Below are 55,150 nucleotides of genomic sequence, written 5' to 3'. Positions count from 1 at the left end.
CACCAGATACGCGAAATACTCAGCAAAGCAGCAGCACAAAGCGACGGCGGAAATCTCGGCTATGCAATGACTGATGCTGTGAAGGTGATTGATGGGGCGATAGCTGCGTTTGGTGCTGAGCCAGCTCCGCTTCAGCTTCCAGTACAGCACTGGGAGGAATTGTGTCGTCAGAATCCCGACATGAGCATTGGTGATGCCATCATTAGAGCTGCTTGGTGGAACCACTGCGTCGCCATGCTTCAGGCTGGCAACTCTCCGGTAACTCCGGATGGTTGGGTGCTGCTCCCGAAGAAACTAACCGCACCGCCAGCAACAGTAGTGCAGCCAGTCATGTTTATTGATGGCGATATTTCTGCATCTGACGCTGAGAAACTTGCGGCAGTTATTAGGGAATGGGACGACGCACCAGCGCCGGAACGCGACCAAGTACGCCGTGAACATGCAGCATGGTCAGATGAAACATTCGGTGATGTCGGTCCCGTTGGTCCGCTAAAGCACCTTTCCAAAGAAGCGATCGAGGCTGCTGCGGAACCAGGCGACCTGAGCGAATGGGCTGACATGCAATTCCTGTTATGGGATGCGCAACGCCGTGCCGGTATCAGTGATGATCAGATTACCCAGGCGATGTTAGAAAAGCTGGCGGTTAACAAACAGCGCGAATGGCCGGAGCCGAAAGACGGTGAGCCATGTTTACACATCAAAGAGAAATCAGAACTGATGCTTCCGGAAATTGAATGCGATATCTGCGGGCATTTATCTACTGACCCAGAGGGTTGGCACTACTGCTGCGAGGATAATAGTAATGATTGATAAATACCGTTTGGAGGATATGCGGCGCGAAAGCGGTGAAAAGGGAGAGCTTGCCCGGTGGGTTATTCAACTCCAAGCTGACCTTGATAGAGAAATAAGAAAGAGCGCTAGCGAAAGGGCTATGCTATCGCGCCTAGCAGTGATAATGCACGGCTCTGAAACAGATTTAAACCTTCTAACGGTAACGGCTCAATCGCTGATGGATCGTTGCAAGGCTGGCAGCGCTTCAGTAACTACAGAATGAAGTAACCGGGTGCAGCCGGTTTAAGTGGAGAACTATGTATGAGCGGACAAATCCAACGTTTTCTTACTCCAGATGACCTCTATCAATTAACTGGTTATCGTCGCCCTTCCCTACAGTGTAAAGCTCTGAGGGATAGTGGAGTATTTTTTATCCCACGTAAGGACGGCAGACCAGGAACAACATGGGATCATGTATCAAACCCGGTTGGCCTTAAGTTGATAGTGAGCAATCCAGAGGAAGAAGAACCAAACTTTAAGGATATGTAATGTCTAGAGCTCGCAAAAACCCCGATGATAACTGGATGCCTCCCCGCGTTCGTCGGGGAAAATCTGCTTATGAGTTTCGCACAACAGATGGTCGTACCGTCAGGTTGTGCAATCCTGACCTAACAAAATCGCAGGTATGGGCAGCTTACGAAAACTTCATAAACGATTTAAAGGTTGGTACGAACTTCAATGCTCTTTGCGAAGAGTTCTTTAATTCCGGTGATTTCCACGAGTTAGCAACTGAAACACGTAAAGACTACAGAAAATACAGTTCAAAGGTGAATGTTGTTTTCGGAAAAATGAAGCCGGATAACATCAAGCCAGAGCACATCAGAAAATATATGGATAAACGAGGTGTTAAGAGCAGAGTTCAGGCAAACCGCGAGAAAGCATTTATGTCCAGGGTTTTCCGGTGGGCATACGAGCGAGGAAAGGTGAAGATGAATCCTTGTCAGGGCGTTAAGCAATTTAAAGAACAGGCGCGAACCCGTTATATTAGCGATAGGGAATATGATGCACTTTATAGTGTTGCTTCTGTTCCCGTAAAAGTTGCAATGGAGTTGGCATATCTATGTTGCGCCCGCCAGGGAGATATTCTTGACCTCAAAAAGAGTCAAATATTGAGCGAAGGAATTTTAATTCAGCAGAGTAAAACCGCAGTTAGCCAGATCAAGGCTTGGACAAAACGTCTGGAGGATGCCGTTAATCTTGCTGACAGCATTCCTCTCAACAGCGGGATGGTAAGTATTTTTGTCATCCACCAGCCATCAGGTCTTCGATACACCCGCGATGCTTTTAATGCGCAATGGATGAAGACTAAAAAACTTGCTGCAGAAAAATATCCAGACCTCGATTTCCAGTTCACTTTCCATGATCTAAAAGCCAAAGGAATTTCGGATCTTGAAGGTACGCTGAGTGAGAAACAAGAAATTTCAGGTCATAAAAACGCCTCACAAACAGCGAGATATAATCGAAGAATTTCAGTTGTTCCGGTCGTTGGGGGGCAGTAATGCCCTCTTTTTATGGCGAACCTGAATGGCGAAACAATGGTGAACATAGAGCACAAAAACAAAAAAACCACCCGTAGGTGGTTTCACGACACTGCTTATTGCTTTGATTATTCTATTCTTTCCCATGGTACCCGGAGTGGGACTTGAACCCACACAGCGCGAACGCCGAGGGATTTTAAATCCCTTGTGTCTACCGATTCCACCATCCGGGCTCGGGAAGAAATTGGAGGCGCGTTCCGGAGTCGAACCGGACTAGACGGATTTGCAATCCGCTACATAACCGCTTTGCTAACGCGCCGAAATCTTCTGGCTTTTCAGCCGACATCCGCTATTGCCGATGCCTCTAATTTGGAGCGGGAAACGAGACTCGAACTCGCGACCCCGACCTTGGCAAGGTCGTGCTCTACCAACTGAGCTATTCCCGCATCACCAAGTAACTTTGTTAATCACTTGATTTTGTTATCGTCTGGCAATCAGTGCTGCCGTTCGATGCGTTGCATTCTACTTACCTGACGCAATGAGTCAACGATATTTTTCACCACTAACGATCGTTTGCTGAAATTTGCGTCGAAACGATCACTGATCAAGCAAATCTCCACGTGCAGCGCTCAAATACTGGAACATTGACCACAAAGTCAGTATCGCGGCGACGAAGAAAAGTGCGATCCCAGCATACTCAACCCAGATATTTGGACGCCACAGCAGCCAGGCCAGTGCAGCCATTTGTGAAGTGGTTTTCACTTTACCAATCCAGGATACGGCTACGCTGCTGCGTTTACCCAGTTCGGCCATCCATTCACGTAGTGCAGAGATGATGATTTCACGCGCAATCATTGTTGCGGCAGGGAGCGTCACCCACCAGCTGTGGTAATGCTCTGTCACCAGTACCATCGCAATAGCTACCAGCACTTTATCAGCGACCGGATCGAGGAAGGCGCCAAAACGCGTGCTTTGGTTCCAGCGGCGAGCCAGAAAACCGTCAAACCAGTCTGTGACCGCCGCGATACAGAAGATCAGCGCACAAACAAAGGGAGCCCAGGTGAATGGCAGGTAAAAAGCCAATACAAAGAATGGGATCAGGATGACGCGAAACAGCGTGAGCAACGTAGGGATATTAAATTGCATATGACGGATAACTATCTGTTGTCAGTGAAATTACCCCTATGTTGCTACAGAGGGCCTAATGTTTCAACGAGTAGAAGATCTTTTCTGCCAGAGCTTGCGAAATACCCGGCACTTTTGCAATTTCTTCGATACTTGCATTACGAAGACCTTGCAAACCTCCCATATATTTCAACAACATCTGGCGACGCTTTGGTCCGACACCTTCGATGGTCTCAAGCGTGCTGGTGCTTTTCACTTTCGCCCGCTTTTTACGATGCCCGCTAATCGCATGATCGTGAGATTCATCGCGGATATGCTGGATAACGTGCAATGCAGGCGAATCCGGCGGCAGACTAAAGCCCTCACCTTCCGGCTCAAAGAACAGTGTTTCCAGACCTGCTTTACGATCGACCCCTTTTGCCACCCCCAGCAAGAGTGGGTGCTGTTTGTCCCAGGGAACGTCCAGTTCAGCAAAAACGGCTTTCGCCTGCCCTAACTGACCTTTACCGCCGTCGATCAATATGACGTCCGGAATCTTACTTTCTTCAATCGCCTTACCATAACGCCGACGTAAGACCTGATTCATCGCCGCATAATCATCACCCGGCGTAATGCCGGTAATATTGTAACGCCGATATTCTGCACGCAGCGGGCCATTGGCATCAAAAACCACGCAGGAGGCTACCGTCTGCTCCCCCATCGTATGGCTAATGTCGAAGCACTCCATACGCTTCACCGCAGGTAACTTCAATACGGAGGCCAGCGCCGTTAGACGTTGCGTAATCGTCGACTGCTGAGAAAGTTTCGTGGTGAGCGCCACTGCCGCGTTGGTCCGCGCCAGCTTCAGATAACGCGCGCGATCCCCTCGCGGTTTCGTCTGCACGTTAATCTTCCGTCCGGCCAGTTCAGACAGAGAGTCTGCCAGCAGGGTTTTATCGCTAAGATTGAAATCGAGCAGGATCTCCCCGGGTAAGGTACGCATCTGGCTCCCCTGCAGATAAAACTGCCCGACAAAGGTTTCGACGACCTCGCCGAGTTCCGTACCACCGGGTACTTTAGGGAAATAGCTGCGGCTGCCCAGCACTTTACCCTGGCGAATAAACAGAACGTGCACACAGGCCATGCCAGCGTCAAACGCCACGCCAATGACGTCCAGATCGTCTCCAGTATTAGAGACAAACTGTTTTTCGGTCACGCGGCGTACGGCCTGGATTTGGTCACGAATTCGCGCAGCCTCTTCAAATTCGAGATTTTGGCTGGCCTTTTCCATGCGGGTAATCAGCTGTGTTAACACCTGATCGTCTTTTCCGGACAGGAACAGACGAACATACTCGACCTGCTGAGCATACTCTTCCTCGCTCACCAGACCCGCGACACACGGGCCGAGACAGCGGCCAATCTGATATTGCAGACAAGGTCGAGAACGGTTGCGATAAACGCTGTTTTCGCACTGGCGGATAGGGAATATTTTCTGCAACAGCGCCAGCGTTTCACGCACCGCATAACCGTTAGGGAACGGTCCAAAGTACTCGCCTTTGGCATGCTTTGCCCCACGATGCATCGCCAGACGCGGGTGGGTATCGCCGCTAAGGAATATAAAGGGGTAGGATTTATCATCACGCAGCAATACGTTATAACGCGGCTGATATAGCTTGATGTAGTTGTGCTCAAGCAATAACGCTTCGGTTTCAGTATGCGTTACCGTGACATCAATCTGCTGGATTTGCGCGACCAGCGCTTCGGTCTTGCGTGACGCAAGATTACTACGGAAGTAGCTGGAAAGCCTTTTTTTCAGGTCTTTCGCTTTCCCGACATAGATAACCGTTCCGGCGGTATCATACATACGATAGACGCCGGGCTGGCTGGTCACGGTTTTCAGGAACGCTTTGGCATCAAACTGATCTGTCACTGGCTTGCTAATGTCTCCGCATTACACAGGCCATGGCGAATTGCCAGGTGAGTCAGCTCTACATCGCCATGAATGTTTAATTTACTGAACATTCGATAGCGATAGCTGTTCACCGTTTTAGGACTAAGATTCAGTTGCTCTGAGATCTCATTAACCTTCTGACCTTTGGTGATCATCAGCATAATCTGCAACTCGCGTTCAGACAAACTGGCAAACGGGGTTTCCGTTTTCTCAGGCTCAATCTGGCTGAGCGCCATTTGCTGAGCGATATCGGAGGCAATGTACCGTTGCCCGGAAAAAACCGAACGAATCGCACTCACTACTTCCTGGGGGGCGGCGCCTTTGCTGAGATACCCTGCGGCCCCTGCCTGCATAACTTTTGCAGGTAATGGGTTTTCGGTGTGTACCGTCAGCATGATCACTTTAATGTCTGCCGTGGAACGCGCAATTTTGCGGGTTGCTTCCAGACCGCCAATACCGGGCATATTCATATCCATCAGCACAACGTCAACGGAATTTGAGCGGCACCATTTTACCGCATCTTCACCGCAGCACGCTTCGCCGACAACTTTTATGCCTTTTATATCTTCCAGAATGCGTCGTATCCCTGCGCGCACCAGTTCGTGGTCATCAACAAGAAAAACGTTGATCAAAGGAATATCTCCAGAATAGGGATAACGCTACCGATAGTTAATCGGTCCTATGTTAACGGGTTTTATCTCAACTTTGAAATGTAAAAAACGCCCGACTTTCGATTTTGCTCTCGTTTTTGGAAATTAGATTGTACGACGAGTGGAAACTTTCAGTACTGGTAACCTTTTGCCACGGTTATATCTGTGTAGCTGTTTCATAATGGTGACAAAAAGATCATATTCCTTCGCTGAATGCAAACCAGGCAGTCAAAGTTGTAACAATAATTAACGAGGAAAATACTCGAAATAAACAACATGTGGAGAAAATATATGCACTGCAACATGTTGTTTATTTTAATGTCCACAACATTGGTCCGCGCAAAAAACAACCACAGATATTTTTAGCCTCGCTTATGGTATACTCCGCCGCCTTAAGATTTGACATCGCACTTTTTCATTGAAACATAACGAGGAAAATAAATGAGTACGCCTGACTTTTCCACTGCTGAGAATAACCAGGAACTGGCCAATGAAGTCACCTGCCTGAAAGCCATGTTAACGCTGATGCTGCAGGCAATGGGTCAAGCCGATGCAGGCCGCGTGATTCTTAAAATGGAAAAACAGCTCGCGCTGATTGAAGATCAATCACAGGCTGCGGTATTTTCCAACACGGTTAAGCAAATTAAACAAGCTTACCGCCAGTAATAAGAAACCGGCTGATAGCAATGCTCTCAGCCGGTTTTGCGTCTGACACTCAGAACGATAATTTACTCAGATAAGCCCGGTTGCCGCGGCATAACAGGCTATCTGCGTTTTGTTTGGCGCATTGAATTTCTTTTGCATATTCTTCTGGTGGAAGTTCACGGTATTTTCAGAAATCGACAGAATGATGGCTATCTCTGAAGAGGTCTTCCCTTCTGCCGTCCATTTCAATATTTCCTTTTCCCGCTTGCTAAAACGCATCTCTGGCGCCATAACCATGTCATCTTCCAGCCGCGTCAGTACAGACAGACTTTCCCGTACCAGAAGCTGCATCCTGAGCTCCACTTCATCGCTCGCAAGGCGACTGTTACGGATACTTGCACGCGATACAGATAAAAAACCCAACGCCCGGTTAGGCAACATTAAGCATTGCGTCATCCCTTTGCGTAAACCGTGATTGCGCGCGGCGTCCCACAAAGGTTGCGCATCGCGAAAAAGAGTATCGTTCCAGGGTAAATGCCCCTGGCTGAAGTTTTCAGGTTTCAGCACCGGATCAATAGCAAAATAATTTTCGGACTGATAATGCGCCACCCATGCTTTGGGATAGGTCGTATGAAGTGACGTTTTAGGTCGGGTAAAAGGTACCGGATGACGAACACAGAGCGCGTAGAAATCAAACTCTAAGTGCTGCGTCTGTTGTTGTAATTCCGTATAGACATCCTCTGCCGTCGCCATTTCCTGAAAGCGTAACAGCATGCTCCGTCGCCAGGTGAAGAAATCAAGATCCTGCATACTAAGTGGTAATGCCCCTGAGATTGATAATCATCCAAACATATGAAACAAGCTAACACATAAATGTATTTTATATATGCAAATTATCGGACAAATGAACAATTACTTGAGTATTACTCAACAGCGGAAGTAAGTAACAGAATCAAATGTTAATAATAAAGCAATAATTATAAATAGTTATGCGAAGAGCACTCGCCAGAAACAATCCCGGCGAGTGCCATATACACTATTTATTGCATCAAAAACTTTTCAAGAAACTGACGGGTACGTGGCTGCTGCGGGTGCGTGAATAAGGACTTTGCTGGTCCCTGCTCGACTATCCGTCCTTGATCCATAAATATCGCTCTATCGGCGACATCGCGAGCAAAGCTCATTTCATGCGTCACAATTACCATGGTGCGTTTTTCCTGCGCCAGTTGGCGGATGGTATTAAGTACCTCGCCAACCAGTTCAGGATCAAGCGCGGAGGTCGGTTCATCAAAAAGAATAACCTCAGGTCGCATCGCCAGCGCCCGGGCAATCGCTACGCGCTGCTGCTGTCCACCCGATAAACGCCGCGGATAGCTGGTTTCTTTGCCCGCCAGTCCGACTTTCGCCAGCAGTTCACGCGCACGAGCTGTCGCTTCAGCTTTTGGCTCACCTTTGACTATCACCGGCCCTTCAATAATGTTTTCCAGCACTGTCCGATGGGGAAACAAATTAAAGTTCTGGAACACAAAACCGACGTGTTGGCGTAACTGACGAATCAGCCCTTTCTGCTGGGTCAACGAACGCGCGGTATCAATGGTAATCTCACCCACTTTAATGGTGCCCGCCTCCGGTTGCTCCAGCAAATTAATGCTACGCAGCAGCGTGGTTTTGCCCGATCCGCTCGGCCCGATAATCGCCACCACTTCACCAGGTTTGACGTCAAGATCGATCCCATGCAGCACCGTTTGCCCATGAAATTTTTTGACCAGGTTTCTGACTTCGATAGCACTCATTTCGGCTCTCTCTCCTGGCGGTTCAGTTGTTCTTCAAAATAGTTTTGCAGCGCAGAAAGCACCGTCGCCATCACCCAGTAAATCAACGAGGCCGCCAGATACATCGTAAAGACTTCCAACGTACGCGAGGTAATCAGCTGCGCCTGACGGAACAGTTCCGGTACCTGAATAGTGGCGGCCAAAGAGGTATCTTTCACCAGACTGATAAAGCTGTTGCTCAGCGGCGGCAACGCAACGCGCGCAGCCTGCGGCAGGATTGCCCGGCGCATGGTCTGCCAGCGCGTCATACCAATACTGGCACCCGCCTCCCACTGTCCTTTGTCGATGGAAGAGATTGCCGCACGCAGGGTTTCCGCAGCGTAGGCGGCTGTATTAAGCGACAAGCCAATCATCGCCGCCGGGATGGGATCAAGCTCAATTCCAAACTGCGGCAGACCGTAATAAATCATAAACAGCTGGGCAATCAGCGGCGTTCCGCGAAAGATAGAGATATAAAAACGCGCCAGCCAGCGCACAGGCAACAGCGGCGACAGACGCATCAACGCCAGGATAAACCCCAGCACGAGGCCAAAAAACATCCCGCCGATACTCAGTTGCAGCGTAAAAACCGCGCCTTTGAGCAGATACGGCAGGGAATCAATTACCAGTTGGATACTTTCATGCATTAGCGTTTTTCGACCTGGTTGTTACACGTGAGGATGGTAGGCAAACAGTGCAGGCGCCCCACCGGTATGAATAAAGAGGATTGGCCCTTCATCTTTGAAGCGCTTCTGGCTGATGCCGTCAATCAAACCCGCCATCGCCTTACCGGTATACACCGGATCCAACAAAATGCCTTCGAGGCGCGCCAGCAGTTTTACCGCCTCCATGCCCTCTTCGTTTGGCGTACCGTAGCCCGGCGCATAATAATCATCCCATAACAGGATATCCGCTGAGGCCGTCAGTTCCAGTTCACGGGCAATATCCTGCTGCAACGTGACAACTTTGGTTTTTTGATCGGCGACGCTGCGCGAAACGGTCACGCCGATAAGCTCGACGTCTGGCATCAGTTGTTCCAGGCCCACGGCCAGTCCGGCATGCGTTCCCGCACTGCCCGATGCGACCACCACGGAAGAGAGCGAAACGGCCCCTTCACACTGCTGGGTAATTTCCAGCGCGCTTTCCACATAACCCATCGCCCCCAGAGCATTAGAGCCCCCAACCGGGATCACATACGGGCGGAACCCTTGCGCTTCAATGCGCGTCGCCAGCTCCTGCAACTGCGCATTCGGATCGGTCAGCGCATCGCACATTTCGATCTGCGTATTAAACAGATCCAACAGCAGACGGTTGCCATTGGTGAGATAGTTTTCCGCCGTGGTGCCAATCGGATTTTCCAACAGCGCCACGCAGTGCAGTCCAAGCTTAGCCGCTACCGCCGCAGTCTGGCGAACGTGGTTAGACTGAATCGCGCCTGCAGTTATCAGCGTATCAGCGCCTTCACGCAGTGCGTCTGCGGCCAGGAATTCCAGCTTACGCAGCTTATTGCCGCCCATGGCCATCGGCGTGACGTCATCGCGTTTGATGAAAATATCGCGCCCGAGGTAGTCGGAGAAACGTGGAAGATATTCGAGCGGCGTTGGCGCGCCAATAAATTCCAGACGTGGAAAGCGCGTTAAGTTATGCAGCGGCATACAGCCTCCGGTATTCGTTGTTGTGATGTTCTTTTTATTATGCACGTTCAGGCGCAATCAAATAAAAAAAGGCGCTGTTAAAGGCGCCTTTTTTTCAGCGGATGACGATTATTTCGTCACATCCGCTCCAAACCATTTTTCAGACAGGGCTTTCAGCGTACCGTCTTTCTGCATTTCAGCAATGGCCGCATCAACCGCTTTCAGCAGATCTTCATTGCCTTTGCGCAGCGCCACGCCGGACTCCTGACGGGAGAACGCTTCACCGGTCACAGCCAGCGTATCCTTGGTTTTCTTGACCAGATCCAGCGCCGCCAGACGGTCAACCAGAATGGCGTCGATACGGCCTACACGCAGATCCTGGTATTTAGTCGGGTCGTCATCATAGGTACGAATATCCACGCCCTGCACGTTCTGGCGCAGCCACTCTTCATAGTTGGTGCCCAGACCCACGCCGACTTTTTTACCTTTCAGATCGGCAGCGGTCTTAATAACGCCTTCATTGCCTTTTTTCACCAGCGCCTGAATACCAGAAACCGTATACGGGGTAGAGAAATCGTATTTTTTCTTACGTTCGTCAGAGATGGTCACCTGGTTGATGACCACATCAATGCGCTTGGAATCAAGAGAGGCCAGCATACCATCCCACTTGGTCGGCTTCAGGTTAGCTTTCACCCCAAGGTGCTTGGCCAGTTCCTCAGCGAATTCCACTTCGAAACCGGTGAGCTTGCCATCATCACCCTGAAAACTAAACGGGGGATAGGTCCCTTCCAGGCCCACCAGCAGCGTGCCGCGCTCTTTAACTTTATTTAACAGACCTTCATCTGCATAAGTCTTTACGCTCATTCCGGCGACAAGTGCAACAGCCATTACACCCATCAGAGCCTGACGTCCCAGAAGTGCTAATTTCATAGTTACCCCGAATATTGTCATTAGTGACTATCATTTATGACTACAGTGTAAAACGTTTGCTGTGATCCACAAACACGACTCTGTTACACCTTATTCGTTTTTAATATATATCAGAACTGGCTGTCCAGGAGGATTTCTGCATATGTCCCATGTGGGTATGGGCTTTAAACTGCTCATACTTACGCAAGGCGATGCGGTAATTGTTGGTGCTGGTTTCCGGCAGCCACGGGGCAAGGTTTTCGTCGAGGAACCCTTCCTGCAGCAGATCGTGAGAGATATTTTGTTCGGTCAGGTGATTCCCGAGGCGACGCAGACGGACAACGTATTCACGTACCGTGCCGTGACTCATTTCGGTCTGCTCAAATAAAAACTGTTTAAAACCGATAATATCGAAAAAGTCGCTCTGCTCTTTGCAATGCAAATCACCGCAAAAACGGCACAGTGCCACCCACTCTTTTTTCTCCTGCTCCCACTCGGCTTCATCCAACAAAGTGTCCAGGCGGGCGATGGCGATTTTATTCACAATTTGCCCGCGACGAACCAGCGTGATCCTGTCGAGCAACTTAAAGCAATGGGCGCAATGCGTCTGGCTGTGTTTGAAATCTTTGAGGTAGCGGCTTAGAGGCCGTCTTTTTGATTGCTGCACCGTCATGAGAACTCCTGGTAGTCAATTCGTAATGCGGCATTGTTCAGGGGTAATGATGTACCCCTATAGCTTACCCAGCTTGGTGCGTAGACGTTTGATGGCCTGACTGTGCAACTGGCTGACCCGTGATTCCCCGACTTCCAGTACCGCGCCGATCTCTTTCAGATTCAGCTCTTCCTGGTAGTACAGCGTTAACACCAGCTTTTCGCGCTCAGGCAACGCCTCGATCGCGTCCATCACGCGCTGGCGGAGGTTACCCTCAAGAAGCTGTTGTAACGGGTTTTCCTGCTGATGTTCTTCCGTCACCAGCTCAATACTATCGCCATGCTCTTCCCGCCACTCGTCGTAGGAGAAGAGTTGGCTGTTATTGGTATCGAGCAACATCTGACGATACTCTTGCACAGGAATAGCCAGACGCGCCGCCACTTCGGTTTCCGTCGCGTTGCGCCCTAATTCCTGCTCCAGTTGTCCCATCGCCTGTGCCACTTCGCGAGCATTGCGCCGAACGCTACGCGGCACCCAATCCCGGCTACGTAGTTCGTCCAGCATTGCTCCACGAATACGCTGCACTGCGTAAGTGGTAAATGCCGTTCCTTGCAAAGCGTCATATCGGTCAACGGCATTCAATAACCCGATGCCGCCCGCTTGTAGCAGGTCATCCAGTTCTACGCTCGCCGGCAAACGCACCTGAAGGCGCAATGCTTCGTGACGCACCAACGGTACATAACGCTGCCACAGCGAGTGTTTATCCATTACACCTTCAGCGGTATACAGTGAATTCACGATAAACAGCCCTGCGTTAAATGAGTTATCGGCATGATTATCCGTTTCTGCAGGGGTTTTAATCGGGTGAATAGTGGGTGAAATGGGGGGTTATTTAGGGGTTACGGGTAAAGCTAAATGTAAAAAACCCCGCCGGAGCGGGGTTTGCGCAGTAAGCGTAAATTAACGCAGCAGAGACAGAACGTTCTGCGTGGTCTGGTTAGCCTGTGCCAGTACAGAAGTACCTGCCTGTTGCAGAATGTTTGCACGAGACATGTTGGACACTTCGGTCGCGTAGTCAGCATCTTCGATACGGCTACGGGCTTCAGACAGGTTGTTTACGGTGTTACCCAGGTTGGTGATGGTAGAGTTGAAACGGTTCTGTACCGCACCCAGGTCGGAACGCAGGTCAGCAACTTTCGCCAGTGCCGCGTCGATTTTAGCCAGCGGGCTATCGGTTTTGGTGGTAGCCACTTCGTTCAGAGCTGCACCTGATTTGAAGTCGTGACCTTTAACGCTGGAGGCCAGGTACTGTTTACCAGCAACAGTTGCCACTTCAGTTTTGCCGTTCACACCACCAAACTGCACCGCTGCCTTCTGAGAAACACCAGCAGCATCCGTATAATCAACTGTTTTAGCGGTGATAGTACCGGTTTTAGCATCGTAATCAGCAGCGTAGTATTTGCCGTTGTTTTCCAGTGCATAACCGCCATCAATTGCTTTGCCGTTTTTGTCTTCAAAAGACATTTTAACCAGCGTGGTGTTACCCGCGGTAGCACCTGCAACGCCAGCACCAACTAAAGCTGTTGCTGCTGCAGTAGTGTCTGGTTTAGTGGCAGCGACGTCCACAACCTGGTTCTTAGTCACTGTTTTAGTATCAGCCAGGGTTACTGTATTTTCTTTAGCGCCAATAGTAACGGCAGTACCAGCAACAGTAGCTTTATACATCCCGTTACCAGCAGATGAACCGGTTACGTTAACGTAATAACTGCCATCTTTTTCATTAAACTGGACAGTTGCTGTACCCGTTGCACCGGTACCACCAGTAGCCGTGTCAATATCGGCACCAGTAATCGCAGCAAAGGTATCTGTACCATCTTTATAGGTTGCAGCAGTACCAACAGCAGTTGCTTTAGTGGTGTAAGCATCCTGCACGCTCAGGCTATCCAGACCCAGCGTTTTGGAGTTGATTTCTTTCAGGTTGATATCGATGGTTTCGCCATCGTTGGCACCGACCTGGATGGTCAGGGTGTTGTCTTTCGCCAGCACTTTCACGCCGTTGAACTGGGTCTGACCGGATACGCGGTCGATTTCGTTCAGACGCTGAGTGATTTCAGCCTGGATGGAGTCGAGGTCAGACTGGGAGTTAGTACCAGTAGAAGACTGAACCGCCAGCTCACGAACACGCTGCAGGTTATTGTTGATTTCAGACAGAGAACCTTCAGTGGTCTGCGCGATGGAGATACCATCGTTGGCGTTACGGGACGCCTGAGTCAGACCTTTGATGTTAGAGGTGAAGCGGTTAGCAATCGCCTGACCAGCAGCATCATCTTTCGCGCTGTTGATACGCAGACCAGAGGACAGACGCTCGATAGCGGAGCTCAGAGAAGACTGAGATTTGTTCAGGTTATTCTGGGTCAACAGCGACAGGCTGTTTGTATTGATGACTTGTGCCATGATCTTTTCCTTATCAATTACAACTTGATGTTATTGGGCTGTTGCCCACGGTTTCTCACCGTAACCCTTGTATCGGCACCTTAATTTCGAACTTTAGAAAATTTTTACTTTCCGTCGTTTTTTTTCTTAGCCGCTGAAATACCCTCTATATGCACCACTATTCCGCGCATTATTTTTGCAAAACTATTATTAAACTTTGCGCGCAGATTGCCGATAAAGCGGTTAACTACTGTTTGCAATCACAAGGAATTAGGCATGCCTTCATTTACATCACTGGGCGTTGGTTCGAACTTACCGCTGGATACATTGCTGACAAACTTAACCACTGCTGAGAAAAAGCGTTTAACGCCGATTACCCAGCAGCAGAGCGCTAACACCTCGCGTCTGACCGCGTATGGCACGCTGAAAAGTGCATTAGAAAAATTTCAGACGGCGAACACCGCACTAAACAGTGCCGATCTGTTTAAAAGCACCACAGCCACCAGCAGCACAGAAGATTTAAAAGTCAGTACCACCGCAGGCGCTGCTCCAGGGAAATACACCGTCAGCGTCACTCAACTGGCGCAAGCACAGTCATTATCGACTACGGCAAAAATTACCTCGACTAAAGAACAGTTAGGCGATACCAGCGTCGATGAACGTACGATTACGATTTCGCAGCCAGGCCGTAAAGAACCACTGGAAATCAAATTAGGCAAAGGTGAAACCTCTCTGGAGGATATTCGTGATGCCATTAACGACGCGGACAGCGGTATTTCCGCCAGCCTGGTGAAGGTTAAAGAAGGCGACTACCAATTGGTGTTAACCGCAGAAAGCGGCACTGAAAGCGAAATGACCATCTCAGTATCAAATGATTCGAAACTGAGCGATTTACTGTCCTATGACAGCAAAGCGGGCAGTGGGAAAATGAAGCAACTGGTCGGGGCGCAAAATGCGCAATTGACCGTCAACGGCATTGATATTGAACGTCAAAGCAATACCGTAACTGACGCACCGCAGGGCATCACGCTCCAACTAACCAAAGAAGTAAAAGATGCGTCGATCACTGTAACAAAAAGTGATGAAAAGGCCACAACGGCAATTAAGGCCTGGGTAGAAGCCTATAACTCGCTGGTGGATACCTTTGGCACGCTGACTAAATATAAAGAAGTAGAACCGGGTGAAGCGGCCAGCGCAGACAACGGCGCGTTACTGGGTGATAGCGTTCTCCGTACCATTCAAAACGGCATTCGCGCGCCATTTGCTAACAGCGGCAGCGAATCCCCGTTTAAAACCATGTCTGAGATCGGCATTACGCAGGACGGTGGTACCGGCAAGCTAAAAATCGATGAAGAAAAGCTGGCTAAAGCTCTGAAAGATAATACCGCTGCCACTCGCGAACTGTTGGTTGGCGACGGCAAAGAGACCGGTATTACCACTAAGATTGCCACCGAAGTAAAAAGCTATCTGGCCGATGACGGCATTATCGATAATGCGCAAGACAATATTAACGCCAACCTGAAACTGCTGACTAAGCAGTATCTGACCGTAAGCAACAGTATTGATGAAGTCGTGGCACGTTATAAAGCCCAGTTTACCCAACTGGATTCCATGATGAGTAAGCTGAACAGCACCAGTACGTATTTGGGTCAACAATTTGCTGCGATGAGTAATTCCTGATAACACGAGGTAAGCATGTACACCGCGAGCGGTACCAAAGCCTATGCACAGATCAGTGTGGAAAGCGCCGTAATGAGCGCCAACCCACATCAGTTGATCGAAATGTTGTTTGATGGCGCGAACAGCGCCCTGGTGCGCGCTCGCCTGTTTATGCAGCAGGGTGATATCGTCGCCAAAGGTGAAGCGTTAAGTAAAGCCATCAATATTATTGATAATGGCCTGAAAGCCGGCCTGGACCACGAAAAAGGGGGAGAACTCGCCACCAATCTCTCTTCATTGTATGACTATATGGTTCGCCGTTTACTGCACGCTAATCTGAATAATGATTGTCAAGCCATTGAAGAAGTCGAAGGGTTACTCGGCAACATTGCGGATGCCTGGAAACAGATCTCACCGAACGCGTCGTCCCAGGAGTCTCGTTAATGACCTCAGCCGTGGAGTTTATCAACCGTTGGCAGCGCATCGCGCTACTCAGTCACTCGTTGCTGGAACTGGCGCAGCGCGGTGAATGGGACCTTTTACTGGAACAGGAAGTTACCTATCTGCAAAGTATTGAAGTGGTCATGGAAGAGCAAACTCCACCGGGCATTACGCGAAGTATTCAGGACTTAGTCGCCGGGTACATTAAACAGACGCTGGATAACGAGCAACTGCTCAAAACATTATTGCAGCAACGCCTCGATGAACTCAGCAATCTTATCGGTCAGTCGACGCGCCAAAAGACGTTGAATAACGCCTATGGCCGTCTTTCCGGCATGCTGTTAGTCCCCGACGCCCCCACTGCCCCACAATAATTTCCCGTCTCGTCTGAATTATCTTCCATACTCCAGAGGTCGGCCAAACGACTTCTGGAGCACGGAAGATGAAAAATCCCACGTTATTGCAGTACTTCCACTGGTATTACCCTGATGGCGGTCAACTCTGGCCCGAACTTGCCGAACGCGCAGGCGGACTCAATGATATCGGCATCAATATGGTATGGCTGCCTCCCGCCTATAAAGGCGCGTCCGGCGGCTATTCCGTTGGCTACGACTCCTACGATCTGTTTGATCTGGGCGAATTCGACCAAAAGGGAACCGTCGCCACCAAATACGGCGATAAAAACCAGCTGCTGGCGGCGATTGACGCGCTGAAACACAATGATATTGCCGTACTGCTGGACGTGGTGGTTAACCACAAAATGGGCGCGGATGAGAAAGAAAAGATCCGCGTCCAACGGGTTAACGCCGAGGATCGCACGCAAATAGACGATGAGATTATCGAATGCGAAGGCTGGACGCGCTACACCTTCCCTGCCCGCGCAGGCCAGTACTCGCAATTCATTTGGGATTTCAAATGCTTCAGCGGCATTGACCATATAGAGAATCCCACCGAAGACGGCATTTTCAAAATCGTTAACGATTACACCGGCGAAGGCTGGAACGATCAGGTTGATGATGAGTTGGGTAATTTTGATTATCTGATGGGAGAAAATATCGATTTTCGTAATCACGCCGTCACCGAGGAAATCAAATACTGGGCGCGCTGGGTGATGGATCAAACCCATTGCGACGGCTTTCGCCTGGATGCCGTCAAGCACATTCCGGCCTGGTTTTATAAAGAGTGGATTGAGCACGTGCAGGAAGTCGCGCCAAAACCGCTGTTTATCGTCGCGGAATACTGGTCCCACGAAGTCGATAAGCTACAAACCTACATCAACCAGGTAGAGGGGAAAACCATGCTGTTCGACGCCCCCCTACAGATGAAGTTTCACGAAGCGTCCCGTCAGGGCCGCGATTATGACATGAGCCAGATTTTCACCGATACCCTGGTAGAAGCAGATCCGTTTCATGCCGTCACGCTGGTGGCCAATCACGACACCCAACCTTTACAGGCACTCGAAGCCCCCGTCGAGCCGTGGTTTAAGCCGCTGGCCTATGCGCTGATCTTGCTGCGTGAAAATGGCGTACCGTCGGTGTTTTACCCTGACCTCTACGGAGCGCATTACGAAGACACCGGCGGCGATGGCGAAACCTATCCTATCGACATGCCGATCATTGAACAGCTTGATGAACTGATCCTCGCGCGCCAGCGCTTCGCACACGGGGTACAGACACTCTTTTTCGATCATCCTAACTGTATCGCTTTTAGCCGCAGCGGAACGGACGACGATCCCGGCTGTGTGGTTGTTCTGTCTAACGGCGATGACGGGGAAAAGACCATCAATCTCGGCGCGAATTACGGCAATAAAACCTGGCGTGACTATCTGGGAAATCGCGAGGAAAGCGTGGTCACCGATGAAAACGGCGAAGCAACGTTTTATTGTAACGGCGGGAGCGTCAGCGTGTGGGTCATTGAAGAAGTGATATAAAATTCAACCCCGGTGGCCATGGGCTACCGGGGCGTACGGTTTATGGCAGCGGTGTGGCCAGCGGCGTTTTCTTTAACGCGTCAGCGCACTCCTGCGTTGGGCGATCGACCCGTTGCAGCGTCATACCGTCATATTCCAGCGTATTGCCTTCGCGTTCGATCTCATACAGCTCGCGTTTCACCGTCACGTTGGTGAGATCGCCAGAGAGCATCGTCAGTTTCCCCGGCAGCGCGATCACCCGCTGCCACTGGCGACAATCCAGCGTATCGCCCTCTTTCGTTATCACCAGGCTGGCAATCGCTTCCGGGCTTACCAGACTGCGTTGCGGACCTTTTGACTGCCAGTATCCTTCCAGACCGGCTGGCGCTGGCGTTTTCACCACGTCGTTATAATTTTCTACTTCGGCGCATCCGGTAAGCGCCAGAAATACACCAACGATTGCTAATTTTTTCATCATTCATCCTGCATGCGAAGAAAATGGGATTGTGGCATTAAAGGCCTGATGTCGCCAGCCTTTCGGCAGCGTTGAGAAAGATTGATCCAGACGGTATTACCTCTTATTACTCATAGTCAAAAATTATGAACGGTGTAGTATCCACACTTCTTGTTACATACCTTCTGAGTTCAGAGGCGCAACGCATGTCATGGCAACACTTCAAACAGGCCTGGTTAATTAAATTTTGGGCCCCCGCCCCTGCGGTCATCGCAGCGGGTATTCTCTCCACTTATTATTTCGGCATTACGGGAACCTTCTGGGCCGTTACCGGTGAATTCACCCGTTGGGGTGGGCAAATCCTGCAATTATTTGGCGTTCACGCCGAAGAGTGGGGTTACTACAAGCTGATCCAGCTCGAAGGCTCGCCCCTGACCCGCATTGACGGCATGATGATCCTCGGTATGTTCGGCGGCTGTTTTGCTGCCGCACTGTGGGCTAACAACGTCAAGTTACGCATGCCGCGCAGTCGGGTGCGCATTATGCAGGCGATAGTCGGCGGGATGATCGCCGGATTCGGCGCCCGGCTCGCGATGGGCTGCAACCTGGCCGCATTCTTCACCGGCATTCCACAGTTCTCGCTACATGCCTGGTTTTTCGCGCTGGCAACGGCAATCGGCTCATGGTTTGGCGCACGCTTTACCCTGCTACCGATGTTTCGTATTCCGGTCAAAATGCAGAAAGTCTCCGCCGCTTCGCCGTTGACGCAAAAGCCGGATCAGGCCCGTCGCCGTTTCCGCCTTGGCATGCTGGTGTTTATCGGCATGATCGGCTGGGCGCTGCTCACCGCGATGGATAAACCCAAGCTCGGTCTGGCGATGCTGTTTGGCGTTGGGTTCGGTCTGCTGATTGAACGGGCGCAAATCTGCTTCACCTCCGCCTTCCGCGACCTGTGGATTTCCGGTCGCACCCATATGGCAAAAGCGATCATCTTCGGGATGGCGGTCAGCGCCATCGGTATCTTTAGCTACGTGCAACTGGGCGTCGAGCCTAAAATCATGTGGGCGGGTCCAAATGCGGTGATCGGCGGCTTGCTGTTCGGCTTTGGCATCGTTTTAGCGGGCGGATGTGAAACCGGCTGGATGTACCGCGCCGTTGAAGGCCAGGTGCATTACTGGTGGGTTGGTCTGGGCAACGTTATTGGCTCGACCATTCTGGCCTACTACTGGGATGATTTTGCTCCCGCGCTTGCCACCAACTGGGACAAAGTGAATCTGCTCAACACCTTCGGTCCGCTCGGCGGTCTGCTGGTGACCTATCTGCTGTTGTTTGCCGCGCTGATGCTCATTATCGGCTGGGAAAAACGCTTCTTCCGTCGCGCAGGACTGACGCCTGCCAAGGAGTCTGTATGAAAAATATCGTGCCTGATTATCGCCTCGATATGGTCGGCGAACCGTGTCCATACCCGGCTGTCGCCACGCTGGAAGCGATGCCGCAATTGAAGAAAGGTGAAATTCTGGAAGTGGTGAGCGATTGCCCGCAGTCAATCAACAATATTCCACTGGATGCGCGTAATCACGGCTATACGGTGCTGGATATTCAGCAGGATGGCCCAACGATCCGCTATTTGATTCAGAAGTAATGCGATTCTCCCGTTGCCTGGCGCGGCGGGAGAATGTTCAGTGACTAAACATGCCTCGACATCAGGTGCATGACTTTGCGCTCCCGCCTTTGTTTCCTCTACTTAACATCACAGGTCGATCGTTCCATTCTCAGATGGTAAACTGTCGGACTCTAAGAATTCGCTGATTTTTATAATGTTTAAACTATTCGCAAAGTACACATCAATAGGGGTCATCAACACGATGATTCACTGGTTTGTCTTTGCTATATGCATATACGGGCTGCACACCGGACAAGCTCTCGGTAATTTTTCTGGTTTCCTCGTGGCGGTATCGTTCAGCTTCTTTGCAAACGCAAGATTCACTTTCAAGTCATCGACTACAACCATGCGCTACATGCTCTATGTTGGCTTCATGGGCACACTCAGCGCTGCTGTAGGATTGTGTGCTGATAAGTCAGGTATGGCACCTATCATCACTTTAATCTTATTCTCAGCCATCAGTTTGGTATGCGGTTTCATTTATTCTAAGTTCATTGTCTTTAGGGATGCGAAATGAAAATATCTTTGGTCGTTCCGGTCTTTAACGAAGAGGACGCGATACCAATTTTCTATAAAAATGTTCGCGAATTTGAAGAACTCAAAAAGCATGATGTAGAAATCGTATTCATCAATGACGGAAGCAAAGACGCAACAGAATCAATGATCAACGCGCTTGCGATATCTGATAAGCTCGTGGTTCCTGTTTCATTTACCCGTAATTTTGGAAAAGAGCCAGCCATATGCGCGGGGCTTGACTATGCCACTGGTGAAGCCGTCATTCCGATTGATGTTGACCTACAAGATCCCATTGACGTTATTCCGGCCATGATAGAGAAATGGCAGTCAGGTGCAGATATTGTACTGGCAAAGCGTTCTGACCGCTCTACAGATGGGAAACTAAAGCGTAAAACCGCTGAATGGTTTTATAAATTACACAATAAAATCAGTGACCCCAAAATAGAAGAGAACGTTGGCGACTTTAGACTCCTGTCCCGCCATGTAGTAGAGAACATAAAACTCATGCCAGAACGTAACCTATTTATGAAAGGCATTCTGAGCTGGGTTGGTGGTCGTACTGATGTCGTCGAATACACACGAGCCGGGCGTATTGCGGGCAACTCAAAATTTAACGGTTGGAAATTGTGGAATCTCGCACTAGAGGGCATTACCAGTTTTTCGACGTTTCCACTCCGGATTTGGACTTACATTGGTTTTTTTGTCGCTGCTTTATCCTTCTTGTACGGAGCGTGGATGATTGCCGATAAAATATTTTGGGGAAACCCGGTGGCGGGATATCCATCTATTATTGTTTCTATTCTCTTCCTTGGTGGTGTTCAGCTAATTGGAATAGGTGTGTTAGGGGAGTACATAGGCAGAATATACATCGAAAGCAAGCAACGTCCACGCTATATAGTTAAAAAACAAGATGGAAATAAAAATGTTCTCTAAACTCGACAAGAAATTACTCTTAATTTACTCAGGACTGGCTCTATTATTCATCTATCCTTTAATACAAGCTGGAATATACTATAGGGACGACTTAGATAGATCCATAAGTGGGTATTATGGTTGGCGTGGCTTAGGCCGGCCTTTTGCAGATATTTTAGCAAGATTTTTTTCTGCAAGTGGTCATTACAATCTTGACTTATTTCCGTACACGATGCTCGCGTCCTGTGTATTTTTAGGTGCATCTTCACTTGCGCTCAGTAAACATTTGATCAGAAAAGATGTTGCAAATGCAAAAATGGTTGCCGCACTTTTAATATTCAATCCATTCATTCTGCAAAATATCTCTTATCGATACGATAGTCTGGGAATGTCTATCGCTTTTTTCCTTGCAGTAATTGCGTATACATATTCAAATAAAAATTTGGCACTAGAGATTGCGACAAAACTAATATCAGGAATATTAGCTTTAACATTGTATCAGCCATGTGCAAACATTTTTATTGGTTTACTTGCTATTGACGTAATAATTATAGCGTTAAAACAACACGTAAAAGTCAAAGAATTCGTAATCTTTTTATTCAAAAAAACAATTCTATTTTTATCATTTTACATTATCTATATGCTTTTCTTTTCTCCAAAAAACAACTCTCGCGCAGAGCTAATACCTTTGGATAAAGGAGGATTGGATTACCTCATAGGAACATTAGCTTCTTTAAAAGCGTTAGTCCTTTCTTATCTTTATCATCCGGTTTACATCTATTTCGCAATCCCGATATTAATAGGCTGTGTTTTTATGTTCATTTCCTATCGCGCACGCATAGGAAATATCGTGTATTTTATTCTATATGGGGCCATTTCCTTTTTAATATTTATTGTGTCTCTTATGGGGCCAACCATATTGCTTCAGGATGCACCTGTACTTCCACGTACTTTAGTCTCCTTTTCAGTTATAATGGTTATGATTGCTATACCAATCATGCACTTCTCTCCTCGCCTAAAATATATGGCACTGATTCCTGTCATTGCTTCATTTGCCTTTAGCGCTCAATTGGGCAACACAATGAAAGCACAACAAGAATATGAAGATTTTGTTTTCAACATGATTGCGCAGGATATTGCAAATCATAAGAACATCGTTTCGATTGGGACTGTAGGCCAGTTAAATGCAAATGAAAGAGCAAAACTGATAATAGAAAACAAACCGCTTGTAGGTCATTTCGTTTTTCCAGCCACTGAGTTTTTAGCATCCTTCCAATTAATTAACAAAGGATTATTACAAACACAGCATGGTTATAGTGATGTGCAAGAAAACAAAAATAAACTGGCTAATATGATAAGCAAAGGAATCAAACCGGTATCCTCTAACCAGTATTACTCATTATTTATTTCAGATAACACCGCCATAGTCTTTTTGGGGAAATACAATAATTAGCTATTACGAGCCCTCATACTGAAATTTGAGGGCTTTTTATTCGGCAAGATGGGATTCATGACGACGGCTCAGCATCAGGCATACCTTACGGTACATACAGGAAACTTCACTGAGATAAAATGCCGGGAGTTTGACCGATGTGATGTGCATCCATGCACTTTTATATTAAACCGCAGATTTAGGTTAGTGAACCTACACCTGCATCGACATCACTTCCTGATACGCCGACACCAGTTTGTTACGTACCTGAATACCCATCTGCATTGATACCGACGCTTTTTGCATATCGGTCATCACATCATTCAGCGCAATACCCGGTTCACCGAGGGTAAATTTCTCAGCCTGCGTACGGGACGCGGTTTGCACATCGCTGATCCTGTCTAACGCCGCATGCAATTGTCCGGCAAAACTCACGGTCGGTTGTGGCTGCATATCCTGCATTTTTGCTGACATCGCCGTGGCCTGTAACTGGCTGATGACCCCTTCAATCCCCTGTATTGCCGACATTCTGATCCCCTGGATGATTTTTTACATAGCTGAGATTACCAGTTAGTCAATAAGATAAAGGCGTTAAATAACGATAAAAAACCACGGTTTTTAACGCATAGAAAAATTCGAAACCGCAAATAATGAGACCGTCAATTTTTCGAGTTTGCTGACCCGGGAGTGAGTCTTGTTCCACTTTGCAAAAAACGCCGTCCACGATAAGCCACGAGGTGCGAGATGAGTGCGACAGCATCGACTGCAACCCAGCTTAAACCTCTCGAGTGGTTAAACCGCCTGCGCGCGAATCCCAGAATTCCTCTGATTGTGGCGGGAGCCGCTGCCGTCGCTATCATCGTGGCGATGGTCCTGTGGGCCAAAACACCTGACTACCGCACACTGTTCAGCAATCTATCCGATCAGGATGGTGGCGCGATTGTCACCCAACTGACGCAGATGAACGTTCCCTATCGTTTTACTGAGGGAAGCGGTGCTATAGAAGTTCCTGCCGATAAAGTTCACGAATTGCGATTGCGTCTGGCACAACAAGGTCTGCCGAAGGGCGGCGCCGTTGGCTTTGAGCTGCTGGATCAGGAAAAGTTTGGTATTAGCCAGTTTAGCGAGCAGGTCAACTACCAGCGTGCGCTGGAAGGTGAATTAGCCCGTACCATTGAAACGCTGGGACCGGTAAAACGCGCCCGCGTGCATCTGGCAATGCCAAAACCGTCGCTGTTTGTGCGTGAGCAAAAAGCACCTTCAGCCTCCGTGACCGTTAACCTTGAACCTGGCCGCGCACTGGATGAAGGTCAAATCAGTGCGGTCACGCATCTGGTTTCCAGCGCTGTTGCAGGCTTGCCGCCGGGCAACGTTACGCTGGTCGACCAGGCGGGTCATCTGTTAACTCAGTCAAACACCAGCAGCCGCGATCTTAACGATGCGCAGTTGAAATACGCGAGCGATGTCGAAGGGCGCGTTCAACGTCGTATCGAATCGATCCTGTCGCCGATTGTCGGCAACGGTAACGTACATGCGCAGGTCACCGCGCAACTGGATTTTGCTAATAAAGAGCAAACCGAAGAACAGTACCGTCCAAACGGTGATGATTCCCAGGCCGTGCTGCGTTCACGCCAGTTAAACGTCAGCGAGCAGATCGGGAGCGGAGCGCCAGGCGGCGTACCGGGCGCATTGTCTAATCAACCAGCACCGGCTAATACCGCGCCAATCGCCACCCCTCCGGCTAATCAGCAAAATGCGCAAACCGCGCAAACGGCAAATAACAACAATAATTCTGGTCCACGCAGTACGCAGCGTAATGAAACCAGCAACTATGAAGTCGACCGTACCATTCGCCACACCAAAATGAACGTCGGCGATGTGCAGCGTCTCTCGGTTGCAGTGGTGGTCAACTATAAAACGTTGCCGGACGGTAAACCGCTGCCGTTAACCGCAGATCAGATGAAACAGATTGAGGACCTGACCCGCGAAGCGATGGGCTTCTCCGACAAACGTGGCGATACCCTGAACGTGGTGAACTCTCCGTTCACGGCGACCGACGATTCCATAGGTGAGCTGCCGTTCTGGAAACAGCAGGTCTTTATTGAACAGTTGATGACCGCTGGCCGTTGGTTGCTGGTGCTGCTTGTTGCCTGGATCCTGTGGCGTAAGGCTGTTCGCCCGCAGTTGGTTCGCCGCAGCGAAGAAGCAAAAGCGGTACAAGAACAAACGCGTATCCGTCAGGAAACCGAAGAAGCGGTAGAAGTTCGCCTCAGCAAAGACGAACAAACCCAGCAGCGTCGTACGAATCAACGTCTGGGTGCAGAAGTGATGAGCCAGCGTATTCGTGAAATGTCAGATAACGATCCGCGCGTCGTGGCGCTGGTCATTCGCCAGTGGATGAGTAACGATCATGAGTAATGCCCTTACCGGTACCGATAAAAGCGTCATCCTGCTGATGACCATTGGCGAAGATCGCGCGGCTGAGGTATTTAAACACCTTTCCACGCGCGAAGTTCAGGCGCTCAGTACAGCGATGGCGAACGTACGCCAGATCTCCAACAAACAGTTGACGGAAGTGCTGGCCGAGTTTGAGCAAGAAGCAGAACAATTTGCCGCGCTGAATATCAACGCCAACGAATATCTGCGCTCCGTGCTGGTGAAAGCGCTGGGCGAGGAACGCGCCTCCAGCCTGCTGGAAGATATTCTGGAAACCCGCGATACCACCAGCGGCATTGAAACGCTCAACTTTATGGAGCCACAAAGCGCCGCCGACCTTATCCGCGACGAGCATCCACAGATTATCGCCACCATTCTGGTGCACCTCAAACGGGGCCAGGCCGCCGATATTCTGGCGCTGTTCGACGAGCGTTTACGTCACGACGTGATGCTGCGTATCGCCACCTTCGGCGGCGTGCAGCCTGCCGCGCTGGCAGAACTGACCGAGGTACTGAACGGTCTGCTCGATGGTCAGAACCTCAAGCGCAGCAAAATGGGCGGCGTGAGAACGGCAGCAGAAATTATCAACCTGATGAAAACTCAGCAGGAAGAAGCGGTTATTACCGCCGTACGCGAATTCGACGGCGAGCTGGCACAGAAAATTATCGACGAGATGTTCCTGTTCGAAAACCTGGTGGACGTCGACGATCGCAGTATCCAGCGCCTGTTGCAGGAAGTGGATTCCGAATCACTGCTGATTGCCCTGAAAGGTGCCGAACAGCCGCTACGCGAGAAGTTCCTGCGCAACATGTCGCAACGTGCTGCCGATATTCTGCGCGACGACCTTGCCAACCGCGGCCCGGTGCGTTTGTCGCAGGTGGAAAACGAACAGAAAGCCATTCTGCTTATTGTGCGTCGTCTGGCGGAAACCGGCGAGATGGTGATAGGCAGCGGCGAGGATACCTATGTCTAACGAACTGCCGTGGAAAGTCTGGACTCCGGACGACCTCGCCCCACCGATGGCGGAGTTCGTACTGGCCGACCACAGCGAAACGCCGCTGTCAGAAGAAGCTGAAGAGCCACAGCTTTCCGCAGAGCAACAGCTTGAACAGCAGCTCGCACAGCTGCAAATGCAGGCCCATGAGCAAGGGTATAACGCGGGGCTGGCGGAAGGTCGACAAAAAGGTCACGAACAAGGCTATCAGGAAGGTCTGAGCCAGGGGCTGGAGCAAGGCCAGAACCAGGCGCGAGCACAGCATGCGCCGATCCATGCCCGCATGCAGCAGCTGGTGAGTGAGTTTCAGAATACGCTGGACGCGCTGGATAGCGTCATTGCCTCGCGACTGATGCAAATGGCGCTGGAAGCTGCGCGTCAGGTGATTGGTCAGACGCCAATCGTGGATAACGCGGCGCTGATTAAGCAAATCCAACAGTTATTGCAACAGGAACCGCTGTTTAGCGGTAAACCGCAGCTGCGCGTACATCCGGACGATCTCCAGCGTGTGGAGGAGATGCTCGGCGCCACTCTCAGCCTGCACGGCTGGCGGCTACGCGGCGATCCCACGCTGCATCACGGCGGTTGTAAAGTCTCAGCTGATGAAGGCGATCTGGATGCCAGCGTCGCCACGCGCTGGCAAGAACTCTGCCGTCTGGCAGCGCCGGGAGTCGTGTAATGACCACTCGCCTGACTCGCTGGCTCAATACGCTGGACAACTTCGAAGAGAAAATGTCACTGCTGCCTGCGGTGCGTCGTTATGGTCGCCTGACCCGCGCAACCGGGCTGGTGCTGGAAGCCACGGGGTTACAGCTGCCGCTCGGTGCCACCTGCGTCATTGAACGTCAGGACGGCAACGAAACCCAGGAGGTCGAAAGCGAAGTCGTGGGCTTTAACGGTCAACGTCTGTTTCTGATGCCGCTCGAAGAAGTCGAAGGCGTTCTGCCCGGCGCGCGCGTATACGCGAAGAACATTGCCGGAGAAGGCCTGCAAAGCGGGAAGCAATTACCGCTTGGCCCTGCTCTGCTGGGTCGTGTGCTGGACGGTAGCGGCAAACCGCTCGACGGCCTGCCCGCCCCGGATACCACCGAAACCGGCGCGCTGATTACACCGCCGTTTAACCCCCTGCAACGCACCGCAATTGAACACGTCCTGGATACTGGCGTACGCCCCATCAACGCGTTGTTAACCGTTGGACGCGGCCAGCGTATGGGGCTTTTCGCCGGTTCCGGCGTCGGTAAAAGCGTCCTGCTCGGCATGATGGCGCGCTATACCCAGGCCGATGTTATCGTCGTGGGTCTGATTGGCGAGCGTGGTCGCGAAGTTAAAGATTTTATTGAAAATATTCTCGGCGCTGACGGTCGCGCACGCTCGGTAGTGATTGCCGCTCCGGCGGACGTCTCGCCGCTGTTACGTATGCAAGGTGCGGCCTACGCCACGCGCATCGCCGAAGATTTTCGCGATCGCGGACAGCATGTATTGCTGATTATGGACTCCCTCACCCGCTACGCGATGGCACAACGTGAGATAGCCCTGGCGATCGGCGAGCCACCGGCAACCAAAGGTTATCCACCCTCAGTATTCGCTAAGTTACCGGCGCTGGTCGAACGGGCCGGTAACGGTATCCATGGAGGCGGTTCAGTTACCGCGTTTTATACGGTACTGACCGAGGGTGACGACCAACAGGACCCGATTGCCGATTCCGCGCGCGCGATTCTGGACGGTCACATTGTGCTGTCTCGTCATCTGGCCGAGGCGGGTCACTATCCGGCCATCGATATTGAAGCCTCGATCAGTCGCGCCATGACCGCGCTCATTAGTGAAAAACACTATGCGCGGGTGCGTAACTTTAAACAGTTGCTGTCCAGCTTCCAGCGTAACCGCGATCTGGTCAGCGTGGGAGCATATGCCAAAGGCAGCGATCCGATGCTGGATAAAGCCATAGCCTTATGGCCGCAGCTGGAAGCATTCTTACAGCAAGGTATTTTTGAACGGGCTGACTGGGAAGATTCTCTACAAGCTTTGGAACTGATTTTCCCTGGTGTGTGATTAAGCAGGAGAGCATAGGTCATGGCACAACATGGTGCATTAGCAACATTGAAAGACCTGGCTGAAAAAGAGGTAGATGACGCTGCTGTCTTATTGGGAGAGATGCGTCGTGGCTGTCAGCAGGCGGAAGAACAGTTAAAAATGCTGATCGATTATCAGCATGAGTATCGCAACAATCTGAATACCGATATGGGCCAAGGTATTACCAGCAATCGCTGGATCAATTACCAACAATTTATTCAGACGCTGGAAAAAGCGATTGAGCAACATCGCCAACAGCTCAATCAATGGACACAGAAAGTAGACCAGGCATTGAACAGTTGGCGCGACAAAAAACAACGATTACAGGCGTGGCAGACGTTGCAGGACAGACAAACCTCGGCGGCGTTACTGGCCGAAAACCGTCTGGATCAGAAAAAAATGGATGAATTTGCTCAGCGCGCAGCTATGAGGAAACCCGAATGATTACTTTACCCCAACTGATTACCACCGACACCGATGTAGCCGCAGGTCTTCAGTCAGGCAAAGCGGTAGATTCACCCGAGGATTTTTTAGCGCTACTGGCTGGCGCATTAGGTGCGGGCGACGAGCAGGGTAAAGACGCCCCGCTGTCGCTTGCCGATTTACAAGCGGCTGGCAGCAAGCTGCAAAAAGGGTTACTGCAAAAAAATGGCGATGTCGCACAGTCAGTCAAATTAACCGATCTGCTGGCGCAACAGGAGCTGCAAACCGAGACTTCTCTTGCCGACATGACTGACGCTCAGCAACTGTTGTCCGCTCTCACGCCTTCACTGAAAGCGAATGCCCTGACGACACTGGGCAAAGTCGCGCAGCAGGACGAAAAAAACACTACGCTGAGTGATGACGATCTCGCCAACCTGAGCGCGCTGTTCGCCATGCTGCCAGGACAACCACTGGCTACGCCTGCCGTCGACAGCGCACCAGCCCCTGTTGATGCGGCGCTTTCCGCATTGTCACGAGGCGCGGTACACGGCGCGGCGACTGATAATGCAGACGAATTACTGCCGGGCGATGCCAAAAAAGGCAAAGCGGATGTCACGATTGCTGGCGGTGGTGCTAATCAGGCAAACAATCCAACATTAACCCCGCTGACGGCAGCAGTGAACGCCAGAGCTGAAATCGACAGCACCCCGTCACCGACCAGCATTGGCATGACTGCGGCCCCGCTAAGTGGTCCACAAACACACGCACAACCGTTACCGACGGCCGCGCCGGTGTTAAGCGCTCCGTTAGGTAGCCATGAATGGCAGCAATCGCTGAGCCAGCACGTCACCTTGTTCACGCGCCAGGGCCAGCAAAGCGCAGAGCTGCGTCTGCATCCGCAGGACCTGGGTCAGGTACATATTTCGCTCAAGCTGGACGATAACCTCGCACAGTTACAAATGGTTTCACCGCACAGTCACGTGCGCGCCGCACTGGAAGCCGCATTACCGATGCTGCGTACACAGTTGGCTGAAAGCGGGATCCAACTGGGGCAAAGCAACATCAGCAGTGAAAGCTTCGCTGGCCATCAGCAGTCTTCCGGACAGCAACAGCAGTCTGGTCGCGCTCAAGGACAAGACATTTTTGCCGCTGAAGATGACGCAATACTGGCAACCCCAGCCTCGCTGCAAGCCGCTGCCCGCGGCGATGGCGCAGTAGACATCTTCGCCTAACGCCAGAGGTAGCATGATTATCCGCGTCTTTTCCACGCTTTGTCGTGAACAGGACACGGGATAATCAGCCCATAAGCTGTACCGAAACAGGAAGCCCGTATCTGATGACTGACTCCGCGATTAACAAAAAAAGTAAACGCGCTATTTGGATCCCTCTGCTGGTATTAATTACCCTCGCCGCCTGCGCAACTGCAGGTTATAGCTACTGGCGCATGCAGCAGCAGCCTTCCGCCAGCGTCAAAGCGGAACCGGCTCCACCGCCAGCCCCGGTGTTCTTTGCGCTGGATACCTTTACCGTCAATCTGGGTGATGCAGACCGTGTGCTGTATATCGGTATCACACTGCGCATGAAAGATGAGGCGACACGTTCACGTCTTAACGAATATCTGCCGGAAGTGCGCAGCCGCTTGCTGCTGCTATTTTCTCGTCAGAATGCGGCCACACTCGCCACCGAGGAAGGTAAGCAACAGCTGATTACCGCCATCAAAGAGACGCTGGCGACTCCGCTTGTTGTTGGACAACCGAAACAGGTTGTCACCGACGTTCTTTATACAGCTTTTATTCTGCGGTAAAGACATGGGCGACAGTATTCTTTCTCAGGCAGAAATCGACGCATTGCTGAACGGCGATAGCGAAACCAAAGACGAACCCATTTCAGGTATCGCAAAAGAAAGCGATATTCGTCCTTATGATCCCAACACTCAGCGTCGCGTGGTACGTGAGCGTTTACAGGCGTTGGAGATCATTAACGAACGCTTCGCGCGCCAGTTCCGTATGGGGTTATTTAACCTGTTGCGCCGTAGTCCGGATATTACCGTGGGGGCGATCCGTATCCAGCCTTACCACGAATTTGCGCGCAACTTGCCGGTTCCGACCAACCTGAACTTAATCCACCTGAAGCCGCTGCGCGGTACGGGTCTGGTGGTGTTCTCACCAAGTCTGGTATTTATCGCCGTAGACAACCTGTTCGGTGGTGACGGTCGTTTCCCGACGAAAGTGGAAGGCCGCGAATTTACGCACACGGAACAGCGCGTTATCAACCGCATGCTGAAGCTGGCGCTGGAAAGCTACAGCGACGCGTGGAAGGCCATCAATCCGCTGGAAGTGGAATACGTCCGTTCCGAGATGCAGGTGAAATTTACCAATATCACCACCTCCCCGAACGACATTGTGGTGAACACCCCGTTCCACGTTGAAATTGGCAACCTGACCGGTGAATTTAACATCTGTCTGCCATTCAGCATGATTGAGCCGTTGCGTGAGCTGCTGGTGAATCCGCCGCTGGAAAACTCGCGTAATGAAGATCAGAACTGGCGCAATAATCTGGTGCGTCAGGTTCAGCATTCTGAGCTGGAGCTGGTGGCAAACTTTGCCGACATTCCGCTGCGGCTATCCCAGATTTTAAAACTGAAACCCGGCGATGTACTGCCGATTGAAAAACCCGACCGCATTATTGCTCATGTGGACGGCGTGCCTGTGCTGACCAGCCAGTATGGCACCGTAAACGGTCAGTATGCGTTACGCGTAGAACATCTGATAAACCCGATTTTGAATTCGCTGAATGAGGAACAGCCCAAATGAGTGATATGAATAATCCGTCCGATGAGAACACTGGCGCATTGGACGATCTGTGGGCTGACGCGTTAAACGAGCAAAAAACCACGCCCACCAAAAGTGCGGCCGATGCGGTATTCCAGCAGTTAGGTGGCGGCGACGTCAGCGGTGCTTTGCAGGACATCGACCTGATCATGGACATTCCGGTCAAACTGACCGTCGAACTGGGCCGTACCCGCATGACCATCAAAGAGCTGCTGCGCCTGACGCAGGGGTCAGTTGTCGCACTGGATGGTCTGGCAGGCGAACCGCTGGATATCCTGATCAACGGTTATCTGATTGCCCAGGGCGAAGTCGTCGTGGTCGCGGATAAATACGGTGTGCGTATCACTGACATTATCACCCCGTCTGAACGTATGCGCCGTCTGAGCCGTTAATCATGAATACCCAGGCTACCGTTTCTCAACCCGCCGCCGTTTCCGGTTCACCGCTGGTGCAGGTAAGCGGTGCGCTGCTCGGGATCATCGTCTTGATCCTGGCGGTGGCCTGGGTCATTAAACGTCTGGGGTTTGCCCCCAAAAGTGCCGGTACTCGCGGGCTGAAAGTCGCAGCCAGCACCTCATTGGGTCCACGTGAGCGCGTGGTGATTGTCGAGGTCGAAGATGCCCGTCTGGTACTGGGTGTCACAGCCTCGCAGATTAACGTCCTGCACACCCTGCCCCCGGCACCTGCCGATGCAGAAGAAAAAACGGCCTCCCCTGCGGATTTCCAGGCCATGATGAAGAGTTTGCTTAAGCGTCCTGGGAGATCCTGATGCGCCGTTTGTTATCCCTCACGCTGGCAGGCTTGTGGCTTTTCAGTCCCGTTGCCCTCGCCCAACTCCCGGGTCTGGTTAGTCAGCCATTGCCGGGCGGCGGACAAAGCTGGTCTTTGCCCGTGCAGACACTGGTGTTCATCACCTCGCTGACGTTCCTGCCTGCAATTTTGCTGATGATGACCAGCTTCACCCGCATCATCATTGTTTTCGGTCTCCTGCGAAATGCGCTGGGTACCCCCTCTGCACCACCTAACCAGGTGCTACTGGGCCTGGCGCTCTTTTTGACCTTTTTCATCATGTCGCCGGTGATCGATAAAATCTACGTCGACGCATATCAACCGTTCAGCGAAGAGAAGATCTCCATGCAGGAAGCTATGGAGAAAGGCGCCCAGCCGCTGCGTGAGTTTATGTTGCGCCAGACCCGTGAAGCCGATCTGGCCCTCTTCGCGCGCTTAGCAAACAGCGGTCCATTACAGGGACCAGAAGCCGTGCCGATGCGAATTTTGCTACCCGCTTATGTCACCAGTGAGTTGAAAACAGCATTCCAGATAGGTTTTACCATTTTTATTCCGTTTCTGATTATCGACCTGGTGATCGCCAGCGTACTGATGGCGCTCGGGATGATGATGGTACCGCCAGCCACAATCGCGTTGCCGTTTAAGCTGATGCTGTTTGTGTTGGTAGACGGTTGGCAGCTACTTGTCGGCTCGCTGGCACAAAGCTTTTACAGTTAGAGGCGCGAAATGACTCCTGAATCGGTCATGATGATGGGCACAGAGGCGATGAAAGTCGCCCTGGCCCTTGCTGCGCCTTTGCTGTTGGTCGCTCTCGTCACAGGTCTTATCATCAGTATTCTGCAGGCGGCGACCCAGATTAACGAAATGACGCTGTCCTTCATTCCCAAAATTGTCGCGGTGTTTATTGCCATCATTGTTGCTGGCCCGTGGATGCTTAACCTGCTGCTCGACTACGTGCGTACGCTGTTCAGCAATATCCCCTATATCATCGGGTAGACAACGTTATGTTGCAGGTGACCAGCGTTGAGTGGCTCCACTGGCTGAATTTATACTTCTGGCCTTTGCTGCGCATACTGGCGCTCATCTCAACGGCCCCCATCCTCAGTGAACGAGCCATCCCCAAACGGGTAAAGCTGGGGCTGGGGTTGATGATAACCGTCGTTATCGCCCCGTCAATTCCCGCCGTTGACGTCCCCATCTTTTCGATCGGCGCACTATGGCAGGCAATGCAACAAATCCTGATCGGTATCGCTTTAGGCTTCACCATGCAGTTTGCGTTTGCCGCAGTACGTACCGCCGGGGAATTAATTGGTCTGCAAATGGGCCTTTCCTTCGCGACATTCTTCGATCCCGGTAGCCGTCTGAATATGCCGGTTCTGGCACGACTGATCGACATGCTCGCCATGCTGCTGTTCCTGACCTTTAATGGCCATTTATGGCTGATTTCGCTGCTGGTAGATACTTTTCATACTCTGCCCATCGGTGGCAATCCGGTGAACAGCAATGCGTTTCTCGCGCTGGCACGGGCGGGTAGCCTGATTTTCCTCAACGGGCTAATGCTGGCCCTGCCGGTAATGACGCTGCTACTCACGCTGAACCTCGCACTTGGTTTGTTAAATCGCATGGCGCCACAGCTGTCGGTTTTCGTCATCGGCTTTCCTCTCACTCTGACCGTAGGTATTTCACTGATGGCGGCGCTAATGCCATTAATTGCGCCATTCTGCGAACGATTATTCAGTGAAATTTTTAATTTACTGGCCGATATCGTCAGCGAAATGCCTGGAAAATAATAACCCTTAATTTTTATCCTGTTTTACTAAGGATTGTCCTAATTTTAAAAAGTAACAACATCCACCAGGATATCTCTGTCGCGGCTTATTTGTTTTTGCCTCACTCACATAACGCAACATTCACTTTACTTTAAGATGTTTCCTGGCAAATTATACGCAACTTTACGGGATAGTAAATTCGCCTGAAAAACAGCGAAAGCGTCATCTTGGGTCGTTATTATTCCGTTTAGTTGTGATGAAATAATCAGGTAAGGGGAATTATCGTTACGCATTGAGTGAGGGTATGCCATGTCAACGATTATTATGGATTTATGCAGTTACACCCGACTAGGGTTAACCGGGTATCTGGTAAGTCGGGGAGTGAAAAAAAGGGAAATCAACAACATTTCCAACGTTGATGAACTCAGTCTCGCCTGTGTCTCTCAACAACCCGCTGTGGTGTTTATTAATGAGGACTGCTTTATCCACGATCCTGCTAATAGCCAGCAAATAAAGCAAATCATTAATCAGCATCCCAGCACATTATTTATTGTGTTTATGGCAATTGCCAACGTGCATTTTGATGAATATCTACTCGTCAGAAAAAATTTATTGATTAGTTCTAAATCGATTAAGCCTGACTCACTGGATAAACTACTTGGCGATATTCTGAAAAAAGAAGTAGATATTGCTATTGATGTGAATCTGCCGACATTATCATTAAGTCGAACCGAATCCAGCATGTTGCGTATGTGGATGGAGGGTCAGGGAACAATACAGATATCAGATCAAATGAATATCAAAGCCAAGACGGTGTCATCCCATAAGGGGAATATAAAACGAAAGATTAAGACGCATAATAAGCAAGTTATCTATCACGTTGTGAGACTTACGGACAACGTCACCAATGGTATCTTTGTGAATATGCGCTAAGACGTTCTGACTGGTGGCGACTCCACCAGTCAGAATCAAATAGCGGAACTCATCTCACTCCACTTTTTCCACAAAGATACCATCCTGATGACCTGATTCATTAAAGAACCAGATACCGAGCGGGTAGTCTTCCAGCGAAACCAGGTACATGGTGCCTTCACTAAACTCTTCGATTGCCAGTACCACGCCCGGTCGACGAGGACCGCCGTCCGTTTTGACTGTGACCCGATCATTCACCTTCATAGTTTTCCTCCTGTGGCTTTGTGCCAGTGTAGAACAAATTCCTTTTTCTGGCAGCGCTCTGCACGCGCGATTGCGGGTTTTATCGACGGTCTATACTTAAGTTGTGCGTATCTGATGTTTGGGTACGCTCCCCCGGTATCCTTAACGGTTGAGAGGTATGAGGATGAAAACCGCGAAAGAGTACAGCGATACGGCCAAACGTGAAGTCAGCGTCGATGTCGACGCGCTGCTAAAGGCAATCAACGAAATCTGCGAGAGTGAAATTCATCGCAGCCAGGATGACCCGGAGCGCGTTAGCGTCGACGGCCGAGATTACCATACATGGCATGAACTGGCTGACGCGTTCGAGCTTGATATCCATGACTTTAGCGTATCGGAGATCAATCGCTGACTGAGGGCGAAAAAAATCCCGGCCCTTATAGGGTCGGGATCAAGCTTGCTTATGCAAGAAGCACTTGTAAATTCGTTACACCAGAAAATCTGATGTGAACCAAACCTTATCTGCAATTTTTTTGCCTGACAAGTAAATAATTCTCACCAAAATGATAAATATAACTAATGGGTGAGAGATCACCAGGTTACGGTCGAGTCAAATGTTCAGGCATCCTGACAGAGCTGTCTTCGCTCGCCCGGCACCACCAGTTCATCTTCACGGAATGCTTCCCGTTTAACGCCAAAGCCGTCGTACCAGCGACACTCCACCATTCCGCTGGCATACCCGGTAACGATCATACGTGGGCCACCCTCTTTGGAGGTGACTTCCTCACTGACAGAAAAGACCATACCTGCCTCCTGTATCAAGAGAAACCTTTACACCTTAGATGACAAAGAGGCGTTTTGCATAATCAGTCCTGTAACAATTAGTGCGAAACTCCGCGCAGTCTGGCGACAGCTTTCACCAGCAGAACGACAATCCCACCGATGATAAAGCCGAGCACCAGGTTAAGCAGGGTCGGAAGCATTAGCGAAATCAATGTACTTTGCTGTTGAGCAAAATGTTCAATCGCATGATGCAGCGGTGATATTCCGTGTACCACAATACCGCCCCCCACCAAAAACATCGCCAATGTACCGACCACAGAAAGTGTTTTCATCAGCCAGGGGGCAACCACCAGCAATCCTTTCCCCAGCGACTGGGCAAGTTGGCTACGTTTTTCTGCCAGCCAGTACCCGATGTCGTCAAGCTTAACGATAATCCCGACCAGGCCATACACGCCCACGGTCACCACTAACGCGATACCCGATAACACCAACACCTGATTCAGCAAAGGTGCATCCGCTACAATACCCAGCGTAATCGCAACAATCTCGGCAGACAAAATGAAGTCAGTACGTATTGCCCCTTTGATTTTATCTTTCTCAAAGGTGAGTGGATCCTGTGCGGCCAGAGCAGCCAGACGCTGCTGACGCTCTTCCGGGCTTTCTTTGTGCTTACGCGCCTCCAGGGTATGCAGAACCTTTTCTACCCCTTCAAAACAGAGAAACGCCCCACCTACCATTAATAATGGGGTGATCGCCCAGGGAATAAATGCGCTTATCAATAGCGCCAACGGTACAAGGATAACTTTGTTTACAAACGACCCCTTCGCCACGCTCCAGACCACCGGGAGTTCACGGTTCGCCCGCACGCCCGATACCTGCTGCGCATTAAGCGACAAGTCATCTCCCAGCACGCCCGCAGTTTTTTTCGCGGCCAATTTTCCCATCACTGATATATCATCCAGCAGCGTGGCGATATCATCGAGTAAGGTTAGTAAGCTACTTCCTGCCAAAATTTTGACCCTCAATATTATTTTTTTGCAGTCATAAGTATGAAGTAAAACACGCCATGCTGAAACTGACCTTTCTGGTCAACAAGTTTTTAACATCGACACGTAATTATAAATCTCGCCAGTAAGATAGTTTTGACGTTTACTATGTTGCACCTTTTTATTTCTACCGTGAGGGATTATGCGTTTCAGGCAATTGTTACCGCTTTTCAGTGCGCTATTCGCGCTGTACATCATTTGGGGTTCCACGTACTTCGTTATTCGCATTGGTGTTGAAAGCTGGCCGCCGTTAATGATGGCAGCCGTACGTTTTCTCTCTGCGGGAATTTTATTAACAAGTTTTTTACTTATTCGCGGGCATAAGCTCCCCCCCTTACGCTTAATCCTGAACGCCGCGTTAATTGGTATCCTGCTGTTGGCTGTGGGTAATGGACTGGTCACCGTCGCAGAACATCAAAATGTCCCTTCCGGTATTGCCGCCGTGGTGGTCGCCACCGTCCCGTTATTTACGCTGTGTTTTAGCCACTTTTTTGGCATCAAAACGCGCAAACTGGAATGGTTGGGGATAGCGATTGGGCTCGCAGGGATCATCATGCTGAACAGCGGAGGCAATTTAAGTGGCAATCCGTGGGGCGCTATTTTAATCCTGATCGGTTCGATAAGCTGGGCGTTTGGCTCGGTGTACGGTTCACGCATTACGCTACCCGTTGGCATGATGGCCGGAGCCATTGAAATGTTAGCAGCCGGTATTGTGCTGATGTGCGCATCGTTACTCTCCGGGGAAAAACTGACCACCATGCCAACATTTTCAGGCTTTATGGCGGTGGCTTACCTGGCCCTGTTTGGCTCCATTATTGCCATTAATGCGTATATGTTCTTGATCCGCAATGTCAGCCCGGCGCTAGCCACCAGCTACGCCTACGTCAATCCGGTTGTTGCGGTGCTGTTAGGTACCGGTCTGGGGGGAGAAAGACTAGCCCCTATCGAATGGCTGGCGCTCGGCGTGATCGTGTTTGCTGTGGTGCTGGTAACGTTGGGGAAATACCTGTTCCCTGTTAAAGCGGATGCCGTCGCGAGTTCGTCGGAAAAAACATTACAGTAAATGAATACCGAGAGTGTCGATCTGCGCGGTGTCGCCACCGCCGCAGATCCACTCGATGACACGTTCAGATAACGCTTCATCATCCAGCTTTTCGCGACCACGCAGGGCGCACTCCCAGACAATCAGTACGCGCCAGCCAAGAGCCTGCAATTTTTCACAATCCCGCGCATCGCGTTGGACATTTTTGCCTATTTTTTCCAGCCAGAATTCCGTTCGTGTCGCGGGGACTTTAAACAAATAGCAATCGTGGTGGTGCCAGAAACAACCGTGAGTAAAAATCACACAATGATAATCATCCACCACAAAATCGGGGCGACCGGGTAACGTCGCATCCTGCACGCGAAACGTTACCCCCTGCTCTGTCAGCACGCTGGCAAGGCGTTTTTCAATTGCGGTATCGCGGGTGGCTATCGCCCGCATATTTTTACTGCGTGTTGCTTTATCGTGAACGTCTGCCATGCAGGTTCTCTTTCTCGCGAATAGCAACTGCCTGCCTGATTTTTGGCTCCAGCAGCCTGGCCACCGCCGCAAATGCCGGAACGATCACCGAATTACCAAACTGGCGATAAGCCTGAGTATCTGACACGGGGATCCTGAACTGATAGCCTTGCGGAGATTCAAACCCCATCAGGCGCGCGCACTCTCTGGGCGTAAGTCTGCGTGGGCGGTGTCGCTGATTCTGCGGATCGTCAAAATCTTTTTCACCCAGCGCCATATCCCAGCCACGGTCAATCAGAATCTCCGCCCCATCCTTATAATAACGCGCAGATAATGTGCGCGTTACGCTATCAGGGTTACCGGGATACACCATGCCATAGCCAAATCCATTTCCCCGCGCCTGATGCTTTTTCGCATAGCGGTAGAGGTATTTCCACAGCACCGGCGTCAGCACATATTTCGCATCGACGTTCGGCTCAAGTAGCTCCGCCAGCGTAGTACGCCGCTGCGGATAACGCGTGACAATATCCCGCAGCGTGAAGTCTGATTTCAAATTCAGATCGCGTCGGAAGCCGACAAGCACGATACGTTCGCGATGTTGAGGCAAAAAATGTTGCCCATCGATAATTTTCGGATCATCCGGACCGTTATCTGCCGCATCTGCCACGTCATAACCCAGCTCGTCCAGCGTCTGCATAATGATGCGAAACGTTTTGCCCTGATCGTGACTCTTCAGGTTTTTGACGTTTTCGAGCACAAATATTGCTGGTCGACGAGCGTCGATAATGCGCACCACGTCAAAAAAGAGTGTGCCTTGTGTATCGCAGGCAAAACCGTGGGCCCGCCCTAACGCATTTTTCTTTGACACCCCGGCCAGGGAGAAGGGCTGACAAGGAAATCCCGCCAGCAGTACATCATGTTCTGGAATGTGCTGGCGAATATGTTCTGCCGCCTGCTGGTCGCTCACCCCATCCTGATGGCTCAGCGTGACATCACGAATATCTTCATTAAAGCGGTGCTGGAGCGGATCGCAGTAGTTGTTCGCTTTGTAGGTGCGCACCGCATGCTTGTTCCACTCGCTGGTAAACACGCACTGCCCACCAATTGCCTCAAAGCCGCGACGAATCCCGCCAATGCCGGCAAACAGATCGATAAATCGAAAGGCATAATGCGGATGATGCGCAGGTGGCGTCGGCAGCAAGGAATTCAGATAAGTAAACTCATTGTCGCTGAGGCGATGCCATGTTTCGTTCGCCACCACTCGCTTAAAGATGGCCGGACTCCAGCGGTTCTCGCCAACACCGTTCAGATAAGCAACCAGGGTTTTCACGTCATATATTTCAAGCAACTTAGCCAAAATCACCTGCGCGGCGGCCTTGTTATCATCTGTCATCGGGTTCATGGAGCCTGCTACTGAAAAATTATCCTGCATACATTTAACCGGCCGAAATGGATAACCGACAGATTAACATAAAATAGTGTGGTTGACGTTGCGGCTGTACTGGCGACTAACGTGCTTTAAAGGGTTGAATCGCGTCAAGATCCAGCATTTCATACTCTCCTTTTAACTCCGCACTCAGCTTCGCCATATACGTCAGTAAGAAGTCAGCATTATGCTGCGCTAAATGTCGTCCTTGTTCAGTTTGCATCGTCGACGGCAACGTCAATAACTTGGTCTGGAAGTGATCGAGCGCGTACTGTTTGTCGTCAAGGCCACGCTGGCGGGCAAACGGATCTTCCGCATCAAATAGCGCCACGCCTAACGCACCAGACACAGCAAATACGCGCGCTAGACCGATAGCCCCCAACGCCTCAAGCCGGTCCGCATCCTGCACGATTTTCGCTTCAAGGGTTTCTGGTGCAATTTTGGCGCTAAAACTGTGCGCCTCGATGGCATGGCACACGGCAGGTATTCTTTGTTGTGGAAAATCCGGAAAATCGCGCATCAAAATGGGACGCGTTTCCAGAGCTGCCAGTACCGACGAACGATGACGCTCAGGATGGTTCTTTGGCAGGCTGACGAGATCATGGAAGTAGCACGCGGTCAACACCACTAGCCAGTCTACAGTAGCATCTGTACTCAGCTTTTGCGCCGTCATCCACACACGACGAAAGTGAAAGATGTCATGCGCAGCATCTTGTCCGGAATGGTTATCAGCTAACCAAGCTTCAAATTGCGACTGCCAGTCGTGCAGTTTCATGCTATCTCCCTTTGTAGAAAGAAAATCACCTTAGCAACAATTTTCATTGCAAACCACTGCCTGCCCCATTACATAATTAACTTTTATTATCGCACCAAAAACAAAATCCACATGAATTTATAGAAACCATAATATCAATATCAACAACTATATTATATGAATAACAAAAACAAATACTCCGCACAAATAAAATTCAAGTTTCAAATAAATAACTAGATATACATAAAATATTGATTAAAAATGATTTATGTGACAAATAACAATTTATCCAACATATATTTTTAGTTATAAAAACACATCAATGAAACATTTAGAAATATTTTAAATACATTTGTTACATGTTATATTTTAAATTAAATGAACTTCATAGATAGTATCCAAATGTAGTTGCTTGGATAGTACTACATATTCATTTTAATTATCATGCAAAGGGAATACATAATGAAAAGAAAAGTATTGGCACTGCTTCTCCCTGCTTTATTAGCTGCAGGCGCAGCAAATGCGGCTGAAATCTATAATAAAAACGGCAATAAACTGGATCTGTATGGAAAAGTCGATGGTCTGCGTTATTTCTCTGATGATGCAGGCAGCGACGGCGACATGACCTATGCGCGTCTGGGCTTTAAGGGCGAAACGCAGATCAACGATATGCTGACTGGCTATGGTCAGTGGGAATATAACATTCAGGCCAACGGTACCGAAGGTGACAAAGGCGATTCATGGACTCGTCTGGCCTTTGCCGGTTTAGGTTTTGGTCAAAACGGTACTTTCGACTACGGTCGTAACTACGGCGTCGTGTACGACGTTGAGGCCTGGACCGATATGCTGCCAGAATTCGGTGGTGATACCTACACTCAGACCGACGTTTACATGCTGGGCCGTACCAACGGCGTTGCTACCTATCGTAATAAAGGCTTCTTTGGTCAGGTTGATGGCCTGAACTTTGCCCTGCAGTATCAGGGTAATAATGAAAATGGTGACAGTCGGTGGAGTGGTCAGGAAGGTTCCGGTAACAGTGAAGGCCGCAAACTGGCGAAAGAAAACGGCGACGGTTTCGGTATGTCTACTTCCTATGACTTCGACTTCGGTTTAAGCCTCGGTGCGGCATACTCCGCATCTGACCGTACCGACTCTCAAGTTGCTCGCGGTTACCAGGACGGTATGAACAAGCGCAATAACTACGCTGGCGGCGAAACAGCTGAAGCCTGGACTGTTGGCGCGAAGTATGACGCTAACAACGTTTACCTGGCAGCCATGTATGCAGAAACCCGCAATATGACCTATTACGGCGGCGGCAACGGCGAGAATAATGGTGGCATTGCTAACCAAACCCAGAACTTTGAAGTTGTGGCTCAGTATCAGTTCGATTTCGGTCTGCGTCCATCCATCGCTTACCTGCAGTCTAAAGGCAAGGATTTAGGTGGTCAGGAAGTGAGCCATGGTAACTGGCGTTACGTCGACAAAGATCTGGTCAAATATGTTGAAGTGGGTATGACTTACTACTTCAACAAAAACATGTCCACCTACGTTGATTATAAAATCAACCTGCTGGACGAAGACGACAGCTTCTATGAAAGCAATGGTATCGCAACTGACGACATCGTTGCCGTTGGTTTAGTCTACCAGTTCTAATTACGACAAAAATACGCAAGCCCGCTTCATACCAAGCGGGCTTTTTCACCGCACAGGGATAAGCTCTGCTAACAGCGCCAGATATCCGACATTCTTTTAGAATTAATGCGGGGAAGATTTTGAAAAAATATTGATAACCAGAACCCCAGCGCAAATCAGGAACATGCCTGCGATCGCCGGGAAATCCAGCTTTTGCCCACTTACCAACCAGCCCAAAAGGCTGATTAATACGATTCCAGCACCAGACCAAATTGCGTACGCAATACCCGTTGGAATCGTCGACAGCGTCTGAGCGAGAAGATAAAAAGCAGTGCAGTAGCACACAATGGTTGCGACAGATGGCCATAGACGTGTAAACCCGTCAGAGAACTTCATCAGGGTTGTACCTATTACTTCAGCTACAATGGCCCCGGCAAGGAAAATGTATGAATTCAAAATCTGGCCCCATGTGACAATCTAAGATAATTATCGTATCACAAAGGGTTAAGTGAGTTTATCCAAAACAAGTCGTGGGCATAACCCCAACAAATATTGCAATCTTGTCACCGTCTTGTGCGCCCGCTCATCGCTCAAAGATAACTGTCAGATTTATTCTCGAGGCTTGTTGCTAATTTCTCTAACGGCCTGGTTTCTGGGGCTATCTTCTTCTAGCATAAAAGCCAAAATAACGTTAGCTACCCTGCCCCTGGTTTAACTTTGAGCCGCAGGAAAAAAACTTGATAGAAACGAGAAAGGACAAACAACTATTCTCAGATCACAAAACTGAACGCCAGGTTGCGGTTTATGACAGAAAAGTGAAAATTTCCCCCACACTGGATCTTCCAGTATTGGGCAAATCAGAACATGATGATGGCGAGCTTTATACTAAACGAATATACCGACACTATACCAAGTGTGACATGAGTCGTTGAAAGGAATTGAGCTAAGTGTTTGAATAGTGGCGGAGAGAGGGGGATTTGAACCCCCGGTAGAGTTGCCCCTACTCCGGTTTTCGAGACCGGTCCATTCAGCCGCTCTGGCATCTCTCCGTTTTGGCGGTTGCCATGATGCCAGGTAATTTGGCATTTTAACAGACCCCGTTCCGTCAATTTCGTTCAAGTGACGAGTTTGCGAGCAAAACGATGATTAAGTGGCCCTGGAAAGAGCAAGAAACAACCCGGAGTGACGACTGGCCGTGGGACGACGCCCAGGCTATTCCTCTTCTGGTGAATCTCACCGAGCAAGAACAAGCCAGACTTATCGCCCTGGCCGAGCGCTTTTTACAGCAAAAAAGATTGGTAGCGCTTCAGGGGTTTGAACTTGACCCACTGAAAAGTGCGCGCATTGCGCTGCTTTTCTGTTTGCCTGTCCTGGAATTAGGGATCGAGTGGCTCGACGGGTTTCATGAAGTTCTCATCTACCCTGCCCCGTTTGTCGTTGACGATGAATGGGAAGACGATATTGGGCTGGTGCATAATCAACGGGTTGTACAGTCCGGGCAGAGCTGGCAGCAAGGTCCGATAATCCTTAACTGGCTCGACATTCAGGATTCTTTTGATGCCTCCGGCTTTAATCTGATCATCCATGAAGTGGCACATAAGCTTGATATGCGTAATGGCGACCGCGCCAGCGGTATTCCGGCGATCCCTCTGCGAGATATTGCCGGTTGGGAGCACGACCTGTATGCCGCAATGAATAACATTCAGGATGAAATTGATCTGGTCGGTGAAACCGCGTGCAGTATAGATGCTTACGCAGCAACCGACCCGGCCGAATGCTTTGCCGTTCTTTCGGAGTATTTCTTCAGTGCTCCTGAATTATTTGCGCCACGTTTTCCGGCCTTATGGCAGCGTTTTATTCAGTTTTACCGCCAGAACCCCATGGAGCGGTTACGCGATACCCGCTAAGATGGTCATTATCGCTCACCAAATGTGCATTAACGCTGAATTTGAAGATTAATTAAGCAATTGAAATGACGCGCTAATTTTACTGTTGACACCTCATGGTGAGGTCAGTAATATGCGCCTCGTTCACACGATTCCTCTGTAGTTCAGTCGGTAGAACGGCGGACTGTTAATCCGTATGTCACTGGTTCGAGTCCAGTCAGAGGAGCCAAATTTAAGAAGCCTGCTTAGGAAACTAAGCAGGCTTTTTGCTTTTTCGGTCGCTATAAAATCCCCTCTGATAAGCACCCTGCCTGCTCCGCACCCCGTTACATGCCGCATCACAACGTTGATTAAAGTTATGTAAATGTAAATCGTTTAAACTTTGCAATTATTGTAAGTGCTAGTGATTATCATTTATTGTACGCGAGCCAAAGGAACGAGCCCTCGCTCGGTTCACTGTACGTTCCAATTACTCTGGGATATAAACGATGAATTCTCTGCCTCGCGCCGGACTGCGCCGTATCACTCTTGCCTCTTCCCTGGTCTTCTCAGTTAGCCTACCGGCTTTCGCTCAGGAAACGTTAACGCTCTATACAACCCGTGAACCGGGTCTGATCCAGCCTTTGCTTGATAGCTGGACCAAAACCAGCGGCATCAAAGTCAGTACGGTCTATATCAAGGACGGTATGCTTGAGCGCGTTAAAGCTGAAGGTAAAAATTCACCTGCCGACCTGCTGATGACCGTCGATGCCGGTAATCTCATTGATTTAGTGGAAGCGGGTGTAACTCAGCCAGTAGAGTCAGAAGCACTGAAAACCGCTATTCCGGCTAATCTGCGCGGTGCAGATAATCAGTGGTTTGCGCTATCGATGCGTGCCCGCGTGCTGTATGCCGAGAAGTCACTGCCAATCGATAACTGGCATTACGAACAACTCGCCAGCCCTGAGTACAAAGGTAAAGTCTGTATTCGTTCCGGACAGCACCCGTATAACACGGCGCTGATCGCCGCAATGATTGCTCATCACGGCGAAGCAAAGACCGAAGAATGGCTGCGCGGTGTGAAAGCTAACCTGGCGCGTAAAGCTACTGGTGGCGATCGCGATGTTGCTCGCGATATCCTCGGCGGCATTTGCGATATTGGTCTCGCCAACTCCTATTACGTCGGCCATATGAAAAATGCCAAAGAAGGCAGCGATGCGCGTCAATGGGGCGATGCGATTAAAGTCGTTAAACCTACCTTTGAAAATGGCGGTACACACGTCAACATCAGTGGTGCAGCTGTAGCCCGCTATGCGCCAAATAAAGCCGATGCCGTTAAGCTGATGGAATATCTGGTTTCAGCACCTGCCCAGCAGCAGTATGCGAAAGCGAACTTCGAATACCCGGTACTGAAAGGCGTGACGCTTGACCCGGTTATCAACGCAACTATTGGCGAAATCGACGTCGATAAAACACCATTAACCGAAATCGTTAAATATCGTAAACAAGCTAGTCTGCTGGTAGATAAAGTTGGATTCGATCAATAAACCTCTGCAGTTTCCGACGTTACGCGGCCTGGTTTCCGGGCCGCAGTCATTATTAACGCCGCTACATCTTGGCGCACTGTGCGTAGCGCTTGGCGTTCTGACACCGATCATAGCGCTGATTTGGCAGGCTACCCAGGCCGATTTATCTCACTGGGGTAATCTCCTGACGTATGTACTACCTGCCGCACTAAAAAATACCGTGCTGTTATTAGCCGGTGTCGCGGTGATGGTCGGCGTGATTGGCGTAGGCAGCGCATGGGCGGTAACGGCATGGGATTTCCCTGGACGTAAAATACTTAGCTGGGCGTTACTGTTGCCGCTGGCGATGCCGACCTACATTGTGGCCTTTGCGTGGCTCGATCTGCTGCATCCGATTGGCCCCCTGCAAACCTTTATCCGTTTTTTACTGGGTTTTGACAGCCCAAGACAGTTCCGTCTGCCAGATTTACGCTCACTTTCCGGCGCAATCATCCTACTCGGATTGGTGCTTTACCCATACGTGTATCTGACAACCCGCGCCATGTTTATTAGCCAACCGGCCCATTTACTGGAAGCCGCACGCACACTGGGATGCAGCGCGACCGGAACCTTCTTTCGTGTTGCATTGCCCATGGCCCGTCCGGCACTGGCCGTTGGGATCAGCCTGGCACTACTGGAAACGCTCAACGATATCGGCGCATCGGAGTTTCTCGGGGTACAGACGTTAACCGTTACCGTGTACACCACATGGATCTCGCGTTCTGATTTATCTGCCGCGGCACAAATTGCCTGCATGATGCTGATGTTTATATTCCTTATTCTGACGCTGGAATTTTATGGTCGCAGAAAACAAGGATTCAGCAGTCGCAGCCTGCGGGAAATTCAACCTACGCGCGTGCAGGGCTGGCGTGGCTGGCTGCTCGGTGGCGTTATTTCACTGCCTGTCCTGCTGGGTTTTCTGGCTCCGGTTCTGTTTTTAATGTGGGAAAGCGCCAAACGCATAGGTGATGAGAATCCGCTTTCCTCTTCGTTACTGTCAGCATTACAAAATACGCTATCGCTGGCGGCGGGAACCACGCTGGTGGTGGTTTGCGTCAGTATGTTAGTGGCCTGGAGCGCGCGTCATAGCGCCGCCGACAATGCCATGCCAGGATTTCGTCGCGGCGTGATGCGTCTGGCTTCTTTAGGCTATGCGGTTCCCGGCACGATTCTGGCAATTGGTTTTTTGACACCCGCCATGGCGGTCGACCGCTGGCTGGCCGATTTACTGGATGTTCGTGGTCTGCCGCTGATGTCCGCCGGGATCCTGCTGGTAATTTGTTGTGCCATGCGATTCCAGGCGATTGCCATTGGCGCACTGGATTCTGGTCTGGGCCGTATCCCCCCCTCGCTGGAACAGGCGTCTCGTCTGTTGGGTGAGAATGGCGCGGGGACGTTTGCACGGGTCCATTTTCCCCTGCTGCGCCCAGCGTTAGTCAGCAGTGCCCTGCTGGTTTTTGCCGATGCCATGAAAGAACTGCCAACAACGTTGCTTTTGCGCCCGGTCAATTTCGAAACGCTGGCAACATTGTTGTATGCGGAAGCCGCCCGTGGAACCTATGAAGAAGGTGCTATCGCCGCGCTAATGATTGTTTTAGCTGGCACGCTACCGGTTATTTTGTTGGTGCGTCACCAAATGACTCGCCGTGGTTAAGAGAGCAACAATGTCAGAAATTGCATTACGACTCCAGGATGTACACGTTACTTATGGCAACAGCCAGCAATCGGTACTGAGCGGATTTTCAATGTCGGTACATAAAGGTGAAATCGCCTGTCTGCTGGGCGCTTCAGGCTGCGGGAAAACCACGGTGCTACGCGCAGTTGCCGGATTTGAACGCCTGCAAAACGGAGAGATCTATGTGTCACAGCGCCGTGTTGCCGGTCCCGGCATTCATCTGCCACCGGAAAAACGTCATGTCGGCATGGTCTTCCAGGAATATGCGTTATTCCCCCATCTGACCGCGCAGCAAAATGTGGCCTTTGGATTGCGTCGCATGCCGCGTGAGGAACAACAGGCCAGAGTGACTGAGCTGCTGAAAATGGTGGAGTTACACAGCCATGCCAACCGCTATCCGCATGAGCTTTCAGGCGGGCAACAACAGCGTATCGCCCTTGCGCGCGCGTTGGCGCCACATCCGGAAATCCTGTTGCTCGATGAACCCTTCTCCAGCCTTGATAAGCGCACGCGTGAACGTCTTGGCAACGAGGTACGGGATATTTTGCGCGCCGCAGGGCAAACGGCGCTGTTGGTTACCCACAGTGAACACGAAGCTCAACTAATGGCAGACCATATTGGCGTGGTAAAAATGGGGCAGTATCAAATAAAAAAAGCGACCCATCCGACCTGAAGGTCACCAGAGTCGCCCTGAAAATTAATAATGTTTCTGTACCAGGCTGATGTTCACCGGCATACCGGAACGTCTTTCCAGTGCCTGGTTCCCACGGCTCACATCCACGTCATTCCCGCTGATAAAGGTACGCAGAGCGGGAGTGACTGGCAAAGGTACCTTTCTGTCAGACTCGTATTCCGAACGATTTCGCGACAGCGGCTCATGCACTTCCACCCAACGACTACCGTCCGGCTCTTCGCTGTATTTCACCGGTCGGTCAATTAATTGTACACGGGTCCCTACAGGCACCGTATCAAACAGGTACTTGATGTCGTCATTCCGCAAACGGATACACCCCTGGCTTACCCGCAGACCAATACCGAAATTGGCATTTGTCCCGTGAATGGCATAAAGCCTGCCGATATAAATTGCATACAGGCCCATCGGATTTTCTGGCCCGGCAGGAACAAATGCTGGCAAGCTTTCCCCGCGAGCGGCGTATTCGCGTCGGGTATTTGGCGTCGGTGTCCAGCTTGGTGCTTCCTGCTTACGCTCTACCGCCGTCACCCAGTTGCGCGGCGTTTCTCTACCCGCCTGACCAATGCCAATGGGTAAAACCTCAACCGTATTGCTGCCAGCAGGATAATAGTAAAGCCGCATCTCGGCGACGTTGATGACAATCCCCTCGCGTACGGTATCCGGTAATATCAGTTGCTGCGGCACAACCAGCGTTGAACCCGATTTAGGCAGAAAAACATCGACGCCCGGATTGGCTTCAAGCATATTGCTCAACCCCTGCCCGTACTGAGCGGCAAATGCCTCCAGCGGCTTGGTATTACCTGGTGGAACCGTAATAGTCAAAGGGCTACCCACCAGGCGACTGCCCTCTGGCGGCAGTGGATAACTCACCGCCTGCGCGCCCTGACTCGCAAGCAGCATAATGAGTGAACAAAGCAGTTTTACACGACGCATCTTTTTCCTTTCCTTCGTCGCAGCAGATATCCGTTAATTATAGCTTTTATTATCTGTTTTAGTGGGTTACGACATATTTGCGCATAAAAAAACCTCGCCAACAGGCGAGGTTCAGGTTGAGCGGTAACTACGCTTCCTTACCATCCGGAAGCACGATGTTACTGGCGGCTAACTGCCCCATATTGTTGTACATCGCACAAGCAGCCTCAACAATTGGCATCGCCAACGCGGCCCCACTGCCTTCGCCCAAACGCATCCCCATATTCAGATACGGATCCAATTCAAGATGCGCCAGCGCGGTACGGGCGCCCTTCTCAGCGGAGAAATGTGACGGGATTAGGTAGGGTTTAATTTGTGGTGCAATCTGGCAGGCCGCCAGCGCAGCAGAATAAGAAAGAAAACCATCCAGCACGACCGGCAGGCCGCAGGAGGCCGCCCCCAACATTACCCCTGCCATGCCGACAAGATCGAACCCACCAACTTTAGCCAGCACATCGACACCGTCATGGCGATCCGGCTGATTGACGGCAATTGCCCGACGCACAACGTCTACCTTATTCCCCACCCGAGAAAGAGGAAGGTTAGCGCCAATACCCACGACTTCCTCAGCATCACTGCCGGTAAGCACGCTAACAATGGCCGCCGCAGGTGTAGTATTTGCCATACCAAGCTCACCGACACCAAACAGCGTCACACCGTCTTTGGCCAGTTCATGAGTATAGCGAATAACTTCCAGCAACAACTCCTCGGCCTGCGAACGGCTCATTGCCGGGCCTTCGGCTATATTGCCGCAGCCGCGTGCCACACGCATATTCACCACGCCGGGAATAGGTTCAGCATCAATCCCCACATCTATCACATGGACCTTCGCCCCCGCCTGAGCGGCGAGGACGCAGACGCCGGTCGTTCCACGCGTCATATTGACAGCCTGTATAGCCGTGACAACTTTAGGTGAAACGGCAACCCCTTCATCCCACACGCCGTGATCGGCGCACATCACCAGCATCGCTTTGCCATTCACATGCGGCACACCCTTCAGGCCAGGCATCCCGGCCAATTGTACGGCGAGAGATTCGAGTCGCCCCAAGCTTCCCGGCGGCTTAAGCAAGCCGTCGATATGCTGCTGCGCGCGCAGCATCGCGGCACTGTCAGGTAATGGGATCGCGCGGAGTAAAGAGGTTAAAGTCTGCATAAGGGTTCCAGTATGTGGGCTGACTCAGAGCAGAGCCAGCAAGAAAATCAACTCGCCAAGTTCAATGGCAGCGCCCAGCGTATCGCCGGTTTGCCCACCCAACGTGCGTTTTAATAACTGCCCAAGAATAAAAATCGCCACCATTGTGACAACCAGCGCTGCCACGCCGCGCATGCCGGGAAGCAGCACGGCGGCAAGGATCGCCGCCAATCCCAACGTAACGCAGGTTTGACGCCCGGTGACTTTACCAATAAAAACGTTGCCCAGCCCTTCTTCGCGGGCATAGCGATGCCGATACATCAGCAACACCGCCGTTCCTCGCCCGGCGACACATGCCGCCGCCAGCGCAGCCAGCATCGGCGTGCCACGCAAAGCCAGTTCGCTCACCACCAGCACCTTCGCCAGTAAAACGAAAATTAACGCCAGTCCACCGTGGGTTCCCAGACGACTGTCGCGCATGATTTCCAGCATCCGCTCGCGTCGACGCGCCGAAAAAATGCCGTCACAGGTATCCGCCAGACCATCCAGATGAAATCCCCCGGTCAATAACGCCAGCGTCAGCACCGCAAAAAGGCCGGCCAACGGTATACCGCACCAGGTCTGGAGCGCCATGAAGACCAGCCCCGTCAACCCTCCCAACACGACGCCAATCAGGGGGAACATCACAATACCGCGGGAATAGTGCTCGAAATCCAGTCCTTGCGACCAGCGAGCAGGAACGGGCAAGCGACTGATAAAAGAGAGCATTGCCCAGAACAACTTACTCATTTAATTTTGACTCCAATTCCTGATACCACCAGCCAGACCTCATCAGCCGCCGCCGCCAGTCGCTGGTTCACGCGTCCTGCAATATCACGAAAATGCCGCGCCAGACGGTTCTCCGGCACAATCCCCATTCCCACTTCGTTAGTGACCAACACGATCTTTGCCGGGCAGCGCTGACAGGCTGCAATCAGCGAACGGATTTCACCTTCGATAGACTGCTCCATCGCCGCGTAATCCCAGTTGTCAGGATCGCTGTCACCGCCCAGAGCAAACAGCAGGTTGGTCACCATCGTAGTGATGCATTCAAGCAGAATGGCTTCCTGAGGATCGTTCGCGGCCGTGATCAGTTCATCAAGATGTTGCCAACGTTCGGCTGTACGCCAGTGCGCAGGACGTCCATCGCGATGATGCTGAATTCGCGCAGCCATCTCCTCATCAAAAATCTGCGAAGTCGCAATATACAAAACGTTTGGGGAATCAGCGATCAGCGCTTCCGCATGCCGACTCTTACCGCTTCGCGCGCCGCCAGTAACCAGAATCATCATACTGGCTCCCGGTGTTGCTGCATGATGGTATAAATTTTCTCAATATCGATGTGTTGCCGCATCGCATCCGCCAGCAGATCAAACTGCTGCGATTTATATTGCGCGTAATGGAAGGTGGAATCCAGCGGAGCTAACCCTTTACGTTCTCGCAGGCCATTGACCAACGCACGGGTGAAATCATCGCTGTCGAAAAGACCGTGAAGATAGGTGCCGAACGCCAGACCATCCGCAGTGACCGCGCCGTCAACAACGTTGCAGCCGTCTTTGTGCAACGTCATCACCGACTGACATTCATCGGTTAATGCTGTTTCGCCCATATGAATTTCATAACCGCGAACGGATAACCCCGCCGTGCCCGCCAGCCAGTCAGGCAGCGATGAGGACATTTGCCCCTCAACCAGGGTCGTGGTTTTGTGCTGGGCAAAATGGGTTACGGTATTGAGCAAGCCCAGCCCCGGCAGCGTACCGAGTCCTGACTCCACTTCATCAATGATGGTATCGCCGAGCATTTGATAACCGCCGCAAATCCCCACCACCGGTACGTTATTACGATGCAATTGCACGACGCCATGCGCCATGCCGCTTTCACGCAGCCACACCAGATCGCCAAGGGTATTTTTGCTGCCGGGCAAAATCACCAGATCGGCCCCCGCCAGCTCTTCAGGCTGGCGAACATAGCGCACACGCACATCCGGCTGCGCAGCAAGCGCATTGAAATCCGTAAAGTTAGAAATGTGCGGTATTTGCACAACAGCGATGTCGATGTCGCGTTTATCAGTGCGCAAATACTTGCCCTTTTGCAGCGCAACGCCATCTTCATCTTCCAGATCAACATCCAACCATGGCATCACGCCCAGCACCGGAACACCGGTCAGCGCTTCAATTTGCTCGATACCGGAGTGCAGCAGCGTCACATCGCCGCGAAACTTATTGATGATCACCCCTTTTACGCGTGCGCGTTCGTGATCGTGCAACAGCGCCAGCGTGCCGTAAATGGAGGCGAATACCCCACCACGATCGATATCCGCCACTAAAACGACAGGGCACTGCGCCATTTCTGCCATGCCCATATTGACGATATCGCGATCGCGCAGGTTAATCTCTGCCGGGCTCCCCGCACCTTCCAGCACCAGCACATCGAACTCCTGCGCCAGGCTGTTATAAACTGACAGGATCTGTTCCCGCAGACGTGGTTTGTACTCGTGGTAACTCACCGCGTCCATATCAGTCGCTACTTTGCCCATCAGCACTACCTGCGCTTTGCGATCGCTGGTCGGTTTAAGCAGAACCGGGTTCATACGCACATCTGGCGTAATACCTGCGGCTTCAGCCTGAAAAATTTGCGCGCGGCCCATTTCTTTTCCCTCTGGCGTAATGCCAGAGTTCAGCGCCATGTTCTGCGATTTGAACGGTGCGGTATGCAGTCCATCCTGATAAAAAATACGACACAGCCCGGCGACCAATACGCTTTTACCCACATCAGATGCCGTTCCCTGCAACATTATTGCCTGCGTCATGACGCCTCCTTCAGTGCGTTCTCTCGCATACAGCTAAAAAATTCAGCCTCTGTTTTACACAGCGGGAAGCCCAACTCGGTATGCAGCTTCACCAGCCAGGGCTGAGTTAATCCCGCTTGTTCAATAAGATCCGTACGGGCGAAAACGTCACCTGGCGTGCCGTGCGTGAGTACTTCGCCCCGGCGTAAAACGTACACCGCATCGCTGACTTCATAGATAAGATCGATATCATGGCTTGAAATTACGACATGGTTTCCTTGCGCTACGATGCGTTTGATAATCTCAATCATCTGCGTGCGGCCTGACGGGTCGAGGCCCGCAGTAGGTTCATCCAGCAGCAGATACTGCGCCTGCAACACCAACGCCCCGGCTATCGCTACGCGTTTTTTTTGCCCATGGCTTAAACACTGAATGGGCTGATGGCGAAAATGCTGGGCGTCGACCAGCGTAAGCGCATCTTCCACGCGTCGGGCGATTTCAGCCTCATCCACCCCGAGATTGCGCAGGCTAAAGGCGATATCGCTGTCGATATCGGTATAAAAAATTTGCTGATCGGGGTCCTGAAATACCGTTGCCACCTGTTGACGCAGCGCCAGCAGGCCGCGTTTGCTGTAATCCAGCGGTTTGCCCTGCCACATCACCGCGCCTTGCTGTGGGCGCAATAAGCCACTCAGGTTCATAAACAGCGTGGATTTCCCGCAACCATTAGCGCCTACCAACCCGGTGACGGCATGCGTAGAAAAATCCAGCGTTAGCCCTTTGAGGATCGGGTCATCCTGATAGCGAAACCAAAGCGCTGAGGTGGCAAGCATACTTTTCCTTACAGGTGAAAATCACCCTGATAAAGTTTGATATCCAGTGTGGTGGTCATTTGCTGGTAGCGGATCAACACGCGGGTGAACAACAATCCCACCAGCATTGCCAGAGAGCGGTAGCCCAACGGCAAGCTACGATAACCAAAACGCAGCGTTTGTGCGCGGTGAATAGCCAGCGCCTCGTCTAACAGAATAAAAATAAACCGCCAGGTCAGCAGGATCTGCTCAGTTAGCAGGCGAGGAACGTGCGCGCGTTTGAGTAGGATAATTAATTGCGGAAACGGCAGATTCAGTACCAGCCAGAAGGTTGCCGCCAGCGCTGCAAGGCTGCGCCAGAATGTTTCATTCGCTGTCACCAGACCTGGTGCGCTGATCCCCAACCAGTAACTTCCCACAGGTATGCTGGCCAACAGCGTCTGTGGATCGCGGCTGATGCTAAACAGGATGGTCACTACGCCAACCGCCAGAAAACCAAACGGTAATGCCATCCAACGGCACCAGCGCCAGAAGGAAATACGCAGCAGCCAGCAGCTCAGCGCGGCAATCAATAACAGCTCAAAACCCTGCCCCAACGGGGGCAGAGTAAACGCCAGAATCATCATCACCAGCCAGAGCAGAAATTTCCGCACTGGCGAGACATGAACCCAACGGCTTTGATAGCTAAGCCTGTCAAGCCCGGTCATCACGGCGTTGCCTGCCCTTGGTATAACCCAGAATATAGAAAATCACGGCTGCGCCCAGCGATCCCTGAAGTGTAAACAGCAGACTTTCAATTTCACCGCTTGCCGGTTCATACAGCGGCTGGAACCAGGGTTCATAATGCGGGGCAATAGCCTGAATCTGACTCTCCGCCTCACCGTCTGAACCGCCGTACTCTCCACCGTGGTTGAT

The 55,150-nt window shown here is 51.0% G+C and carries 62 protein-coding genes, 5 tRNA genes and 2 pseudogenes (1 of these 69 running past the window's edge); 37 read left to right on the top strand and 32 right to left on the bottom strand.

The window, feature by feature from the left end; translation table 11 throughout:
* The first annotated feature begins 330 nt into the window (after window positions 1-330).
* From GUC46_RS24235 to GUC46_RS09490, 4 genes are read left to right on the top strand one after another with little or no spacing between them, the layout of a single operon-like run.
* Window positions 331-810 carry a dATP/dGTP pyrophosphohydrolase domain-containing protein gene (locus tag GUC46_RS24235; RefSeq protein ID WP_160180785.1) on the top strand — a complete coding sequence of 160 codons (480 nt, stop codon included), beginning with the start codon at window positions 331-333 and terminating at the stop codon, window positions 808-810.
* Window positions 803-1,054 carry a hypothetical protein gene (locus tag GUC46_RS09500; RefSeq protein WP_130714547.1) on the top strand — a complete coding sequence of 84 codons (252 nt, stop codon included), beginning with the start codon at window positions 803-805 and terminating at the stop codon, window positions 1,052-1,054. Before GUC46_RS24235 ends, GUC46_RS09500 begins: the two co-directional genes overlap by 8 nt.
* Before the next feature lie 38 nt (window positions 1,055-1,092).
* Window positions 1,093-1,320: a DUF4224 domain-containing protein gene (locus GUC46_RS09495; protein WP_065944714.1), complete on the top strand. Its 228-nt coding sequence runs from the start codon at window positions 1,093-1,095 to the stop codon at window positions 1,318-1,320.
* Window positions 1,320-2,330 carry a tyrosine-type recombinase/integrase gene (locus GUC46_RS09490; RefSeq protein WP_071692372.1) on the top strand — a complete coding sequence of 337 codons (1,011 nt, stop codon included), beginning with the start codon at window positions 1,320-1,322 and terminating at the stop codon, window positions 2,328-2,330. The genes GUC46_RS09495 and GUC46_RS09490 overlap by 1 nt, the downstream gene beginning before the upstream one ends.
* Window positions 2,331-2,455: 125 nt before the next feature.
* On the opposite strand, the gene GUC46_RS09485 is transcribed toward GUC46_RS09490, so the two are convergent.
* From GUC46_RS09485 to uvrY, 6 genes are all read right to left on the bottom strand, one after another.
* Window positions 2,456-2,542 (bottom strand) — tRNA-Leu (locus GUC46_RS09485).
* 12 nt (window positions 2,543-2,554) lie between these two features.
* Window positions 2,555-2,628 (bottom strand) — tRNA-Cys (locus GUC46_RS09480).
* 51 nt (window positions 2,629-2,679) lie between these two features.
* Window positions 2,680-2,755: transfer RNA gene (locus tag GUC46_RS09475), tRNA-Gly, on the bottom strand.
* 151 nt (window positions 2,756-2,906) lie between these two features.
* Window positions 2,907-3,455, bottom strand: coding sequence for a CDP-diacylglycerol--glycerol-3-phosphate 3-phosphatidyltransferase (gene pgsA / locus GUC46_RS09470; protein ID WP_003030490.1), 549 nt, complete (start codon window positions 3,453-3,455; stop codon window positions 2,907-2,909).
* A gap of 55 nt (window positions 3,456-3,510) precedes the next feature.
* A complete protein-coding gene (uvrC, locus tag GUC46_RS09465) occupies window positions 3,511-5,343 on the bottom strand; it encodes an excinuclease ABC subunit UvrC (protein WP_086503976.1) in 1,833 nt (610 codons plus the stop codon).
* Window positions 5,340-5,996 (bottom strand): UvrY/SirA/GacA family response regulator transcription factor, encoded by a 657-nt coding sequence (gene uvrY / locus GUC46_RS09460; protein ID WP_003030486.1) that lies wholly within the window; start codon window positions 5,994-5,996, stop codon window positions 5,340-5,342. The genes uvrC and uvrY overlap by 4 nt, the downstream gene beginning before the upstream one ends.
* A gap of 459 nt (window positions 5,997-6,455) precedes the next feature.
* Between uvrY and GUC46_RS09455 the strand changes: the two genes are divergently transcribed.
* Window positions 6,456-6,680 carry a DUF2594 family protein gene (locus GUC46_RS09455; protein WP_003030482.1) on the top strand — a complete coding sequence of 75 codons (225 nt, stop codon included), beginning with the start codon at window positions 6,456-6,458 and terminating at the stop codon, window positions 6,678-6,680.
* 66 nt (window positions 6,681-6,746) lie between these two features.
* On the opposite strand, the gene sdiA is transcribed toward GUC46_RS09455, so the two are convergent.
* The 8 genes from sdiA to GUC46_RS09415 form a co-directional block, all read right to left on the bottom strand.
* Window positions 6,747-7,469, bottom strand: a complete 723-nt coding sequence (gene sdiA, locus GUC46_RS09450; RefSeq protein WP_003030480.1) for a transcriptional regulator SdiA — start codon at window positions 7,467-7,469, stop codon at window positions 6,747-6,749.
* Window positions 7,470-7,699: 230 nt separating this feature from the next.
* Window positions 7,700-8,452, bottom strand: coding sequence for an L-cystine ABC transporter ATP-binding protein TcyN (tcyN, locus tag GUC46_RS09445; protein WP_003030477.1), 753 nt, complete (start codon window positions 8,450-8,452; stop codon window positions 7,700-7,702).
* On the bottom strand, window positions 8,449-9,117 hold the full coding sequence (gene tcyL, locus GUC46_RS09440; RefSeq protein WP_003030474.1) for a cystine ABC transporter permease: 669 nt from the start codon (window positions 9,115-9,117) through the stop codon (window positions 8,449-8,451). The genes tcyN and tcyL overlap by 4 nt, the downstream gene beginning before the upstream one ends.
* Window positions 9,118-9,138: 21 nt before the next feature.
* On the bottom strand, window positions 9,139-10,125 hold the full coding sequence (gene dcyD / locus GUC46_RS09435) for a D-cysteine desulfhydrase (protein ID WP_130714546.1): 987 nt from the start codon (window positions 10,123-10,125) through the stop codon (window positions 9,139-9,141).
* A 108-nt stretch (window positions 10,126-10,233) separates the two neighbouring features.
* A complete protein-coding gene (gene tcyJ / locus GUC46_RS09430; RefSeq protein WP_003030469.1) occupies window positions 10,234-11,034 on the bottom strand; it encodes a cystine ABC transporter substrate-binding protein in 801 nt (266 codons plus the stop codon).
* Window positions 11,035-11,134: 100 nt separating this feature from the next.
* Entirely contained in the window at window positions 11,135-11,686 is a 552-nt protein-coding gene (fliZ, locus tag GUC46_RS09425) for a flagella biosynthesis regulatory protein FliZ (protein WP_003030467.1), read from the bottom strand.
* A gap of 57 nt (window positions 11,687-11,743) precedes the next feature.
* Window positions 11,744-12,463 carry an RNA polymerase sigma factor FliA gene (locus GUC46_RS09420; RefSeq protein WP_003030465.1) on the bottom strand — a complete coding sequence of 240 codons (720 nt, stop codon included), beginning with the start codon at window positions 12,461-12,463 and terminating at the stop codon, window positions 11,744-11,746.
* 162 nt (window positions 12,464-12,625) lie between these two features.
* Complete coding sequence (locus GUC46_RS09415) at window positions 12,626-14,119, bottom strand: FliC/FljB family flagellin (RefSeq protein WP_044711118.1); 1,494 nt, start codon at window positions 14,117-14,119, stop codon at window positions 12,626-12,628.
* 255 nt (window positions 14,120-14,374) lie between these two features.
* On the opposite strand from GUC46_RS09415, the gene fliD reads away from it, so the two are divergent.
* The 4 genes from fliD to amyA all read left to right on the top strand — a co-directional run bounded on the left by fliD (window position 14,375) and on the right by amyA (window position 18,128).
* The gene (gene fliD, locus GUC46_RS09410; protein WP_044711120.1) at window positions 14,375-15,778 is read left to right on the top strand and encodes a flagellar filament capping protein FliD; all 1,404 of its coding nucleotides are present in this window, start codon (window positions 14,375-14,377) and stop codon (window positions 15,776-15,778) included.
* Between the two features lie 15 nt (window positions 15,779-15,793).
* Entirely contained in the window at window positions 15,794-16,201 is a 408-nt protein-coding gene (gene fliS, locus GUC46_RS09405) for a flagellar export chaperone FliS (RefSeq protein ID WP_003834041.1), read from the top strand.
* On the top strand, window positions 16,201-16,572 hold the full coding sequence (gene fliT, locus GUC46_RS09400) for a flagella biosynthesis regulatory protein FliT (protein WP_003030458.1): 372 nt from the start codon (window positions 16,201-16,203) through the stop codon (window positions 16,570-16,572). Before fliS ends, fliT begins: the two co-directional genes overlap by 1 nt.
* Before the next feature lie 68 nt (window positions 16,573-16,640).
* Entirely contained in the window at window positions 16,641-18,128 is a 1,488-nt protein-coding gene (gene amyA / locus GUC46_RS09395) for an alpha-amylase (protein WP_003834042.1), read from the top strand.
* Window positions 18,129-18,168: 40 nt separating this feature from the next.
* Here amyA and yedD read toward each other — a convergent pair whose 3' ends face one another.
* Window positions 18,169-18,582, bottom strand: coding sequence for a lipoprotein YedD (yedD, locus tag GUC46_RS09390; protein WP_003030454.1), 414 nt, complete (start codon window positions 18,580-18,582; stop codon window positions 18,169-18,171).
* A gap of 185 nt (window positions 18,583-18,767) precedes the next feature.
* On the opposite strand from yedD, the gene yedE reads away from it, so the two are divergent.
* The 5 genes from yedE to GUC46_RS09365 all read left to right on the top strand — a co-directional run bounded on the left by yedE (window position 18,768) and on the right by GUC46_RS09365 (window position 23,105).
* Complete coding sequence (gene yedE, locus GUC46_RS09385) at window positions 18,768-19,973, top strand: selenium metabolism membrane protein YedE/FdhT (RefSeq protein WP_130714545.1); 1,206 nt, start codon at window positions 18,768-18,770, stop codon at window positions 19,971-19,973.
* Complete coding sequence (gene yedF / locus GUC46_RS09380) at window positions 19,970-20,203, top strand: sulfurtransferase-like selenium metabolism protein YedF (protein WP_000790504.1); 234 nt, start codon at window positions 19,970-19,972, stop codon at window positions 20,201-20,203. Before yedE ends, yedF begins: the two co-directional genes overlap by 4 nt.
* A 175-nt stretch (window positions 20,204-20,378) precedes the next feature.
* Window positions 20,379-20,741: a GtrA family protein gene (locus GUC46_RS09375; protein ID WP_160180122.1), complete on the top strand. Its 363-nt coding sequence runs from the start codon at window positions 20,379-20,381 to the stop codon at window positions 20,739-20,741.
* Complete coding sequence (locus GUC46_RS09370) at window positions 20,738-21,673, top strand: glycosyltransferase family 2 protein (RefSeq protein ID WP_057101321.1); 936 nt, start codon at window positions 20,738-20,740, stop codon at window positions 21,671-21,673. Before GUC46_RS09375 ends, GUC46_RS09370 begins: the two co-directional genes overlap by 4 nt.
* Entirely contained in the window at window positions 21,663-23,105 is a 1,443-nt protein-coding gene (locus GUC46_RS09365; protein WP_130714544.1) for a glucosyltransferase domain-containing protein, read from the top strand. The genes GUC46_RS09370 and GUC46_RS09365 overlap by 11 nt, the downstream gene beginning before the upstream one ends.
* A 192-nt stretch (window positions 23,106-23,297) precedes the next feature.
* On the opposite strand, the gene fliE is transcribed toward GUC46_RS09365, so the two are convergent.
* Complete coding sequence (gene fliE / locus GUC46_RS09360; RefSeq protein ID WP_003030448.1) at window positions 23,298-23,612, bottom strand: flagellar hook-basal body complex protein FliE; 315 nt, start codon at window positions 23,610-23,612, stop codon at window positions 23,298-23,300.
* Between the two features lie 216 nt (window positions 23,613-23,828).
* On the opposite strand from fliE, the gene fliF reads away from it, so the two are divergent.
* From fliF to rcsA, 14 genes and pseudogenes are all read left to right on the top strand, one after another.
* A complete protein-coding gene (gene fliF / locus GUC46_RS09355) occupies window positions 23,829-25,502 on the top strand; it encodes a flagellar basal-body MS-ring/collar protein FliF (protein WP_102190416.1) in 1,674 nt (557 codons plus the stop codon).
* Entirely contained in the window at window positions 25,495-26,493 is a 999-nt protein-coding gene (fliG, locus tag GUC46_RS09350; protein WP_003030443.1) for a flagellar motor switch protein FliG, read from the top strand. The genes fliF and fliG overlap by 8 nt, the downstream gene beginning before the upstream one ends.
* Window positions 26,486-27,193, top strand: coding sequence for a flagellar assembly protein FliH (gene fliH / locus GUC46_RS09345; RefSeq protein ID WP_003030441.1), 708 nt, complete (start codon window positions 26,486-26,488; stop codon window positions 27,191-27,193). Before fliG ends, fliH begins: the two co-directional genes overlap by 8 nt.
* Entirely contained in the window at window positions 27,193-28,563 is a 1,371-nt protein-coding gene (fliI, locus tag GUC46_RS09340; protein ID WP_003030440.1) for a flagellar protein export ATPase FliI, read from the top strand. The genes fliH and fliI overlap by 1 nt, the downstream gene beginning before the upstream one ends.
* Before the next feature lie 21 nt (window positions 28,564-28,584).
* Window positions 28,585-29,028 carry a flagellar export protein FliJ gene (fliJ, locus tag GUC46_RS09335; protein ID WP_003839084.1) on the top strand — a complete coding sequence of 148 codons (444 nt, stop codon included), beginning with the start codon at window positions 28,585-28,587 and terminating at the stop codon, window positions 29,026-29,028.
* On the top strand, window positions 29,025-30,239 hold the full coding sequence (gene fliK, locus GUC46_RS09330) for a flagellar hook length control protein FliK (RefSeq protein ID WP_130714543.1): 1,215 nt from the start codon (window positions 29,025-29,027) through the stop codon (window positions 30,237-30,239). Before fliJ ends, fliK begins: the two co-directional genes overlap by 4 nt.
* Window positions 30,240-30,343: 104 nt before the next feature.
* The gene (fliL, locus tag GUC46_RS09325) at window positions 30,344-30,811 is read left to right on the top strand and encodes a flagellar basal body-associated protein FliL (RefSeq protein WP_003030435.1); all 468 of its coding nucleotides are present in this window, start codon (window positions 30,344-30,346) and stop codon (window positions 30,809-30,811) included.
* A 4-nt stretch (window positions 30,812-30,815) separates the two neighbouring features.
* Window positions 30,816-31,820, top strand: a complete 1,005-nt coding sequence (gene fliM / locus GUC46_RS09320; RefSeq protein WP_003030434.1) for a flagellar motor switch protein FliM — start codon at window positions 30,816-30,818, stop codon at window positions 31,818-31,820.
* Window positions 31,817-32,230: a flagellar motor switch protein FliN gene (gene fliN, locus GUC46_RS09315; protein ID WP_003030433.1), complete on the top strand. Its 414-nt coding sequence runs from the start codon at window positions 31,817-31,819 to the stop codon at window positions 32,228-32,230. Before fliM ends, fliN begins: the two co-directional genes overlap by 4 nt.
* Window positions 32,230-32,607, top strand: a complete 378-nt coding sequence (gene fliO / locus GUC46_RS09310) for a flagellar biosynthetic protein FliO (protein WP_085952515.1) — start codon at window positions 32,230-32,232, stop codon at window positions 32,605-32,607. Before fliN ends, fliO begins: the two co-directional genes overlap by 1 nt.
* The gene (gene fliP / locus GUC46_RS09305; RefSeq protein ID WP_003030427.1) at window positions 32,607-33,344 is read left to right on the top strand and encodes a flagellar type III secretion system pore protein FliP; all 738 of its coding nucleotides are present in this window, start codon (window positions 32,607-32,609) and stop codon (window positions 33,342-33,344) included. Before fliO ends, fliP begins: the two co-directional genes overlap by 1 nt.
* Window positions 33,345-33,353: 9 nt before the next feature.
* Window positions 33,354-33,623 carry a flagellar biosynthesis protein FliQ gene (gene fliQ, locus GUC46_RS09300; protein ID WP_003030425.1) on the top strand — a complete coding sequence of 90 codons (270 nt, stop codon included), beginning with the start codon at window positions 33,354-33,356 and terminating at the stop codon, window positions 33,621-33,623.
* An 8-nt stretch (window positions 33,624-33,631) separates the two neighbouring features.
* Window positions 33,632-34,427, top strand: a pseudogene (gene fliR, locus GUC46_RS09295) (flagellar biosynthetic protein FliR).
* A 278-nt stretch (window positions 34,428-34,705) separates the two neighbouring features.
* Window positions 34,706-35,329, top strand: a complete 624-nt coding sequence (rcsA, locus tag GUC46_RS09290) for a transcriptional regulator RcsA (protein WP_003030421.1) — start codon at window positions 34,706-34,708, stop codon at window positions 35,327-35,329.
* 54 nt (window positions 35,330-35,383) lie between these two features.
* On the opposite strand, the gene dsrB is transcribed toward rcsA, so the two are convergent.
* Window positions 35,384-35,572: a protein DsrB gene (dsrB, locus tag GUC46_RS09285; RefSeq protein ID WP_003030419.1), complete on the bottom strand. Its 189-nt coding sequence runs from the start codon at window positions 35,570-35,572 to the stop codon at window positions 35,384-35,386.
* Window positions 35,573-35,735: 163 nt separating this feature from the next.
* Between dsrB and yodD the strand changes: the two genes are divergently transcribed.
* Window positions 35,736-35,963 carry a YodD family peroxide/acid resistance protein gene (yodD, locus tag GUC46_RS09280; RefSeq protein WP_003030417.1) on the top strand — a complete coding sequence of 76 codons (228 nt, stop codon included), beginning with the start codon at window positions 35,736-35,738 and terminating at the stop codon, window positions 35,961-35,963.
* Window positions 35,964-36,169: 206 nt separating this feature from the next.
* On the opposite strand, the gene GUC46_RS09275 is transcribed toward yodD, so the two are convergent.
* Window positions 36,170-36,355 (bottom strand): YodC family protein, encoded by a 186-nt coding sequence (locus GUC46_RS09275; RefSeq protein WP_003030415.1) that lies wholly within the window; start codon window positions 36,353-36,355, stop codon window positions 36,170-36,172.
* A gap of 77 nt (window positions 36,356-36,432) precedes the next feature.
* Window positions 36,433-37,347: a DUF808 domain-containing protein gene (locus GUC46_RS09270; RefSeq protein WP_169316136.1), complete on the bottom strand. Its 915-nt coding sequence runs from the start codon at window positions 37,345-37,347 to the stop codon at window positions 36,433-36,435.
* Between the two features lie 175 nt (window positions 37,348-37,522).
* On the opposite strand from GUC46_RS09270, the gene yedA reads away from it, so the two are divergent.
* Window positions 37,523-38,443, top strand: a complete 921-nt coding sequence (gene yedA / locus GUC46_RS09265) for a drug/metabolite exporter YedA (protein WP_003839069.1) — start codon at window positions 37,523-37,525, stop codon at window positions 38,441-38,443.
* Here yedA and GUC46_RS09260 read toward each other — a convergent pair.
* The 3 genes from GUC46_RS09260 to GUC46_RS09250 form a co-directional block, all read right to left on the bottom strand.
* Window positions 38,435-38,902: a very short patch repair endonuclease gene (locus tag GUC46_RS09260; protein WP_003839067.1), complete on the bottom strand. Its 468-nt coding sequence runs from the start codon at window positions 38,900-38,902 to the stop codon at window positions 38,435-38,437. The genes yedA and GUC46_RS09260 overlap by 9 nt on opposite strands.
* The gene (locus GUC46_RS09255; protein ID WP_130714542.1) at window positions 38,883-40,313 is read right to left on the bottom strand and encodes a DNA cytosine methyltransferase; all 1,431 of its coding nucleotides are present in this window, start codon (window positions 40,311-40,313) and stop codon (window positions 38,883-38,885) included. Before GUC46_RS09255 ends, GUC46_RS09260 begins: the two co-directional genes overlap by 20 nt.
* Window positions 40,314-40,389: 76 nt before the next feature.
* The gene (locus GUC46_RS09250; RefSeq protein WP_130714541.1) at window positions 40,390-41,082 is read right to left on the bottom strand and encodes a phosphohydrolase; all 693 of its coding nucleotides are present in this window, start codon (window positions 41,080-41,082) and stop codon (window positions 40,390-40,392) included.
* Between the two features lie 441 nt (window positions 41,083-41,523).
* Between GUC46_RS09250 and ompC the strand changes: the two genes are divergently transcribed.
* Window positions 41,524-42,714, top strand: a complete 1,191-nt coding sequence (ompC, locus tag GUC46_RS09245; RefSeq protein ID WP_048217366.1) for a porin OmpC — start codon at window positions 41,524-41,526, stop codon at window positions 42,712-42,714.
* A 102-nt stretch (window positions 42,715-42,816) separates the two neighbouring features.
* Here the strand turns inward: ompC and GUC46_RS09240 are convergent, their stop codons facing one another.
* Complete coding sequence (locus GUC46_RS09240) at window positions 42,817-43,149, bottom strand: EmrE family multidrug efflux SMR transporter (RefSeq protein WP_003839058.1); 333 nt, start codon at window positions 43,147-43,149, stop codon at window positions 42,817-42,819.
* A 296-nt stretch (window positions 43,150-43,445) separates the two neighbouring features.
* Here GUC46_RS09240 and GUC46_RS24035 point away from each other — a divergent pair.
* Window positions 43,446-43,625, top strand: a pseudogene (locus tag GUC46_RS24035) (hypothetical protein); the annotation flags it as partial.
* 27 nt (window positions 43,626-43,652) lie between these two features.
* Here the strand turns inward: GUC46_RS24035 and GUC46_RS09235 are convergent.
* Window positions 43,653-43,742, bottom strand: a tRNA-Ser gene (locus GUC46_RS09235).
* Between the two features lie 93 nt (window positions 43,743-43,835).
* Between GUC46_RS09235 and mtfA the strand changes: the two genes are divergently transcribed.
* The 5 genes from mtfA (at window position 43,836) to GUC46_RS09210 (ending at window position 48,471) form a co-directional block, all read left to right on the top strand.
* Entirely contained in the window at window positions 43,836-44,600 is a 765-nt protein-coding gene (gene mtfA, locus GUC46_RS09230; RefSeq protein WP_003839056.1) for a DgsA anti-repressor MtfA, read from the top strand.
* A 132-nt stretch (window positions 44,601-44,732) separates the two neighbouring features.
* Window positions 44,733-44,808: transfer RNA gene (locus GUC46_RS09225), tRNA-Asn, on the top strand.
* A gap of 259 nt (window positions 44,809-45,067) precedes the next feature.
* Window positions 45,068-46,105, top strand: a complete 1,038-nt coding sequence (locus GUC46_RS09220; RefSeq protein ID WP_003030303.1) for an extracellular solute-binding protein — start codon at window positions 45,068-45,070, stop codon at window positions 46,103-46,105.
* Window positions 46,089-47,777 carry an iron ABC transporter permease gene (locus tag GUC46_RS09215; protein ID WP_016150560.1) on the top strand — a complete coding sequence of 563 codons (1,689 nt, stop codon included), beginning with the start codon at window positions 46,089-46,091 and terminating at the stop codon, window positions 47,775-47,777. Before GUC46_RS09220 ends, GUC46_RS09215 begins: the two co-directional genes overlap by 17 nt.
* Window positions 47,778-47,787: 10 nt before the next feature.
* Complete coding sequence (locus GUC46_RS09210; protein ID WP_003030299.1) at window positions 47,788-48,471, top strand: ABC transporter ATP-binding protein; 684 nt, start codon at window positions 47,788-47,790, stop codon at window positions 48,469-48,471.
* Window positions 48,472-48,495: 24 nt separating this feature from the next.
* On the opposite strand, the gene ldtA is transcribed toward GUC46_RS09210, so the two are convergent.
* From ldtA to GUC46_RS09170, 8 genes are all read right to left on the bottom strand, one after another.
* On the bottom strand, window positions 48,496-49,425 hold the full coding sequence (ldtA, locus tag GUC46_RS09205) for a L,D-transpeptidase (protein WP_003839047.1): 930 nt from the start codon (window positions 49,423-49,425) through the stop codon (window positions 48,496-48,498).
* Window positions 49,426-49,552: 127 nt separating this feature from the next.
* Entirely contained in the window at window positions 49,553-50,617 is a 1,065-nt protein-coding gene (cobT, locus tag GUC46_RS09200) for a nicotinate-nucleotide--dimethylbenzimidazole phosphoribosyltransferase (RefSeq protein ID WP_060854661.1), read from the bottom strand.
* A 24-nt stretch (window positions 50,618-50,641) separates the two neighbouring features.
* Window positions 50,642-51,385 carry an adenosylcobinamide-GDP ribazoletransferase gene (cobS, locus tag GUC46_RS09195; RefSeq protein WP_130714540.1) on the bottom strand — a complete coding sequence of 248 codons (744 nt, stop codon included), beginning with the start codon at window positions 51,383-51,385 and terminating at the stop codon, window positions 50,642-50,644.
* Window positions 51,382-51,927 (bottom strand): bifunctional adenosylcobinamide kinase/adenosylcobinamide-phosphate guanylyltransferase, encoded by a 546-nt coding sequence (gene cobU / locus GUC46_RS09190; protein ID WP_088903322.1) that lies wholly within the window; start codon window positions 51,925-51,927, stop codon window positions 51,382-51,384. Before cobU ends, cobS begins: the two co-directional genes overlap by 4 nt.
* Window positions 51,924-53,444: a cobyric acid synthase gene (locus GUC46_RS09185; protein ID WP_016150564.1), complete on the bottom strand. Its 1,521-nt coding sequence runs from the start codon at window positions 53,442-53,444 to the stop codon at window positions 51,924-51,926. The genes cobU and GUC46_RS09185 overlap by 4 nt, the downstream gene beginning before the upstream one ends.
* Entirely contained in the window at window positions 53,441-54,256 is an 816-nt protein-coding gene (locus tag GUC46_RS09180) for an energy-coupling factor ABC transporter ATP-binding protein (protein WP_003839037.1), read from the bottom strand. The genes GUC46_RS09185 and GUC46_RS09180 overlap by 4 nt, the downstream gene beginning before the upstream one ends.
* An 8-nt stretch (window positions 54,257-54,264) precedes the next feature.
* Window positions 54,265-54,942 carry an energy-coupling factor ABC transporter transmembrane protein gene (locus tag GUC46_RS09175; protein WP_130714983.1) on the bottom strand — a complete coding sequence of 226 codons (678 nt, stop codon included), beginning with the start codon at window positions 54,940-54,942 and terminating at the stop codon, window positions 54,265-54,267.
* Window positions 54,929-55,150, bottom strand: partial view of an energy-coupling factor ABC transporter substrate-binding protein gene (locus GUC46_RS09170; protein ID WP_003030289.1) — the 3' portion only. The gene runs 60 nt beyond the window's last position; the window shows 222 of its 282 coding nt (coding positions 61-282); its start codon lies off the right edge, out of view; its stop codon occupies window positions 54,929-54,931. Before GUC46_RS09170 ends, GUC46_RS09175 begins: the two co-directional genes overlap by 14 nt.

The organism is Citrobacter sp. LUTT5 (assembly GCF_009905315.1).
Classification (GTDB): domain Bacteria; phylum Pseudomonadota; class Gammaproteobacteria; order Enterobacterales; family Enterobacteriaceae; genus Citrobacter; species Citrobacter freundii.
Note: the sequence above shows the minus strand (reverse complement) of the source record. Positions and strands in the feature narration are given on the sequence as shown.

Excerpts from the sequence above, each read along its gene's own strand:
- GUC46_RS09180 (WP_003839037.1), bottom strand. The coding sequence starts at position 54,256 with ATGCTTGCCACCTCAGCGCTTTGGTTTCGCTATCAGGATGACCCGATC.
- yodD (WP_003030417.1), top strand. The coding sequence starts at position 35,736 with ATGAAAACCGCGAAAGAGTACAGCGATACGGCCAAACGTGAAGTCAGC.
- GUC46_RS09250 (WP_130714541.1), bottom strand. The coding sequence starts at position 41,082 with ATGAAACTGCACGACTGGCAGTCGCAATTTGAAGCTTGGTTAGCTGAT.
- GUC46_RS09500 (WP_130714547.1), top strand. The coding sequence starts at position 803 with ATGATTGATAAATACCGTTTGGAGGATATGCGGCGCGAAAGCGGTGAA.
- GUC46_RS09275 (WP_003030415.1), bottom strand. The coding sequence starts at position 36,355 with ATGGTCTTTTCTGTCAGTGAGGAAGTCACCTCCAAAGAGGGTGGCCCA.
- fliK (WP_130714543.1), top strand. The coding sequence starts at position 29,025 with ATGATTACTTTACCCCAACTGATTACCACCGACACCGATGTAGCCGCA.
- dcyD (WP_130714546.1), bottom strand. The coding sequence starts at position 10,125 with ATGCCGCTGCATAACTTAACGCGCTTTCCACGTCTGGAATTTATTGGC.
- fliJ (WP_003839084.1), top strand. The coding sequence starts at position 28,585 with ATGGCACAACATGGTGCATTAGCAACATTGAAAGACCTGGCTGAAAAA.
- fliS (WP_003834041.1), top strand. The coding sequence starts at position 15,794 with ATGTACACCGCGAGCGGTACCAAAGCCTATGCACAGATCAGTGTGGAA.
- mtfA (WP_003839056.1), top strand. The coding sequence starts at position 43,836 with ATGATTAAGTGGCCCTGGAAAGAGCAAGAAACAACCCGGAGTGACGAC.
- amyA (WP_003834042.1), top strand. The coding sequence starts at position 16,641 with ATGAAAAATCCCACGTTATTGCAGTACTTCCACTGGTATTACCCTGAT.
- fliE (WP_003030448.1), bottom strand. The coding sequence starts at position 23,612 with ATGTCGGCAATACAGGGGATTGAAGGGGTCATCAGCCAGTTACAGGCC.
- fliG (WP_003030443.1), top strand. The coding sequence starts at position 25,495 with ATGAGTAATGCCCTTACCGGTACCGATAAAAGCGTCATCCTGCTGATG.
- GUC46_RS09255 (WP_130714542.1), bottom strand. The coding sequence starts at position 40,313 with ATGCAGGATAATTTTTCAGTAGCAGGCTCCATGAACCCGATGACAGAT.
- dsrB (WP_003030419.1), bottom strand. The coding sequence starts at position 35,572 with ATGAAGGTGAATGATCGGGTCACAGTCAAAACGGACGGCGGTCCTCGT.
- GUC46_RS09175 (WP_130714983.1), bottom strand. The coding sequence starts at position 54,942 with ATGACCGGGCTTGACAGGCTTAGCTATCAAAGCCGTTGGGTTCATGTC.
- GUC46_RS09370 (WP_057101321.1), top strand. The coding sequence starts at position 20,738 with ATGAAAATATCTTTGGTCGTTCCGGTCTTTAACGAAGAGGACGCGATA.
- GUC46_RS09185 (WP_016150564.1), bottom strand. The coding sequence starts at position 53,444 with ATGACGCAGGCAATAATGTTGCAGGGAACGGCATCTGATGTGGGTAAA.
- ldtA (WP_003839047.1), bottom strand. The coding sequence starts at position 49,425 with ATGCGTCGTGTAAAACTGCTTTGTTCACTCATTATGCTGCTTGCGAGT.
- GUC46_RS09490 (WP_071692372.1), top strand. The coding sequence starts at position 1,320 with ATGTCTAGAGCTCGCAAAAACCCCGATGATAACTGGATGCCTCCCCGC.
- yedE (WP_130714545.1), top strand. The coding sequence starts at position 18,768 with ATGTCATGGCAACACTTCAAACAGGCCTGGTTAATTAAATTTTGGGCC.
- GUC46_RS09415 (WP_044711118.1), bottom strand. The coding sequence starts at position 14,119 with ATGGCACAAGTCATCAATACAAACAGCCTGTCGCTGTTGACCCAGAAT.
- tcyN (WP_003030477.1), bottom strand. The coding sequence starts at position 8,452 with ATGAGTGCTATCGAAGTCAGAAACCTGGTCAAAAAATTTCATGGGCAA.
- cobT (WP_060854661.1), bottom strand. The coding sequence starts at position 50,617 with ATGCAGACTTTAACCTCTTTACTCCGCGCGATCCCATTACCTGACAGT.
- GUC46_RS09455 (WP_003030482.1), top strand. The coding sequence starts at position 6,456 with ATGAGTACGCCTGACTTTTCCACTGCTGAGAATAACCAGGAACTGGCC.
- fliH (WP_003030441.1), top strand. The coding sequence starts at position 26,486 with ATGTCTAACGAACTGCCGTGGAAAGTCTGGACTCCGGACGACCTCGCC.
- GUC46_RS09495 (WP_065944714.1), top strand. The coding sequence starts at position 1,093 with ATGAGCGGACAAATCCAACGTTTTCTTACTCCAGATGACCTCTATCAA.
- tcyL (WP_003030474.1), bottom strand. The coding sequence starts at position 9,117 with ATGCATGAAAGTATCCAACTGGTAATTGATTCCCTGCCGTATCTGCTC.
- GUC46_RS09375 (WP_160180122.1), top strand. The coding sequence starts at position 20,379 with ATGTTTAAACTATTCGCAAAGTACACATCAATAGGGGTCATCAACACG.
- fliD (WP_044711120.1), top strand. The coding sequence starts at position 14,375 with ATGCCTTCATTTACATCACTGGGCGTTGGTTCGAACTTACCGCTGGAT.
- fliQ (WP_003030425.1), top strand. The coding sequence starts at position 33,354 with ATGACTCCTGAATCGGTCATGATGATGGGCACAGAGGCGATGAAAGTC.
- fliI (WP_003030440.1), top strand. The coding sequence starts at position 27,193 with ATGACCACTCGCCTGACTCGCTGGCTCAATACGCTGGACAACTTCGAA.
- fliT (WP_003030458.1), top strand. The coding sequence starts at position 16,201 with ATGACCTCAGCCGTGGAGTTTATCAACCGTTGGCAGCGCATCGCGCTA.
- ompC (WP_048217366.1), top strand. The coding sequence starts at position 41,524 with ATGAAAAGAAAAGTATTGGCACTGCTTCTCCCTGCTTTATTAGCTGCA.
- tcyJ (WP_003030469.1), bottom strand. The coding sequence starts at position 11,034 with ATGAAATTAGCACTTCTGGGACGTCAGGCTCTGATGGGTGTAATGGCT.
- yedF (WP_000790504.1), top strand. The coding sequence starts at position 19,970 with ATGAAAAATATCGTGCCTGATTATCGCCTCGATATGGTCGGCGAACCG.
- sdiA (WP_003030480.1), bottom strand. The coding sequence starts at position 7,469 with ATGCAGGATCTTGATTTCTTCACCTGGCGACGGAGCATGCTGTTACGC.
- cobS (WP_130714540.1), bottom strand. The coding sequence starts at position 51,385 with ATGAGTAAGTTGTTCTGGGCAATGCTCTCTTTTATCAGTCGCTTGCCC.
- fliM (WP_003030434.1), top strand. The coding sequence starts at position 30,816 with ATGGGCGACAGTATTCTTTCTCAGGCAGAAATCGACGCATTGCTGAAC.
- rcsA (WP_003030421.1), top strand. The coding sequence starts at position 34,706 with ATGTCAACGATTATTATGGATTTATGCAGTTACACCCGACTAGGGTTA.
- pgsA (WP_003030490.1), bottom strand. The coding sequence starts at position 3,455 with ATGCAATTTAATATCCCTACGTTGCTCACGCTGTTTCGCGTCATCCTG.
- cobU (WP_088903322.1), bottom strand. The coding sequence starts at position 51,927 with ATGATGATTCTGGTTACTGGCGGCGCGCGAAGCGGTAAGAGTCGGCAT.
- yedD (WP_003030454.1), bottom strand. The coding sequence starts at position 18,582 with ATGAAAAAATTAGCAATCGTTGGTGTATTTCTGGCGCTTACCGGATGC.
- GUC46_RS09210 (WP_003030299.1), top strand. The coding sequence starts at position 47,788 with ATGTCAGAAATTGCATTACGACTCCAGGATGTACACGTTACTTATGGC.
- fliF (WP_102190416.1), top strand. The coding sequence starts at position 23,829 with ATGAGTGCGACAGCATCGACTGCAACCCAGCTTAAACCTCTCGAGTGG.
- fliZ (WP_003030467.1), bottom strand. The coding sequence starts at position 11,686 with ATGACGGTGCAGCAATCAAAAAGACGGCCTCTAAGCCGCTACCTCAAA.
- fliN (WP_003030433.1), top strand. The coding sequence starts at position 31,817 with ATGAGTGATATGAATAATCCGTCCGATGAGAACACTGGCGCATTGGAC.
- fliP (WP_003030427.1), top strand. The coding sequence starts at position 32,607 with ATGCGCCGTTTGTTATCCCTCACGCTGGCAGGCTTGTGGCTTTTCAGT.
- GUC46_RS24235 (WP_160180785.1), top strand. The coding sequence starts at position 331 with ATGTTTATTGATGGCGATATTTCTGCATCTGACGCTGAGAAACTTGCG.
- GUC46_RS09260 (WP_003839067.1), bottom strand. The coding sequence starts at position 38,902 with ATGGCAGACGTTCACGATAAAGCAACACGCAGTAAAAATATGCGGGCG.
- GUC46_RS09365 (WP_130714544.1), top strand. The coding sequence starts at position 21,663 with ATGTTCTCTAAACTCGACAAGAAATTACTCTTAATTTACTCAGGACTG.
- GUC46_RS09220 (WP_003030303.1), top strand. The coding sequence starts at position 45,068 with ATGAATTCTCTGCCTCGCGCCGGACTGCGCCGTATCACTCTTGCCTCT.
- yedA (WP_003839069.1), top strand. The coding sequence starts at position 37,523 with ATGCGTTTCAGGCAATTGTTACCGCTTTTCAGTGCGCTATTCGCGCTG.
- fliL (WP_003030435.1), top strand. The coding sequence starts at position 30,344 with ATGACTGACTCCGCGATTAACAAAAAAAGTAAACGCGCTATTTGGATC.